Source organism: Aminobacterium sp. UBA4834, assembly GCF_002400205.1.
Taxonomy (GTDB): Bacteria; Synergistota; Synergistia; order Synergistales; family Aminobacteriaceae; genus Aminobacterium; species Aminobacterium mobile.
In genome coordinates, this window is record NZ_DHFC01000014.1 from 1 (window position 1) to 57,671 (window position 57,671).

Annotated in this window: 51 protein-coding genes (1 of these 51 running past the window's edge); 18 read left to right on the forward strand and 33 right to left on the reverse strand. The window is 43.5% G+C overall.

What is annotated here, in order from left to right; genetic code table 11:
* Positions 1 to 245 precede the first annotated feature (245 nt).
* The 3 genes from B3L97_RS04695 to B3L97_RS04705 all read right to left on the reverse strand — a co-directional run bounded on the left by B3L97_RS04695 (position 246) and on the right by B3L97_RS04705 (position 3,404).
* Complete coding sequence (locus tag B3L97_RS04695; RefSeq protein ID WP_286934372.1) at positions 246 to 1,640, reverse strand: RtcB family protein; 1,395 nt, start codon at positions 1,638 to 1,640, stop codon at positions 246 to 248.
* A 15-nt stretch (positions 1,641 to 1,655) separates the two neighbouring features.
* The gene (locus B3L97_RS04700) at positions 1,656 to 2,069 is read right to left on the reverse strand and encodes an archease (protein WP_286934373.1); all 414 of its coding nucleotides are present in this window, start codon (positions 2,067 to 2,069) and stop codon (positions 1,656 to 1,658) included.
* Positions 2,070 to 2,282: 213 nt separating this feature from the next.
* A complete protein-coding gene (locus B3L97_RS04705; protein WP_286934375.1) occupies positions 2,283 to 3,404 on the reverse strand; it encodes a sodium ion-translocating decarboxylase subunit beta in 1,122 nt (373 codons plus the stop codon).
* 301 nt (positions 3,405 to 3,705) lie between these two features.
* Here B3L97_RS04705 and B3L97_RS04710 point away from each other — a divergent pair, with 301 nt between their 5' ends.
* Both B3L97_RS04710 and B3L97_RS04715 read left to right on the forward strand, forming a co-directional pair.
* Entirely contained in the window at positions 3,706 to 4,845 is a 1,140-nt protein-coding gene (locus B3L97_RS04710; protein ID WP_286934377.1) for a DUF362 domain-containing protein, read from the forward strand.
* A gap of 4 nt (positions 4,846 to 4,849) precedes the next feature.
* Positions 4,850 to 6,268 (forward strand): hypothetical protein, encoded by a 1,419-nt coding sequence (locus B3L97_RS04715; RefSeq protein WP_286934379.1) that lies wholly within the window; start codon positions 4,850 to 4,852, stop codon positions 6,266 to 6,268.
* Here the strand turns inward: B3L97_RS04715 and B3L97_RS04720 are convergent.
* The 15 genes from B3L97_RS04720 to B3L97_RS04790 form a co-directional block, all read right to left on the reverse strand.
* Positions 6,240 to 7,151, reverse strand: a complete 912-nt coding sequence (locus B3L97_RS04720; RefSeq protein WP_286934381.1) for a DMT family transporter — start codon at positions 7,149 to 7,151, stop codon at positions 6,240 to 6,242. The two genes, B3L97_RS04715 and B3L97_RS04720, sit on opposite strands and share 29 nt — an antisense overlap.
* Positions 7,152 to 7,284: 133 nt before the next feature.
* A complete protein-coding gene (locus tag B3L97_RS04725; protein ID WP_286934383.1) occupies positions 7,285 to 7,572 on the reverse strand; it encodes a hypothetical protein in 288 nt (95 codons plus the stop codon).
* A 3-nt stretch (positions 7,573 to 7,575) separates the two neighbouring features.
* On the reverse strand, positions 7,576 to 8,046 hold the full coding sequence (locus B3L97_RS04730) for a hydrogenase maturation protease (protein ID WP_024821668.1): 471 nt from the start codon (positions 8,044 to 8,046) through the stop codon (positions 7,576 to 7,578).
* Positions 8,047 to 8,108: 62 nt separating this feature from the next.
* Positions 8,109 to 9,542, reverse strand: coding sequence for a Ni/Fe hydrogenase subunit alpha (locus B3L97_RS04735; protein WP_286934386.1), 1,434 nt, complete (start codon positions 9,540 to 9,542; stop codon positions 8,109 to 8,111).
* Between the two features lie 21 nt (positions 9,543 to 9,563).
* Entirely contained in the window at positions 9,564 to 10,103 is a 540-nt protein-coding gene (locus B3L97_RS04740) for an NADP oxidoreductase (RefSeq protein WP_024821666.1), read from the reverse strand.
* Between the two features lie 3 nt (positions 10,104 to 10,106).
* The gene (locus B3L97_RS04745) at positions 10,107 to 12,128 is read right to left on the reverse strand and encodes a molybdopterin-dependent oxidoreductase (RefSeq protein WP_024821665.1); all 2,022 of its coding nucleotides are present in this window, start codon (positions 12,126 to 12,128) and stop codon (positions 10,107 to 10,109) included.
* 21 nt (positions 12,129 to 12,149) lie between these two features.
* On the reverse strand, positions 12,150 to 13,943 hold the full coding sequence (locus tag B3L97_RS04750; protein WP_286934389.1) for an NADH-quinone oxidoreductase subunit NuoF: 1,794 nt from the start codon (positions 13,941 to 13,943) through the stop codon (positions 12,150 to 12,152).
* Between the two features lie 15 nt (positions 13,944 to 13,958).
* Complete coding sequence (locus B3L97_RS04755) at positions 13,959 to 14,327, reverse strand: (2Fe-2S) ferredoxin domain-containing protein (protein ID WP_286934391.1); 369 nt, start codon at positions 14,325 to 14,327, stop codon at positions 13,959 to 13,961.
* Positions 14,328 to 14,347: 20 nt separating this feature from the next.
* Positions 14,348 to 14,818 carry an NADH-quinone oxidoreductase subunit NuoE gene (gene nuoE, locus B3L97_RS04760; protein ID WP_286934393.1) on the reverse strand — a complete coding sequence of 157 codons (471 nt, stop codon included), beginning with the start codon at positions 14,816 to 14,818 and terminating at the stop codon, positions 14,348 to 14,350.
* A gap of 408 nt (positions 14,819 to 15,226) precedes the next feature.
* Positions 15,227 to 15,895, reverse strand: coding sequence for an energy-coupling factor ABC transporter ATP-binding protein (locus B3L97_RS04765; RefSeq protein ID WP_286934394.1), 669 nt, complete (start codon positions 15,893 to 15,895; stop codon positions 15,227 to 15,229).
* On the reverse strand, positions 15,892 to 16,587 hold the full coding sequence (locus B3L97_RS04770) for an ABC transporter permease (protein WP_286934396.1): 696 nt from the start codon (positions 16,585 to 16,587) through the stop codon (positions 15,892 to 15,894). Before B3L97_RS04770 ends, B3L97_RS04765 begins: the two co-directional genes overlap by 4 nt.
* A 103-nt stretch (positions 16,588 to 16,690) precedes the next feature.
* The gene (locus B3L97_RS04775; RefSeq protein WP_286934397.1) at positions 16,691 to 17,536 is read right to left on the reverse strand and encodes a substrate-binding domain-containing protein; all 846 of its coding nucleotides are present in this window, start codon (positions 17,534 to 17,536) and stop codon (positions 16,691 to 16,693) included.
* A 153-nt stretch (positions 17,537 to 17,689) separates the two neighbouring features.
* A complete protein-coding gene (locus B3L97_RS04780; RefSeq protein ID WP_286934399.1) occupies positions 17,690 to 17,815 on the reverse strand; it encodes a hypothetical protein in 126 nt (41 codons plus the stop codon).
* Between the two features lie 46 nt (positions 17,816 to 17,861).
* Positions 17,862 to 19,250, reverse strand: coding sequence for an MATE family efflux transporter (locus tag B3L97_RS04785; RefSeq protein WP_286934403.1), 1,389 nt, complete (start codon positions 19,248 to 19,250; stop codon positions 17,862 to 17,864).
* A gap of 15 nt (positions 19,251 to 19,265) precedes the next feature.
* On the reverse strand, positions 19,266 to 20,927 hold the full coding sequence (locus tag B3L97_RS04790) for a phosphoenolpyruvate carboxykinase (ATP) (RefSeq protein ID WP_286934404.1): 1,662 nt from the start codon (positions 20,925 to 20,927) through the stop codon (positions 19,266 to 19,268).
* A 324-nt stretch (positions 20,928 to 21,251) separates the two neighbouring features.
* On the opposite strand from B3L97_RS04790, the gene B3L97_RS04795 reads away from it, so the two are divergent.
* The 8 genes from B3L97_RS04795 (at position 21,252) to B3L97_RS04830 (ending at position 30,537) form a co-directional block, all read left to right on the forward strand.
* A complete protein-coding gene (locus B3L97_RS04795; RefSeq protein WP_051461093.1) occupies positions 21,252 to 23,303 on the forward strand; it encodes a ribonucleoside triphosphate reductase in 2,052 nt (683 codons plus the stop codon).
* Entirely contained in the window at positions 23,300 to 23,995 is a 696-nt protein-coding gene (locus B3L97_RS04800; protein ID WP_024821655.1) for an anaerobic ribonucleoside-triphosphate reductase activating protein, read from the forward strand. The genes B3L97_RS04795 and B3L97_RS04800 overlap by 4 nt, the downstream gene beginning before the upstream one ends.
* Before the next feature lie 37 nt (positions 23,996 to 24,032).
* Positions 24,033 to 24,185 carry an anaerobic ribonucleoside-triphosphate reductase gene (nrdD, locus tag B3L97_RS04805; protein WP_024821654.1) on the forward strand — a complete coding sequence of 51 codons (153 nt, stop codon included), beginning with the start codon at positions 24,033 to 24,035 and terminating at the stop codon, positions 24,183 to 24,185.
* A gap of 141 nt (positions 24,186 to 24,326) precedes the next feature.
* Positions 24,327 to 25,856, forward strand: a complete 1,530-nt coding sequence (locus B3L97_RS04810) for an ABC transporter ATP-binding protein (protein WP_286934405.1) — start codon at positions 24,327 to 24,329, stop codon at positions 25,854 to 25,856.
* Positions 25,856 to 26,917 carry an ABC transporter permease gene (locus tag B3L97_RS04815; protein ID WP_286934406.1) on the forward strand — a complete coding sequence of 354 codons (1,062 nt, stop codon included), beginning with the start codon at positions 25,856 to 25,858 and terminating at the stop codon, positions 26,915 to 26,917. Before B3L97_RS04810 ends, B3L97_RS04815 begins: the two co-directional genes overlap by 1 nt.
* A 2-nt stretch (positions 26,918 to 26,919) precedes the next feature.
* Positions 26,920 to 27,780, forward strand: coding sequence for an ABC transporter permease (locus tag B3L97_RS04820; RefSeq protein ID WP_286934408.1), 861 nt, complete (start codon positions 26,920 to 26,922; stop codon positions 27,778 to 27,780).
* A gap of 30 nt (positions 27,781 to 27,810) precedes the next feature.
* Positions 27,811 to 28,815: a BMP family lipoprotein gene (locus B3L97_RS04825; RefSeq protein ID WP_024821650.1), complete on the forward strand. Its 1,005-nt coding sequence runs from the start codon at positions 27,811 to 27,813 to the stop codon at positions 28,813 to 28,815.
* A gap of 75 nt (positions 28,816 to 28,890) precedes the next feature.
* Positions 28,891 to 30,537 carry a bifunctional metallophosphatase/5'-nucleotidase gene (locus B3L97_RS04830; RefSeq protein WP_286934409.1) on the forward strand — a complete coding sequence of 549 codons (1,647 nt, stop codon included), beginning with the start codon at positions 28,891 to 28,893 and terminating at the stop codon, positions 30,535 to 30,537.
* 103 nt (positions 30,538 to 30,640) lie between these two features.
* On the opposite strand, the gene B3L97_RS04835 is transcribed toward B3L97_RS04830, so the two are convergent.
* On the reverse strand, positions 30,641 to 31,216 hold the full coding sequence (locus B3L97_RS04835; RefSeq protein ID WP_286934410.1) for a uracil-DNA glycosylase: 576 nt from the start codon (positions 31,214 to 31,216) through the stop codon (positions 30,641 to 30,643).
* 148 nt (positions 31,217 to 31,364) lie between these two features.
* On the opposite strand from B3L97_RS04835, the gene B3L97_RS04840 reads away from it, so the two are divergent.
* Together B3L97_RS04840 and B3L97_RS04845 are read left to right on the forward strand one after the other, a co-directional pair.
* Positions 31,365 to 32,153: a hypothetical protein gene (locus B3L97_RS04840; protein WP_286934412.1), complete on the forward strand. Its 789-nt coding sequence runs from the start codon at positions 31,365 to 31,367 to the stop codon at positions 32,151 to 32,153.
* A 57-nt stretch (positions 32,154 to 32,210) separates the two neighbouring features.
* On the forward strand, positions 32,211 to 33,203 hold the full coding sequence (locus tag B3L97_RS04845) for a lipoate--protein ligase (protein ID WP_024821646.1): 993 nt from the start codon (positions 32,211 to 32,213) through the stop codon (positions 33,201 to 33,203).
* Positions 33,204 to 33,318: 115 nt separating this feature from the next.
* On the opposite strand, the gene B3L97_RS04850 is transcribed toward B3L97_RS04845, so the two are convergent.
* The 3 genes from B3L97_RS04850 to B3L97_RS04860 form a co-directional block, all read right to left on the reverse strand.
* Positions 33,319 to 34,395, reverse strand: a complete 1,077-nt coding sequence (locus B3L97_RS04850) for an ABC transporter ATP-binding protein (RefSeq protein WP_286934413.1) — start codon at positions 34,393 to 34,395, stop codon at positions 33,319 to 33,321.
* Between the two features lie 3 nt (positions 34,396 to 34,398).
* Positions 34,399 to 36,093 (reverse strand): ABC transporter permease, encoded by a 1,695-nt coding sequence (locus B3L97_RS04855; RefSeq protein WP_024821644.1) that lies wholly within the window; start codon positions 36,091 to 36,093, stop codon positions 34,399 to 34,401.
* Positions 36,094 to 36,156: 63 nt separating this feature from the next.
* Positions 36,157 to 37,164 (reverse strand): ABC transporter substrate-binding protein, encoded by a 1,008-nt coding sequence (locus B3L97_RS04860; RefSeq protein ID WP_024821643.1) that lies wholly within the window; start codon positions 37,162 to 37,164, stop codon positions 36,157 to 36,159.
* Positions 37,165 to 37,527: 363 nt separating this feature from the next.
* Here B3L97_RS04860 and B3L97_RS04865 point away from each other — a divergent pair, with 363 nt between their 5' ends.
* The 6 genes from B3L97_RS04865 to B3L97_RS04890 all read left to right on the forward strand — a co-directional run bounded on the left by B3L97_RS04865 (position 37,528) and on the right by B3L97_RS04890 (position 44,325).
* The gene (locus tag B3L97_RS04865) at positions 37,528 to 38,535 is read left to right on the forward strand and encodes a lipoate--protein ligase (RefSeq protein ID WP_286934430.1); all 1,008 of its coding nucleotides are present in this window, start codon (positions 37,528 to 37,530) and stop codon (positions 38,533 to 38,535) included.
* Between the two features lie 20 nt (positions 38,536 to 38,555).
* Positions 38,556 to 39,647, forward strand: a complete 1,092-nt coding sequence (gene gcvT / locus B3L97_RS04870; RefSeq protein ID WP_024821641.1) for a glycine cleavage system aminomethyltransferase GcvT — start codon at positions 38,556 to 38,558, stop codon at positions 39,645 to 39,647.
* A gap of 23 nt (positions 39,648 to 39,670) precedes the next feature.
* Positions 39,671 to 40,072, forward strand: coding sequence for a glycine cleavage system protein GcvH (gcvH, locus tag B3L97_RS04875; RefSeq protein ID WP_024821640.1), 402 nt, complete (start codon positions 39,671 to 39,673; stop codon positions 40,070 to 40,072).
* A gap of 4 nt (positions 40,073 to 40,076) precedes the next feature.
* Positions 40,077 to 41,417, forward strand: coding sequence for an aminomethyl-transferring glycine dehydrogenase subunit GcvPA (gcvPA, locus tag B3L97_RS04880; protein WP_024821639.1), 1,341 nt, complete (start codon positions 40,077 to 40,079; stop codon positions 41,415 to 41,417).
* A 3-nt stretch (positions 41,418 to 41,420) separates the two neighbouring features.
* Positions 41,421 to 42,890: an aminomethyl-transferring glycine dehydrogenase subunit GcvPB gene (gcvPB, locus tag B3L97_RS04885; protein ID WP_286934431.1), complete on the forward strand. Its 1,470-nt coding sequence runs from the start codon at positions 41,421 to 41,423 to the stop codon at positions 42,888 to 42,890.
* 85 nt (positions 42,891 to 42,975) lie between these two features.
* Complete coding sequence (locus B3L97_RS04890; protein WP_286934433.1) at positions 42,976 to 44,325, forward strand: dihydrolipoyl dehydrogenase family protein; 1,350 nt, start codon at positions 42,976 to 42,978, stop codon at positions 44,323 to 44,325.
* Positions 44,326 to 44,460: 135 nt separating this feature from the next.
* Here the strand turns inward: B3L97_RS04890 and B3L97_RS04895 are convergent, their stop codons facing one another.
* From B3L97_RS04895 to lpdA, 11 genes are all read right to left on the reverse strand, one after another.
* Positions 44,461 to 45,165: a GntR family transcriptional regulator gene (locus B3L97_RS04895; RefSeq protein WP_286934435.1), complete on the reverse strand. Its 705-nt coding sequence runs from the start codon at positions 45,163 to 45,165 to the stop codon at positions 44,461 to 44,463.
* Between the two features lie 184 nt (positions 45,166 to 45,349).
* Positions 45,350 to 46,537, reverse strand: coding sequence for a M20 metallopeptidase family protein (locus tag B3L97_RS04900; protein ID WP_286934436.1), 1,188 nt, complete (start codon positions 46,535 to 46,537; stop codon positions 45,350 to 45,352).
* 28 nt (positions 46,538 to 46,565) lie between these two features.
* On the reverse strand, positions 46,566 to 47,657 hold the full coding sequence (locus B3L97_RS04905; protein WP_286934437.1) for a M24 family metallopeptidase: 1,092 nt from the start codon (positions 47,655 to 47,657) through the stop codon (positions 46,566 to 46,568).
* A gap of 164 nt (positions 47,658 to 47,821) precedes the next feature.
* Positions 47,822 to 49,351 (reverse strand): ABC transporter substrate-binding protein, encoded by a 1,530-nt coding sequence (locus B3L97_RS04910; RefSeq protein ID WP_286934438.1) that lies wholly within the window; start codon positions 49,349 to 49,351, stop codon positions 47,822 to 47,824.
* A 534-nt stretch (positions 49,352 to 49,885) separates the two neighbouring features.
* Positions 49,886 to 51,082 carry a M20 metallopeptidase family protein gene (locus B3L97_RS04915; protein WP_286934439.1) on the reverse strand — a complete coding sequence of 399 codons (1,197 nt, stop codon included), beginning with the start codon at positions 51,080 to 51,082 and terminating at the stop codon, positions 49,886 to 49,888.
* Positions 51,083 to 51,114: 32 nt separating this feature from the next.
* Positions 51,115 to 51,717: a hypothetical protein gene (locus B3L97_RS04920; protein ID WP_286934440.1), complete on the reverse strand. Its 603-nt coding sequence runs from the start codon at positions 51,715 to 51,717 to the stop codon at positions 51,115 to 51,117.
* Positions 51,717 to 52,703 carry an ABC transporter ATP-binding protein gene (locus B3L97_RS04925; RefSeq protein WP_286934441.1) on the reverse strand — a complete coding sequence of 329 codons (987 nt, stop codon included), beginning with the start codon at positions 52,701 to 52,703 and terminating at the stop codon, positions 51,717 to 51,719. Before B3L97_RS04925 ends, B3L97_RS04920 begins: the two co-directional genes overlap by 1 nt.
* Positions 52,703 to 53,701, reverse strand: coding sequence for an ABC transporter ATP-binding protein (locus tag B3L97_RS04930; RefSeq protein WP_286934442.1), 999 nt, complete (start codon positions 53,699 to 53,701; stop codon positions 52,703 to 52,705). The genes B3L97_RS04925 and B3L97_RS04930 overlap by 1 nt, the downstream gene beginning before the upstream one ends.
* A 10-nt stretch (positions 53,702 to 53,711) precedes the next feature.
* A complete protein-coding gene (locus B3L97_RS04935; RefSeq protein WP_286934443.1) occupies positions 53,712 to 54,563 on the reverse strand; it encodes an ABC transporter permease in 852 nt (283 codons plus the stop codon).
* Between the two features lie 15 nt (positions 54,564 to 54,578).
* Positions 54,579 to 55,502: an ABC transporter permease gene (locus B3L97_RS04940; RefSeq protein WP_286934444.1), complete on the reverse strand. Its 924-nt coding sequence runs from the start codon at positions 55,500 to 55,502 to the stop codon at positions 54,579 to 54,581.
* Positions 55,503 to 56,078: 576 nt separating this feature from the next.
* A protein-coding gene (lpdA, locus tag B3L97_RS04945) for a dihydrolipoyl dehydrogenase (RefSeq protein WP_286934445.1) crosses the window boundary here: on the reverse strand, positions 56,079 to 57,671 show its 3' portion. It continues 129 nt past the right edge of the window; 1,593 of the gene's 1,722 nt are visible here — the last part of the coding sequence; its start codon lies beyond the right edge, outside the window; its stop codon occupies positions 56,079 to 56,081.

The window sequence follows — 57,671 nt, forward strand, 5'->3', positions numbered from 1 at the left end:
TCATTCTGTAAAACCTCCTCTACTCTTAAAATGCGTCTGTTCTGGAACTACTTTATCAATGCCCATGTTTTCCAAAGATTCTATTATAATATGTTTTTATTTTTTATGTTGTCTGAGATGTTTTTAAACTCTCTACTTGTTTTGTTATATTTTTCATTAAAGGACATAAAAAGAAGCTCCCGAATTTTTATAAAAACTCAGAAACTAGTTTTTTGCTTAGAGCAAAAACTTTATGAAAATAGAGCCTATCCTTTCATCACAGCTAAGGGACGAAGTCTTGCCACCTTTAAACTGATACCAGCTTTTTGAACAACATCTACAACATTCGACACAACCTTATATGCTTCTGGCATTTCTTCCCCTAGGGTTCGAGGACTTTCAGCCATTACGGATATCCCCTGTTCTGATAAGATTTTAAAAAGATCCTGCCCTCGCGCTCTTTTCACTGCTTCATTTCTACTCAAGACCCTTCCAGCGCCATGACATGTAGACGCAAAAGTCTCTATCTCTGCTTGTCCAGTTCCCACAAGAACGTAACTTGCTGTTCCCATACTTCCCGGGATAAGAACCGGTTGTCCTTGAAAAGCTCTTGTAGCCCCCTTACGATGAATGCAAAGTTCTTTCCGATGCCCTCCCCATTCGTGAGTTTCAATGTGGGCCATGTTATGACTCACATCATAAACAGTGCGAAGAGGTACTTTGGGGAAAAATGCTGTAAAAACATGACGCACCGCATCTGCTATCATATGGCGATTTGCCAAAGCAAAATTAGCTGCCGCTTTCATAGCTCCCAAATATTTTCCCCCTTCCTCTGATTTTATAGGAGCACAACAAAGTTGGCGATCAGGGACAATTATATGGTAACGCTCCATGGCACGCCTCATAACCTTGAGATAGTCATCACACACCTGATGCCCCAATCCTCTACTTCCACAGTGAATCATCACCGTAATACACCCTGTTTTTAAGCCTAATTTTGAAGCCTCTCCCTCGTCAAAGACTTCGTCTACTACTTGAATTTCTAAAAAATGGTTCCCAGACCCTAAAGTCCCCAACTGAGTTCGACCTCGTTCTTTAGCTCGATTTGATACTACTGAAGGGAGAGCTCCTTCTAAACAGCCATTCTCCTCTGTGTGGTCCAGATCACTCTCAATCCCATATCCAGCCTTCACAGCCCAACGGGCACCATCTGTAAGTACCTTTTCCAACTCTCTATCTGATAGTTTCTGCCTGCTACTAGACCCCACTCCACAGGGTACTGCGGAGAAAAGTGCTGGCAACAATTTATCCATTACATTTGTAACATCTGCCACAACGAGGCTAGAGCTAAGAAGACGAACTCCACAGGAAATATCGTAGCCTACACCACCGGGAGAAATAATTCCTTCATCCACGTCGAAAGCAGCAACTCCGCCAATTGGGAAACCATATCCCCAATGGATATCAGGCATAGCAAAGCTATATCCGATAATACCTGGAAGACATGCAACATTGGCAACTTGTAGAAGAGCATTTTCCTCTTCAAGCATGGATTCTATATATTTATCAGCGTAAATAAGCCCTGGCACCCTCATCCCATCTTGCGCCTCGCGTCCGAGAAGGAGACGGACGTCATCCATTCTCGTCAAGGATCTTTTCATATTCTTCACCTCTCGTTATACATCCAAAAAAATCCGAAGAAAGGGATCGGGGTATCTTCGGATAACCAACCCTCCATATGTAGCAGATTTCACAGGAAGACGTACTCCGTGTCTCTCAGACAAAACTCCTTCTACTGTAATATGAAGGGGCTCTGCTATAACATGAACAGATGTGGGCACAAAGAGAACATGACGTGTTTCCACTATGAAAATAAGCTCATTGAGCCATGAAACCACTAGCTCTTCGAGGTCTATGCCATCTATTTGTAAAATTTCCTTCCTTTTCTCATAGTTTTTTCCCAGCTCCTCCGTCTCTCCATAACCTAATGCATACAAAGCAAGAGCTGATTCTAAAAAAAGTTCGTCAAGAGAAGCGGCCTTCACTTCAAAACCTACATCTGCTGTGTGTTCTATTTCTTTCCAAGACATTTGATCACATCCCTCTACAATAAAAAAGGAGCGCCCCTTGCAGGAGTCGCCCCTAAAAGTTAGAATCGAAAAGAAACAGTCGGGCATATTATTCGCCTCGTCCGACAGTTCCTGCTTTAATTTATCCTCTTTATAATTCTATTTTTATCTTACCACATACCTTCAAGAGAAATATTATTTACTCTCAACTTCATCATACCTTGCCCGTTTGAATTAACTTAACATGGCAATTAAAAGTCCACCTGCTAAAACAGAACCAATTTGTCCAGAAACATTGGCAGCTACCGCAGGCATAAGAATAAAACAAGTTTTGTCCTCTTTATTTGCTATCTTTTGTGCCACTCTGGCTGCCATAGGAAAAGCAGAAATGCCCGCCGCTCCAATTATAGGATTAAGCTTAGTTTTGAGAAAGCAGTTTAATAATCGAGCCGACAGCACGCCTACTGCTGTATCAAGAACAAAAGCAACGAGTCCCATACCTAAAATCAAGAGAGTCGATGGCTGAAGGAAACGATCAGCGGTAAGCGTTGCCGAAATAGCTAGGCCCAACAAAATAGTTACAATATTAGCAAGTTCATTCTGAGCTCCTTGGGCCAAACGATCTACCACACCACTCTCTCGCAAAAGGTTACCGAACATAAGGAAACCAATGAGAGACACTGAGGCTGGCACAAATATACCAGCTACGATGGTAACGATTATAGGAAAAAGAATCTTTGCCTTTCTAGAAACCGGCTTTTCTAAATACATCATGGGTATTTTCCGTTCCCGTGTCGTAGTGAGTAAACGAATAATAGGAGGTTGTATGAGAGGAACTAGAGCCATATATGAATACGCCGCTACAGAAACAGGCCCTAAAAGATGCGGGGCAAAACGAGAGGCCACATAAATTGAAGTTGGGCCGTCAGCCGCGCCAATAATCCCTATCGCAGCAGCTTCGTTTAGATCAAAGCCCATTAGAAGGGCTAACCCTAACGTGAGAAAAATTCCAGCTTGGGCCACTAAACCGAAAACTGCCGTAAGAGGAGATTGCAAAAGCGGAGAGAAATCAATCATTGCCCCTACAGCTATAAAGATAAGGAGAGGGAATAGTTCTGTAGCAATACCCACGTCGAAAAGAAGAGAGAGCGCACCTACATGAACTTTACCAGCCACCATTTGAGTTAAAGCTGATGTAAGTGGAATATTGACAAGAATCGTTCCAAACCCCATGGGCAACAATAATGTTGGCTCATATTCCTTTACTACAGCAAGATAGATAAGGAAAGCTCCAATCCCGATCATGGTGATCTGCTGAAAAGACAGGGCCATAACCCCTTCCAAAAAATTTCCCATATTTACAGTTCACTCTCCCATCATTTCTGTTCTATACTAATATTAGTAAATTAGTAAAAATAATAGCTACGACAGTCTAAATAAAAAGCGAGACCTCCAGCATGACTTATGTCATACTCGAAGGTCTCGCTTATTGGCTCTAAAACCAACGACAGTGCCAGGCTTAACGCCATGATGTTGACACTGCCTCTCAAGCTACTCCCCTTCAGGAACTTCCTTGATATTGTATTTATTCTAGCTTAAGCTTATTGAAAGTCAATATAAAAGAAATTTTCATTCGTTATTAGAAGAGGCGATAAAAATGGCTGTTATCATGTTATTAAAGCAAGAAAACTACGAAGAAAAATCACTACGAAAAGCTGTAGAAGATATCTTTTCATGTTTTATAGACGCACAAACACCTATACGGCCTGGAGATTCCATACTTCTAAAACCTAATTTACTCTCTGCTTCTTCGCCAGATAAACGTATTACAACTGATCCTGCTTTGGTTAAATCTGTTGCTGAAGCAGTTCTTGACCGGTACGGCCATCCAGTAATAGGTGATAGCCCTGGCCTTGACCGATTTGCATCGGTTGCAGAAAAAACAAAAATGAACGATATAGCCCGTCAACTCCAAATACCACTGGTAGAACTTACAGACCCCATTCCAGTGAACCCCGGCCCTCAGGCTAAATTTCACCGCATCGAATTAGCTCGCCTAGCATTGGAATCTCATATGATTATCAACATACCCAAATTAAAAACACACGCCCAAATGCTTCTTACTTTAGGCGTTAAAAATTTGTTTGGAACAGTAGTAGGGCAGCAAAAAGCTTCGTGGCATTATAATGTAGGGTTAAATCGGGATCTTTTTGCCGAGCTTCATCTTGATATTTACGAAGCACTTCATCCCGTTCTTACTATATTAGATGGCATATGGGGTATGGAAGGGCATGGACCTGGGAATGGTACTCCCCGCTTCTTTGGATTGTTGGGAGCTTCTAGCGATACTCTCGCTTTAGATTTTACCATTTGTACCCTTCTTGGCGTAAACCTTGTTCACTTTCCCCTATACCGAGCCGCAATGCGACGGGGAATGAACATAAAAATAGAGGATGCTTATTTTAACAGAGAGATGCCCCAGGCCTTTTCCTTTGATAAAGTCTTTATTCCCAACTTAGACTCTCTTCATCTTCTTCCCTCCTTCCTGGATGGAATTTCTAAGCGCTTTCTTGTGTCAAGACCTATACAAAACAGAAAGCTATGTATTCGATGCAGAAAATGTGAAACAATTTGCGCTGCTAAGGCTATAACTTTGGACTCATATGGGAAACTTTCTTTCGACTACAATAAATGTATTCGATGCTTCTGCTGTCAGGAAGTCTGCCCCAATAATGCCATTGAATTTCAAAAAGGAATTATCCTCAAAATACTTGATTTATTTAAGAGCAGGAGTTGATGAAGTGAGTTGTCCTTTTACACGATGGGAAAATAACCAAGAATTGCTACAAGTGTACAACGCTTTTCTTGATTTATGGAGAGAATACACGAAAAGGGCTGCTTCAGATGATACTTCGGATCATATAGAAGCCCGAAAGCTATGGCAAAAAATTGGTGATGTTTACTGGCAATTAGTGTGGAGTCTCGTCTCTGCCCAAATAGAAGAAGAACCCGAACAATTATTCTTTGATGAGGTAGAAAGGGCTTTTATTGATTATGGAATATTGCCAGATCTTTTTGAAGAATCTCCTTCTTTCAGCGAGGAAGAGGCCCCCGTCGGTTTATTTCAGTACTTCCACATGACAGATTATTTTAATGAACTATATTCTCTCGTCTTCCAAAAAGACTACGCCGGCCCTTTAAAAGGCCCTTCTCTAGAAGAACGGCAAGGACAGATGGAACACCAGCTCGAGTCTCTTAAGAAAAGACTTCACCTTCTCTTGCAGGTTATTTTTGATATGGGGCTCTCATCTCCAGAGCTCAATATAACATCTCTTCTTTCCAGCCTTGAAAAGAATTTAGAACTTTACACTGAAGTACATTACAGGACTCGGAAATATCGAGAGAGTCCCGATGATGAGAGGCAGGTCATGGCATCAGGTCATTACGCTTATAACGAAGCTGAAAAGATGATGCTTCGCCTTCTAAAAGATACATATACTGCGTCTGACTCCCCCCTTTCTGAGGAAGAGTTGAGCCGGGTACTCCATCTACACCAACAAACTCAATATATTGCTATGTCCTTGTGCTATTTTGAAATGGAAAAAGAGAAATGGCGGCAGAAAAAAGAGCGATTTCAAGAAAAGTATGAAAAAGAAACCCCTCCTTTTCTCAAAAGAGAGATACGTAATATCTTAGCCGTAAAACAAGAGTATATATCTCTTACTGCTAAAAGTGCCAGGCTGGACAAAACGCCCCTTCTCTCTCGTGGGAGACATATGCAGCCTCTTTCTTTGAAGCAGATAGCCTCTCAAATAGAGGGGATGGTTAGTCGGGATTTAGACTTATTGCGGGTCTCTCGTATACGAATGTATGGGCTCCCTACAGTTATTATGGTTCCTGGGCAGGGATATGGAACATATGACTGGAGCGATAATACCTTTCTTATCCCTTTGGCTTCGGCTCATAACCATGAAAAAAATGTCGCTTACGCCTTAGGTACCTTTCGGTGGGATAGCGATGAAGATCGGGCTATAAAAAACAGTTATGAACTGATTAAAGAAAACAGGAAAAAGTCTGTAATTTCCCTCAGTCAATCTTTTTACAAAGATTACTATACGTGGATAGTCAAGGAGTGTAAGGGGTATCGAGTCCTTCCTCGAGAAACACATAAAGTTTTTAAGCAGATTTTTCCTACTGTTGAAAAATGGAAAATTTGCTAGAGATTTTTCCTGTAGCGAGAACTACAGCTATCGTGATTAATAAGCTCCCTAACAGCTCCCCTGCTGTAGGGAGCTGTTTCATAAAAAGAGACGTCAGCGTAATGGCTATGACAATTTCAATGGTAGCGATAGTACTCGCCGTAGAAGCCTCAATGGTACGCAAGGCTAAAAAATACGATGAATAACCAAAAAGACTAACCCCAAATCCTACATATAAAATCCACCCCCATTGAGCAGGGGACAGGGAACGCAGAGCTTGTACCCACCCTGTTAAAGAGACGCTGTGAAAAACACCATAAAAGAGAGCAATCCAGAAAAAGCCAAGGAAATGAGCATAGACAAAGAGGCTCTCCTGAGCAATAAATTGATTCTTAGCAACCCAACGGCCAAACAAAGAATACGCAACCATTCCCAGTACTGATATAAATATCCACAAAAAACCTCGGACAGACTCCCTGATAAGGAGGGATGTGCCTGAACCCCAAACTGTCACTCCTACCCCTATTAACCCTAGAAAAGCCGCTAAAATAAGAGTGGGGGATGGAGGTTCTTTCATAATGAGAGCAGATCCTATAAGGGTCAATAAAGGATATGTGTATAAAACAACCACGGCTGTAGCTACTGTAAGATCTTGAAGCGCCATAAAATACCCCACGTAAATTCCTACCACTCCGAATATGCTAAAAAAACCCACTAAAATAAACTGTTTAAACGAAATACGGAAGAGGGAAGGATCTCTCCATAACAAAAAAAGTCCTCCGCCGAGGAACACGCACACAGCCCGTACAAGTGCCACAAGAAGCATATCAGTTTTCAAAGCAGCTAGAATTTTCCCAACCGGACTCAAAGTTCCCCATAAAAAACTTGCAACGAGGACAAACATAATTCCATCTCTTTTATTACTAGTAACCGTAATAATCCCCGCCCCTCTTCGTCTTTATAAAAAATACGGGAGGCAAAAAATTCTACCTCCCGTTGTAGAATAAAACTTCAGATTTGAGACATAATTTTATATTCTAGTGGTGATGATGGCAATGAGCCTCCTCACATCCCTCTAAGAGAAAACTTTCTTCCATCTCCGTTAGAGCTTCCCATAGCCTTTTAAGCGCTGTCCTTTTGGCTTTAATAGCCTGAAAGAAGGTATTTTTGCCTTCGACACTCTCTACTGCGTGCCATCTGGCCACTAAACTCGTTATAGAATCCAGCTCTTCAGAAATAGTTTCTCTTAAAAGTTCCGCTTCTTCCAGAGCCCCGTGTACATGGACATGACCTTCAGTTGCTTCTGGCGTAATAACTTTGCACATGGTTTATTCTCCTTCTTGTAAAGATATAAATTCTTTCCACCACTTCCGAAAGGCTTCCTCCGCCTTCTTCGCTCCATCCATACATTGGGAGGTTATTATTTCACTGAAATTAAAAGAAAAACCAGAGATAGAAAGAAGCAATGTTTTCGGCTTCACCATTCCCAGCCTCTCCATAAGAGACAAGAGCCATGCTGGACCCATAGAATGGATATTTAACCCTTCAAGGAGAGGATTCGCATCTAACTCTTCTAACGCATATCCTTCTGGGAATTGTCTTGCATCGGCGTCAACAAAAACGACAACATCCATGTCTTCCAAATCGTAAACTAGCTCTGGAAGAAGCTGTTGACCACTCCATATACTCACAGAAACTCCCTGCTCTTCCAACCAACTTGCCACTAATGGAGCCACATATAAACCGACACTATCATCTTCACGATAAGGATTTCCAAATCCAGCTATAAAGACTTTCATACAAGCTCCTTTAGAAAAGCAAGGCCGGGAAAACAACACCGACCTTGCCATAATACAACAAATTAATTCTTTTCTACAGTTCGAATCTCTCGCCCATTCTCATCCACTATTGTCATCTTCAGCGGCATTCGTCCTACAGCGTGGGTAGAGCAGGAGAGGCAAGGGTCATAACACCGAATCACATGTTCCATCCGGTTCAGGGCCCCCTCTTTGACAGTACCGCCATGAACATACTGCCGAGCCACCATTTCCACGCCTTTATTCATGGCATAATTATTATGACCGGTAGCAACAATAAGGTTTACTTTTGTTATAGCACCCTTTTCGTCCACCTGGTAATGGTGGATCAATGTTCCGCGGGGAGCTTCTATGACTCCTATGCCCTCCGGCTGAAGTTCGCTTGATGTAATTCTGAGTTCGCTTCCGGTGATATCTGGATCATGAAGCAGTTCTTCCATACGCTCCGCAGCATATAAAGCTTCAATAAGTCGCGCATAGTGATAGTACATAGTATAGTGCACCACACCATCATTTGTCAGTTTTCTAAAGGCTATCAACTCTGCTGAAGCTTCTGGAGTAGAAATTCCATCACAAGCGTTGAGACGCCCTAATGGCCCAACTCGATAACTACCATGAGGGAAACCCAACGGTCTATAGAAGGGGAATTTTAAATAGCTCCACGGTTCCACATGCTCTCCGATAAAAGATACATATTCTTTGCTGTCGAATTCATCGGTAATTCTACCTCGTGGACTTCGAAGACGAATACGTCCATCGTAAAGCTCTAAGTCCCCTTCACGAACAAGACCGAGATAAGATGTTTCAAAAGTTGCAAACTCTTTGGCTTCTCTTCCATGTTCGGCGAGATAGTTTTTGATTAAGTCCAAGGCTTTTCGAAGGTCTTCTTTTATTTTAGGAAGCCTTCCCAATAGTTCATCTCGTTCCTCTACCTTCAGGCTCCTGTTCACACCACCTGGAATGCTGTGCCATGGGTGAATTTTTTTGCCTCCGAGCGTTCTAATTACTTCCTGTCCGAACTTTCGTATTGTCACACCCATAACGGCAAGGTCTGGAAATTCCTGCACTAGCCCAGCCACATTTCTCTTTGTCGGATCGGCATCAAACCCGAAAAGCAGGTCCGGACTCGACAGGTGGAAAAAAGAGAGAGCATGAGACTGAACAAACTGTCCCATATGCATTAACTCCCGCAATTTATGAGCCGTAGGAGTAATGGTAACTCCAAGGACTGCGTCACACGCCTTGGCCGAAGCAAGATGATGGCTGACAGGACAAATGCCGCAAATTCTAGGGGTAATAACCGGCATTTCCCTGAAATCTCGCCCCTGGGTAAAGGCTTCAAATCCTCTGAACTGAGTGACGTGAAAACGAGCCCCCTCTACCTCGCCCTTACCATTCAACATTACCGTAATTTTCCCATGTCCCTCGATACGGGAGACAGGATTGACAACGATTGTTTTTGCCTTCTCTGCACTCATTTTAAGTTCCCCCCCTGCTCCCTAGTCATACCTCATCATATCCACAGGGACCTTAGGAATTCGACCCTGAAGGATCTCCTGAAAAACGTAATAGATAGTATCCGCATCCGGAGGGCATCCAGGAACATAAACATCCACTTTTACTTCATAGTCTACCGGAATGGCATGGGGCAAAAGATGGGGGATATTTTCTCCTGGAATCACAGCCGTGGGGTTTACCGTAGAGACAGTATTCACGTACCCTTCCTTGAGGACATCTTCAGGTTTCATGAAATTTCTCATACAGTTAATGCCACCGAAGACAGCACAATCACCCCAAGCAATGAGTATTTTACACTTCTTACGTAACTCCTTAGCAAGATGAAGCTCTTCTTCGTTACCCAAGGCCCCTTCTATAACTCCTACTTCCACCTCAGGAAACTCCTTAATATCCGTTATCGGTGTAGCTGTAAGATCCACCTTATCCAGGAGGTCAATAATCCGCTCATCGATATCGAGAAAAGACATATGGCATCCGGCACAGGCTTCAAGCCATACAGTAGCGACTTTTGGTTTCGACATTCTCTACACCTCCTCAGAGGAGACCACTTGGGCCTTATCAGGAGAAAATCTCGACTTAAAAATGTTTTCACAGGGCGAAGCAGAAGAAGAGACAAGTGAAATGCCCATTTTTGACGCGAGATCCTGAAAAACCTTTGAAAGCCCACGGAGCCCTTCCTTAGGAGGAACAATCATATTAACTCGACGTCGCTCCCCTTCCAAAGTACAGAAGTGCCCACTTCGTTCGTACCATGCCGGCATTGGGAGAAGAACGTCTGCCATATTCACAAGAGGACTCACCATGTACGGCGTTTGTACAACTACAAACCGGGCTTTATTCACAGCTTCAAGGGATTTGGGATCTTCCGGAACCATGCCTGTGGAATTCACATAAAGGAAATCCATGTCAACACTTTCCAGCCAGGGCTTTTCCCCGAGTACCGTATTCCAGGCACCAAGGCTATTGCCACTGAGTACCATGGGGACAAGACCTAATCCATCTTCAAAAATACCCTGAGCTGTAATAGCCATGTTGACAGCTTCGATGACAATTTGAGGATATTTTGCCAACCTCGAACCCAGAATGACAATTGGGTGCTGGGCTTCAGAAAGATACTTTACAGCCTTCGCCACCTCTTCTGGCTCTATTCCGGCTAAGTCCGCTACAGAGGAAATCCGGTTCTCAGCATCCTCTCGTCCTGCTACAGCCTCGGTGAGAGAGACAAGAGCCCCATGCAAAACTTCTGCAGAAATACGAATATCCACATCGCTAATGGACTCAAATGGATTGTCTTTCGCCGAGAAATTAATAAGTTTGGCTCCATTTTTAACAGTTGCAACACGAATATAACTCGCCACCACGGGAGCTTCTTCCTGGGGATTACCACCTATGACTATAATAGCATCGCTATTAAGGATATTATGAGCGGCCGTAAAAGGGCGAATTCCTTGGCTCATAAAGGGACGGAATCCCTCATTAAACCCTCGAAGTACATCCCCATTAAAACAATCTATTTTCTCGAGCTTCAAAGCACCACGGAAGAAATCAGATATCACTGTTAATTCCTCATCTGTGGAAAGCCCCGAAACTAACGCCCCGGCCTTCCCTTCAACTCTGGCTGAAGTTAACTTGTCTGCCACAACTTCCAAAGCCTCATCCCAAGAAGCTTCGTGGAAAGATGAACCTGACCGCACCATGGGAACGGAAAGGCGCGTCCGTTCCGTAGATTCGGGAAGCCACCAGCGACCTTTATGGCACAATTGTCCTCCATCAGGACTATTAACAGCCGCCCCCTCTACTCGAGCTACACTTCCTGTCCGCACATATGCTTTTATTTTGCAACCTAACGGACAGAGAGGGCAAATACTTTCCACAATGTCGTCGCAATCATTACGACGCCCACGGTAGACGAAGTCACGAATGGTAATGGTACCAGTAGGGCATACCTGAGCACAGGCCCCACAGGAAATACACGTATCACTTTCACCAAGAACTTTACCGAGATCTGAAACAACGCTGGCATTCCAGCCTCGTTTTTCAAGATCTAAAGTATGAGCTCCGACTTTCTCATCGCACACACGAATGCACCGCAAACAAAGGATGCATCGATTATGGTCCATCTGCAAATCTTCATCTGTAGCATCATTATGAAAATCTGCATACAGATAAGGATAACGAACCTTATCCATTCCATGTTCGATTGCAAGACGCTGCAGTTCGCAATCTCCACTCTGAGAACAAAACATGCAAAAATGGTTTCTCCCTGCAAAAAGGAGTTCAAGAATCTGTCTTCTATATTCTGTTAATTTCTCCGTTTTAGTGTGAACAACCATACCATCAGAAGCAGGGGTCGTGCAGGCGGTTAAAAGCTTATTGTTCCCCTCTACTTCCACTACACACATTCTGCAAGAGCCTATTGCTGAAATTCCTTCTAAAAAGCAAAGGGTTGGAATATAGACATCATTCTTACGAGCAATATCTAGAATTGTATCTCCATGAACGCCTTTACAGGTTTTCCCGTCAATATTTAGAGTAATTTCGCTCATATTCGCATCCTCCCTGCCACTCTAGCCTTTATGAATGGCTCCGAAGGGGCACTTATCATAACAGGTGCCGCAACGGATACATCTCTCTGTGTCGATAGTGTACCCCAACGCTCTATCCCCAGGGATACAGTGTACCGGGCAGTTTCGAGCACAAAGGCCACAGCGCTTACAAAGGTCCTGGTCGATAGAGAATTCAATAAGTGCAGGGCAGACACCTGCCGGACACTTTTTATCTCGTACGTGAGCAATATACTCATCTTTAAAGTAACGAAGAGTTGTAAGTATAGGGTTAGGAGCAGTCTGCCCTAATCCGCACAGAGACATTTCCTTAACCATAAGGGCAAGGTTCTCCAATTTTTCGAGATCTTCAAGCGTGCCCTTACCTTCAGTAATTTTGTTAAGAAGCAACAACATTTGTTTTGTTCCTTCTCGGCAAGGAGTGCACTTCCCGCATGATTCACGCTGTGTAAATTCAAGGAAGAACTTAGCAACATCAACCATACAGTTATCTTCGTCCATAACGACCATGCCGCCAGATCCCATAATGGCTCCGACTTCTGCAAGAGATTCATAGCTTACGGGAATGTCGAGATGTTCTTCCGTAAGGCACCCTCCACTGGGGCCTCCAATCTGGACAGCTTTAAACTTTTTATCGTTCAGAATACCGCCGCCTATATCGAAAATAATTTCTCTCAAGGTTATACCCATAGGAACTTCTACAAGACCAGTATGTTTCACCTTTCCTGTAAGGGCAAAAACCTTGGTTCCCTTAGATTTAGCAGTTCCCATGGCCGCATAATGAGCGCCACCGTGACGAATAATATAAGCAACATTGGCCCACGTCTCAACGTTATTGATGTTGGTAGGATTCCCCCATAGACCTTTATTTGCGGGGAAAGGCGGGCGGGGACGAGGCATGCCTCGCTGCCCCTCGATAGAGGCCATCAGAGCTGTTTCTTCTCCACACACAAAAGCTCCGGCCCCCTCCTTGATATGAACATAGAAGGAAAAATCAGTTCCCATAATGTGGTCACCAAGCAACCCATATTCCTCTGCTTTGGCAATGGCGGTTTTTAAACGAAGTATTGCTAAAGGATACTCTGCTCGACAATAAATATATCCTTCACTTGCCCCTATAGCATAAGCCCCTATCATCATGCCTTCAAGAACACAATGAGGATCCCCTTCCAGTATAGAACGGTCCATGAAAGCACCTGGGTCTCCTTCATCTGCGTTACAAATTACATATTTTTTATTCCCAGGAGCTTTGGCACAAAAACTCCACTTCAACCCTGTAGGGAATCCACCGCCTCCGCGCCCTCGCAATCCAGAGGTTTTAATTTCATCAATAACCTGTTCGCGAGTCATTTCTGTCAGAGCTTTGCCGAGGGCTTCATATCCGTGGCGAACAATATACTCTTCTATATTATCTGGGTTGATATAACCACAGTTCTCCAGAGCAATACGATGCTGTTTGCCATAAAAAGGAATTTCTTTATAATGAGGGACTTTAGGAGCTTCTTCGGAGACGGTATAAAGAAGACGAGAGACAATGCGACCTTTCAAAAGATGTTCTTCTACAATCTCTGAAACATCGCTTGCTTTAACTTGACAATAAAAGGTCCCTTCAGGATAAACCACCACAATTGGACCCATCTCACACATTCCATGACAACCCGTCGGGACAATAAGAACTTCTCTATCGAGTTTCTGCTTCCGCAGCTCATCGCGAAATGTGTCCATCACTTCGTGAGATCCGTTGGAGGTACATCCGGTTCCTCCACAGATAAGGACATGGGAACGATAGATTGGCATCCCCCTTTTCCCCCCTTAATCTGCTCTGCCAATAGCCAGTTTTTCTACTATATGGCCATTAACAACGTGTTCAGCAATAATAGTAGGCACATCGCTCGGTGTTACATTACCGTAAGTAATACGTTGCCCGTCCCGTATTACATCAACAAGGGGTTCATTTTGGCACATTCCAATACAACCAGTGGTCTGAACGTGTACTTCCGTAAGTTTTCTCTTTTCCACTTCATCCATAATGGCCGTCATTACTTCTCTAGCTCCAGCCGCTATCCCACAAGTTCCCATGCCGACAATAATGACAATCTTCCCTTCGGCTCGTGCCGAAGTCAGATCCTTTGAAGATTCCCGTATCTTTTTAAGTTCGTCAAGATTGCTGATCTTTGCCATAGCCGTCCTCCTCCTCGTCGTTATTCAAACTTAGCAAGCATTCCGGCCACCATATCGGGGGCTAGACGCCCAAAAGTTTGGTTGTCTACCACCATGACAGGGGCAAGTCCACATGCTCCAAGGCAGGCAACCGGCTCAATGGTAAACCTGAGATCGTCAGTAGTCTCATTTTCGCTCACGCCAGTAAGCTCTTTTACTTTTTCCAAAATCTTGAGGCTTCCTCGAACGTGGCAGGCTGTACCACGGCAAACTCGAATAACATGTCGTCCTCGAGGCTTCAAATGGAACTGTGCATAAAAAGTCGCCACCCCATATATTTCTGCCTTGGGGATTTTTAATTCCCTAGAAATTGTTTCCATCACTTCGGGAGGTAGATACCCAAATTCCTTCTGAGCTTCCTGAAGAATCGGGATGAGACCACCCTTATGATTCTTCCACGGAGCCACCATATCCCGCGTTTTCTGGATCCTTTCCAATTCCACCTGTGCCATGATTCCCCTCCTTGTCGTGAATTCCCAGAAAATCTGGGAAAAGGACCTCTTTCTGCAAGATTTTAAATAAGCAAAAGGCCGCCTCCCCTTGGAAAGCGACCCCTTTTTTCTTTTTACAGAGGGGTTTATTTATTTATTTCTTCTTTTCACCATCAACCAAGAGCCCCCTCGTGTTTTTCCAGTAGAGGTAATAATTTTTGAAGAAAAGGAATATTCAAAAACTATGTTCATGCTATCACATGAACTACAACTGTACAACCCGATGAAAGAGTGTATATTGCGTCCATTATTCAAAAATTGAGCAATATCTGATTGAAATAAAAAAGATACCATATAAAGAGATAGAAACAGCGGAAGAGAAAATAATCTGTACAGAAATAAATGATGGGAACGTGAGAGGGCATAAAATTAGGATTTTTTTATATCTTTTTCAATACACCCCTCAGAAAGGAAAATCAGCCTATCAGATACATTCTTTACCCACTCTGCATTGTGACTTACGAGTAATAAGGTTGTTCCCCACCTCTCTCGACACATTTTTATTGCATGTTGTATAAGATCAGCGCTCTCTTTATCCACACTGGCCGTAGGTTCATCGAGCAAAAGAACTTCTGGCTTTAAAACCAAACGACTGGCCAAGGCCACTCTTTGCGCCTCTCCCCCAGAAAGCTCAAACCACCTGCGAAAAGTAAAAATCATAGGGTCTAAACCTACAATAGAAAGAGCCTCAGCTATTCTTTGTTCTCGCTCTTTTTTTATTATACCCCTCACTTTCAAACCAAAGCCAACATTCTCACGTACGCTTCTTTTTAACAAGTACGCATCTTGTAATAAAAGAGTTACTGACCGTCTTAACTCAACTGTCAAATTCGAAACCAATTGTCCTTTAAAAGAAATGTGCCCTTCTACTGGGGGTTCTAAAAAAGCTAAAATGCGAAGCAACGTACTTTTCCCACTACCGTTGGGCCCCAGAATTCCCACAATTTCGCGAGAATGTATTTCTAGCTCTTGAATATCCAGAACGCAACGATTTTTATAATAATGTCTTATTTTTTGCAGGGAATATAACGTCTTCATATGGCGCTTCTCCGTTTAAACTCGGAAAGGAGTAAATTGACTATTAATACAAGAAGAAGTAAAACGAGGCCAAGAGCTATCCCCATGGCAAATTCTCCTTTCCCTGTTTCCAGAGCGATAGCTGTAGTAATAGTTCGAGTATGCCATTTGATGTTACCACCCAACATCATAGAAACGCCTACCTCAGAAATAATTCGGCTATAGGCCGCAATTCCAGCCACTATAATGGCATATCGTGTCTCCCAAAGAGTACTTAAAATCAACTGTTTCCTCGTAGCACCCAAAGTGAGAAGAGTATGACGAAGCTGCACTTCAAGTCCTTCCACAGCGGATGCAGTAAGGGCAATAACAATTGGAAGGCCCAGGAAAACCTGTCCCACTGCTACACCCTCTAGAGTAAAAAGAAGGCCAGCGCTGCCCAAAGGTCCTCGTCTGGAAATAAAAGAGTACACAATCAGGCCTACAACTACTGTGGGAAGGGCCAAAAGAGTATCTACACCTGTACGGATAATAGAGCGCCCAGGGAATGAAACGGTACCAAGCATAAAGCCTAAAGGGATGCCTACACTAATAGTAGCTAAAATGGATATAGATGAAATTTTAAGGGTCGTAATAATAGCAGACCAGGTTTCAGGGTCACCTGAAAAAAGCAAGTCTATCGCTGTTATGAAACCTTGCGAGATGTATCCCACGATATATCTCCTCTTTAACTTTTAAAAAGCGCTGCTTTCAATAAGAAAGACAGCGCTTATTTTTTCACAACCTCAATCTACTCTACTATATATTGTATTAGCGCTATTGCTGAGCGTTGGGGAAGAATAATGTCTTCCCCAGGAGGGTGTATTGTCCTACCTTTTCTTGAACTACAGGAGAGACCATCCAGTCAATAAACTGCAACGCCAGATCGTACTTTACATTATCACAACGAGTCGGGTTCACGGCTATGACGCTGTATTGGTTTCTTAAAGCCACATCCCCTTCTACCGCTATATCAAAAAGAGATTTTCCCTTATTCACATCTTCGTACTTAATATATGTGCCCCGATCTGTCATAGTGTAACCAGAACGTTCTGCTGCAATATTGATAGTATTCATCATCCCTTGACCAGTCTGAATGTACCACGACTCTTTATCAGGAGCCATACCGACCTCTTCCCACAAATCCATTTCCAAGATATGAGTCCCAGATTTATCTCCGCGACTGACGAAAGGAGAACCAGAAACCGCAATCTGTTTCAACGCATCCAACACTAACATCCCCTTTATCTTTGCTGGATCATCTTTAGGACCGATAATAATAAAATCGTTATACATTACCTGGCGACGATTGACCCCATAGCCATCCTGTACATATTGTTTTTCCGTGTCAGGAGCATGCACAAGTAATACGTCCACATCGCAATTTTTCCCTAATTCTAAAGCCTTTCCAGTGCCAACAGCCACCCACTGTAACTCAATCCCCGTGTCTTCTTTAAAAAGCGGCGCGAGATAATCAAGCAACCCTGTATTATCAGTGCTCGTAGTTGTAGCCATTCGCAGTACATTGTCAGCAGCAAAGAGAGGTAACCCTACCCATATGAAAAACATCGCAAGGAGTAAGGCAAAAATGCCTTTGCGATACTTCTTATAGTATATACACATATTAATACCCCCTCTCCAATATAAAAATCCCCATAGGGACACCTATGGGGAGGGTATCATACCGTTAATTTAAAAGCAATGTATGTTTTTCTAAAAAATTCTCTCAGGGAACTCGCCCTGTTGAGGCGCAAACATGCAGAGAAGAGAGGGAACCTAATCTAGCAGGATACCAGTTTCCAAATTCATCTTTTTGCCAGAAACGCTGAATTTCTGGAGTTTTACTACGTTAGAGATGTAGCGACAAAAATACCAAATTCCGTCTTGCTCCTTCATCCACACAGGCGTCGCCCTCCTTATCGGGAGCATTATACTGCCATATTTCAAGCTATGCAGTCGTTTGCACGTCCTGTCTCTCTTCTGAATCTCTCTCTATCCTATATCTTTCCAAATATTGGAATTGTCTCTTCAGGAGAAAGGCTGCAAGTAAACCCCCCCCTACGTCAGATATGGGGAAAGCCATCCAGACCCCATCCGTACCTAAGAGAGGAGGCAGGAAAAGAAGAGGAGGGATAAAAAACAGTACCTGGCGACAAATATTAAGCAGCAGGCTTTGACGTCCTAATCCAAGGGCTTGAAAGGTATAAGACGCGATAATGGTTATGCCCGCAAAGACGACACAACTATAAGAGATAACAAGACCTCTGGCTGCCATGGAAATAAGCTCTGGGCTTGTAGAATTAAAAACTTTCACAAGACATTGAGGGAAAGCATAGACAACAATGCAACTTAAGGCAAAAAAAGTTATAGCTCCGCCAAGGGCGAACTTAATAGTAGATTTGACTCTATCGATATTTCTCGCTCCAAAATTATATCCAATTATGGGCTGAGCCCCTTCCCCCACCCCAAGAACCGGTAAAAAAAGCATGGAGTCAAGACTGAAAAAAACACCAAGAGCCGAAATGGCAACTTCTCCCCCATAAACTTTCAATCTCTGATTGAGAAGCCCCAAAATAAAAGTAAAAGTAGACTCTAATATAAAGGGAGCCATACCAATAGAGACAATACGCTTTACAATATCTTTTCGAAGACACATATATTTAAAGCGAATACGCAGAGCCCCCTTTTTCCTCACATAGAAAGAAAGAGCCCAAAGAGCAGCAAGCATTTGGGAAATAATGGTAGCTAAAGCAGCACCTTCAAGCCCCATGTTAAAGACGAGTATCATTAACGCGTCAAGGAGAATATTACTTCCAGCTCCTAATAAAAGGGTCATCATGGCAAAATGGGGGAACCCTTCTGCTCTAATGAAATAGTTGAACCCGAAGCTCAAAAGAGAGAACGGCATCCCTATTAATATAATTTGCAAATAGCTCCTGCCATAAGGAAGCAACGTTTCTGTGGCTCCTCCTAAACGCAAAACAACATCGAGAAAAAACCATCCTAATATCATAGCAAAAATACTTGCTAATCCTAGCAAACAGATAGCATTACCCATAATATTTTCAGCATGTCGATGCTTCTTTTGCCCTAAAGATATAGAGATAAGAGCAGAAGAACCTACTCCAACAAGAAGCCCTACCGCTACTCCAGCTACCATAAAAGGGAAAGCTACCGCTATGGCCGCAATTCCCGTTGGGCCTACAGCATGCCCCACAAAAATGCGATCTACAATGTTATAGAGCGCATTAGCAACAAGCCCCGTAATTGCCGGAGCAGAGAAATGAAAAAGAAGACGGGGGATCGATTCCTCCCCCATCCTACGAAACATATCCATTTTTTCACCTGCTTACTAAGCTTCGCTTGGATACCCCAAATCTTTCGTTACATTTTGCAGTGCTTCCAGCGTTTCACGAGGAAGTCTATCTGTCCCGCCTCGTTCTGATTCCCTAGATTTAATGAAAGCAATGCGATCTTTCATCCTGGCGAAAATCTCTTTTTTGTATTGAACATCTTTTAAGTCTAATGGGAACTCTTCGAGCTCCATAATTTCTAACTTTGACAAAGGCAGAAGAGGGGAAAACCGAGCTCGTCCCTCCACAATAGACTCTATAATCTGGAGCGTATGATGAGGTTTTACTTTCTTCCCCATGAAATCACCTGTATTAAGAATATAGCAGTCGACTCCTCCTGACAACAGTGTTTTAAAGCGCTCGTAATCTACACTGAGAGGATACGTACGGAAAGGATTGGCGTAGGGCTCAAAAACCAGGGCATTAGGGTCCACTCCAGGCGCCAGGCGTTCCGCTGTGGTCCTACGAGTAGCCAAGGTCGCCCCCATGGTAGCACCGAGAATAGGATCGGAAATTTTGAGCACTGGAGGGATAGTAGGATCCTTCATCAGCCAGAAAACAGCATTGATAGGCTCGTCAATACGATCCACTCGCGTAGGCGACCATAACTTGGATTTAATAGCCCGCCCATTCCCGTTTCGAAGATCTTCCGTTACTGCATAGATAAATCCGTTCTCTTTTTGTATAGCCCCGCAATTTTGTAAAGTAACAATAAATTTATTGTCCTCGCAGTCCATCGGATAATCTTGAACTTTATCAAAATAAGCTGGTTCAAGGGCTATGGAAAATCTGTCTTTCAGGTTGATAACGAAGGCATCATCGTGAAGAACTGTGATATCATAACGATTTCCGTGGCGAGCATGGGTTATAGTGGATTTCCCAGAGCCAGACAATCCAAAAACAGCCATCACAAAAGAGCGATTTCCTTGAAGATTATATCGTTTAAGCCCTCCGTGGCACGAGGCAAAACCGTTACGGACAGCAGTCCCCCAAGCTAAAGTAAGGGTTCCTTTCTTCAATTCACCAAAATAACGCATCCCTAATATAGCAGCACAGTTATGTTCTGGATCGAAGAGAGCAAGACCCAGAGGATAATCTGGGTGCTTCCATTCAGGGTCGACAAAAATATAGATATCTCCATCAGGATACTGACGAGATTCTTTATACATGTCGTTATAAATCTTATTTGTATACTGAAAATTCAGTAGCCAATTATAGAGCATATTTTCATGGCCTTCAGGAATTAGGAGGTGAGCTTTCACCATAAAGTCTTTTTCCAAGCCAATGACAGCTTCTGCAGCATAAAGATGTCTGTATCGAGTTTGATAAACGGCCTCTCTCAACAAAGAAGCCATTTCATCCACAAAAACCCCAGGGTCGCCTATAATCCGTCGAGCGGCGGCACATCGACCTACCACAGCGCCATCATTGAAAAGAAGGACATGGCTTCCCTTAGGTAATCCCTGACCTTCTGGTTCATATACTGGCATTCCTGTTAACTCCACAGTGCCAGAACTCCGCCTAGCAAGCTCATAAGCTTCACGAGGCGACGAGATGGGAAATACATTATTTCCCCAAAATGCTGTCTCGACAGTCGTCCGAATCCTCGAGACTATCTTTCCGAAAGACTCTCGATCAACAAACTTTTCATATGTGGCCATAAGGACTCTCCTTTTCTCGTCTCCGCATATGTTTAATCAAACATATGTTTTCTTATTTCGTAAAGGGTGAAGAGTTAGTTCACTTCTAGCATCTTCCGCTCTCTTTCTCCCGATAGTTTATCAATCTTACAATAAGCAAGAAGATCCGACCATAAGAATAATGATTTTTAAATAAAAAAGCCGAATAACCATATATATAGAGTTATAATAAAGAAACATTGGCTTATATAGTGTCCTATAGCATACACACCGGTTTGGATTTTTTCTTCATGGGATGTATAATCAGGCCCCAAAACAATAGCACACGCATTGAGGAGGTTTCTCATGGTGATACGTCAGATTCGTAAAAGAGACGGTCATGAAGTGCCGTTTGATGAAAAGAAAATCACCACAGCTGTCATGAAAGCAGCTCGGGCCGTCGGACACGAAGACCCTCTAGCAGTAGGCCAGGAAGTAACCCGCCAAATCGTATCCCTTCTGGAGATATTTTTTAACAAAGAGGGGATACCTACAGTAGAGCAAGTACAAGATCTTGTAGAAAAGATTCTTATTGAAAAAGGGTACGCCACTGTAGCCAAAGCGTATATTCTCTACAGAGAACAACATGCCAAGATGAGGGATACTCGCAAGCTTCTTGGAAACGCTGCCGATATGATCGACAAATATCTACAAAAGCTCGACTGGAAAGTAAACGAAAATAGTAATATGAGCTACTCTCTCCAAGGGCTGAACAACTATATCGCATCAGAGATAACAGCTCAATACTGGCTTCAGGAAATATATCCCCCCGAGATACGGGAAAAACATGTCTCTGGTGATTTGCATATCCATGACCTTAGCAACCTCTCGGTATATTGTTGCGGATGGGATCTTTACGATTTGCTTGTCAGTGGCTTCACTGGGGTACAGACTAAAATCAGCAGCAAACCAGCTAAACATTTCCGCAGCCTTTTAGGACAAATCGTTAACTTTTTTTACACTATGCAGGGGGAGTCGGCTGGAGCCCAGGCCTTCTCAAACTTCGACACATATTTAGCCCCTTTTATTTATTACGATACATTGAATTACCGGGATGTGAAACAGGCTCTACAGGAATTTATCTTTAACCTGAATGTACCAACAAGAGTTGGCTTTCAAACCCCCTTTACGAATATTACCATGGATCTCGTTCCTCCTCGCATACTCGCCGGCCTTCCCGCCATAGTCGGAGGCAAGCCCATGGATAAAACATACGGGGAGTTCCAGAATGAAATGGACATGCTCAACAGGGCGTTTGCTGAAATAATGCTAGAAGGAGATGCTACTGGAAAGGTATTCCCCTTCCCCATCCCCACTTACAACATTACGAAAGATTTCGATTGGAACAACGAGGTTCTTAATACTGTGTGGGAAATGACGGCTCGCTATGGCATCCCTTATTTTTCAAACTTCGTCAATTCAGATATGAAACCAGATGATGCTCGTTCCATGTGTTGCCGACTTCGACTCGATAATCGAGAGCTCCGTAAAAGAGGGGGAGGCCTTTTTGGCTCCAACCCCATGACAGGATCTATAGGAGTCGTAACACTGAATTTGCCGCGTATCGGATATTTAGCCACAAGCGAAGAGGATTTTCTAGGTAAGATTTTTGAGCTCATGGAGATAGCGAAAGAAAGCCTTGAAACAAAACGAAAAGTGTTAGAGAGGCTCACTGACGCCAACCTGTACCCTTACTCAAAATTCTATCTTCGATCCATCAAAGAAGAGAGTGGTTCGTACTGGAACAATCACTTCAACACCATCGGCATCAACGGGATGAATGAAGCGCTATTAAATTTCATGGGAAAGACTATCGCTCATGAAGAAGGGATGACTTTTGCCATTCGGATTATGGACGCCATGCGAAATCGCCTTGCCGATTTCCAGGAGGAGACTGGCAATCTTTACAATCTGGAAGCCACCCCCGCAGAAGGGACAAGTTACCGTTTTGCCAGGCTTGATAAAGATCGGTTTGGAAATAGCATTATAGCGGCAAACGAAGAACATGTCCGGCAATGGGGAGCAGAACCATATTATACGAATTCTACCCAACTGCCTGTAGGCTACACTGATGATATTTTTGAGGCCCTTGAACTTCAAGACAGCCTTCAAACTCTCTATACAGGAGGGACTGTATTTCACGGCTTCCTTGGGGAGAGCATGCCCAGTGGAGAGAGCACAAAAAGACTCGTCCGGAAAATAGCTGAACATTTCCATCTCCCCTATTTTACTATCACGCCTACGTTCAGCATTTGCCCCATCCACGGCTACATTCCAGGGGCGCACGAGTATTGTCCCTATTGTGATGCCGAGAACGGTATTACAGAGGAAACAATCGAAGAAGTGGTAGAACATTGAAAATAGCTGGTCTTATCCCTTCAAGTTTGATCGATTATCCAGAGAAAATAGCAGCCGTCGTTTTCACAAAAGGGTGCAATTTCAGGTGTCCTTATTGTCATAATCCCGAACTTGTAAACACCCTGGATAACGTAGATTTTCTTGAGGAAAAAGATTTTTTCGGATTTCTAAATAAAAGATTTGGTCTCCTTGACGGTGTAGTTGTTACTGGGGGAGAACCTACCCTTTATTATAAAGAGCTCCCTGCTTTTTTACGTCAGATTAAAGAGATGGGATTCTTAGTAAAACTTGATACGAATGGAAGTCATCCAGAAGTAATACGTTTTCTTTATAGCGAACATCTTGTTGATTTTATAGCTATGGATATAAAGGCTTCTCCTGAAGGCTATTTGAAAACGGCGGGGTACCCTGGATCTTTGGAGCCTATTATGGAAAGTATTTCCTTAATAGCACAAGGCCCGATCCTTTACGAGTTTAGAACTACCGTAGTTCCAGGGCTAACAAGCAATAAGGAAATGGAGGGCCTTTGCCGAATGATACGAGGAGCCCAGACCTATGTAATTCAAAATTTCAGGGGCACTCGCACTCTTTCTCCAACCTTCTCTTCCTGTCGAAGCTTCTCTCTTCAGGAACTCAAGGAATTTCAGGACATTGCCAGGGAATATGTAAAAAATGTTACTTTACGGCCTTAACGATTTCATAACGTAAACAAGGGGGTCAAAACAGATCATGGAAAACAAAAAACGAACACGATGTGAAGTATATTCCCGAGTTGTGGGCTTTTTAACACCGATATCGCAATGGAATAAGGGTAAAAAGGAAGAGTTTCGCGATAGAAAAACTTTTGATAAAGTCATTCATCAATCTGAACCTACAAAATAAAGTGGACTCTCTTGCAGAGGGATTTGCACTCAAAGGCATCTGTTGCACAACAGATGCCTTTTCCTTTCTAACGTTTTTTTAAATCATGCTACAATAAAGTTATTTAAAAAATACTTCCCACCCGAATTGGAGGGAGAGACTATGTCGTCTCTGTCGATTTCCGGCCTCACTAAAACCTTTGGGAAATTCAAGGCCGTAGACGATTTCTCTCTTGAAGTCGCCAGCGGAACAGTTCATTCCCTCGTAGGCGAAAACGGCGCCGGAAAATCTACCGTAGTAAAATGCATTTATGGTCTTTATAGTCCAACTGCAGGATCTTTTGCCCTCGACGGTCAGCCTGTCGTCATCAAAACCCCTCGCGACGCAATGAAACGAGGAATCGGAATGGTTCATCAACACTTCATGCTCGTTCCATCTTTGCCCGTATACCGAAATGTTGTTCTTGGCGATGAACCTCGCCGCGGTTTTATTTTCGATCATGAAACTGCTATCGAAACCGTTACAAAACTGTCTGAACAATATGATCTTAAAATCGATCCTCTTGCCCCTGTGCACTCCTTACCTGTAGGGATACAACAACGGGTAGAGATATTAAAGATACTCTACCGAAAAGCGGAAATCCTTATTTTCGACGAGCCAACGGCCGTTCTTTCTCCACAAGAAATAAAAGGGCTCTTTTCCATTATTCGAAGTTTTAAAAAGGCCGGTAAAACTATTATTTTCATAGCTCATAACCTTTCTGAAGTCCTCGCTATTTCTGACATTATAACTGTTATGCGCAAGGGGAAACATATAACTACACTTCCTCGAGAAAAAGCGACAAAAGAGGAACTTGCAACGTTAATGGTAGGACACAGTGTCCATATGCCCGTACTGTCAGAAGCCTCCGTATCCCAAGGAGAAGCCGTCATAGAAATACAAAATCTTTCTGTCATTGGTGACCGGGGAGAAGAAGCCGTAAAAAACGTTTCTTTCTCTGTACATGGTGGTGAAATATTGGGGATTGCAGGTATCACCGGTAACGGGCAAAGTGAACTGGAAGAGGCTCTCTCCGGTCTTCGACCTGTATTTAAAGGGGCCATTCGTATGAAAGGCATAGACATTACACGGGAAGCTTCTTTGAAGCGACGACATTTAGGCCTATCATATATACCTGAAGACCGCATAAAAACTGGTTTGGCTCCCCTGGCCTCTTTGAAAGACAATGCTCTTCTTGGCTATCAATACAAACAGCCTTATCTTCGTGGGCAATTCTTCCAAAACTTCCAAGCTATCCGGCTTTTTACCACAGAGCTTATGAGAAAGTACGGTGTCGCAGCCGCCAGTGAAAATATACAGGCAGGGACACTTTCAGGTGGGAACATGCAACGTTTAGTCATGGCACGCGAACTAGAACAGGACCCGTGTTTCTTACTGGTATCCCAGCCTACTCGTGGAGTAGATATAGGAGGAATTTCCTTCATTCACGATCGCTTATTGTCTCTGCGTAGAAATGGTAAAGCTATTCTACTCATCTCAGCCGATCTCGACGAAATTCTTTCTCTGAGCGATAGAATTGCTGTTATGCATCGAGGGCACATCGTAGCAGTTTTAGATCGCCAAGAAGCCACACGGAATCTTGTAGGTCGTCTCATGCTTGAGGGAACCGTACCTACTGCCAAGGAGGAGTGATGATTGTGAGTCTCTTTTCCAGAGACTGGCTGGTACGCTATCGCGACCAGTGCATTATTCTCGTATCTTTCTTTTTGAGCCTCCTTATTGGGGCTATTCTCATTACTTTGTATGGAGCAAATCCTATTGAAGCCTACGCCCAAATGGTTTCGGGAGCATTAGGCGATACTGATGCTATTTTAGCCACATTAGCAAGAGCTGTACCTCTTGTCCTTTCTACCATGAGCATATCTATAGCTTTTTATGGAGGTATGTGGAATATAGGGGCTGAAGGGCAACTTTATCTCGGAGCTTTTACTGCTGCTTTGATTGGCATCGAATTAGGCGCTTTACCTGGGCTCCTTCTTATCCCTCTCGGGCTCCTCGCCGGAGTCGGAGCTGCTACATTCTGGGCGTGGATGCCCGCTAAGCTTAGCCTTGATCGAGACCTTAACATCGTAGTCCTTACAATCATGCTTAATTCTATTGCCATTCTCTTCACAACTTTTATGGCGACAGGGCCTTACGCCGGAGTTCGAACCAGTTCTGGCAGCACCGATAAAATAGCTGAAGCCATGAGATTAACCCACTTCCAGCTCTTTGGAACCCTTAACACCGGAGCCTACATTGCTATAGCTGCCATACTTATCGTAACAGTACTTATGATTTTTTCCGTTTGGGGATACGACTGGAGATGTTCTCGCATGAATACGCGTTTTGCCCGGTACGGGGGGATAGATGTTCGGAAAAGACAAATGTCTGCTATGCTTCTAAGTGGCGCTTTAGCCGGACTTGCCGGAAGTCTGCTCGTTATGGGCGACCATTATCGATTTCTTATTAACATTTCTCCAGGCTATACATGGACTGGAATGATTTTGGCTATGATGGTGACTTACTCTCCAGTTGGAGGAATTATCGCTGCTCTCGTTTATTCTGTTATGAGTTCAGGTGCTCTTCAAATGGAAATTATCACAGACATTCCCCAAGAGCTGGTTTCCGTTATTGTCTGTTGCGCTGTCCTCTTTGTCACTGCAGGAATATCAATAGCGAATAGATTGGCCAACAGAATCAGGGAGGACTAGAGATGATAGACTTTATCAGGGCTACTATTAGGATGTCCACTCCCCTTCTTCTCACCGCTCTTGGAGGGACATGGACACAACAAACAGGAGTGCTCAATATAAGCCAAGAAGGAGCCATGCTTATCTCGGCTTTTTTTGCAGTCCTTGGTAACTATTTTTTTCAAAGCTGGATCATAGGAATCCTTTTTGGCATGGCCGCTGGTCTCCTCTTCAACATGATTTTTGCTCTTCTCTGTGTTTTTCTACGTGCTAACATATGGGTTGTAGGCATGACTCTAAACATTTTAGCCGACAGCCTTTCTATCCTTTTGATGAAAAGTATTTTTCACGTCAAAGGTGGATTTAGAGATCCCAGCATGGTACGTATTCCCGACATTAATGTTCCTTGGCTTGGTGATCTCTCTCTTATTATCGTTGTTGCGCTCATGCTCTTTTTCGTTTTCTGGTTTATAGACTCAAAAACTGTTTTTGGGCTGAGGCTCAAAGCCACAGGAGAGAATGAAGAGGCTCTTTCTGCGGCTGGCATCTCTCCTATCCAGATCCGTTTCAAAGCCCTCGCCATCAATGGTCTTATGGTAGGTCTAGCAGGAGCCTTTCTCTCCACTTCCTATTTAGTAGCTTTCGTAAGCGGAATGAGCGCTGAGCGAGGCTGGCTAGCAGTGGCAGCTGTTATTTTTGGGGATGGGAATCTACTTTGGACCACTGTTGGGGTTCTCCTTTTCGGGGCGGCCCAGACACTCGGCATTGAACTTCAATCCTTCGGTTTTTCCAGCCATTTGGCCCTTATGCTTCCTTATATACTGGTTATTGTTGCCTTAATTTTTAAGAATTGGAAACGGATGAAACAGGCACAGGAAGCCTGATCAAAACATAAACAGATGAGGTGATGGGAAATGAACAAAAAGGTGTGGTGTTTACTATTGGCAGGGGTGCTTCTTTTTAGCAGTCTTGCCGGCGTTGCAGCTGCGGCTGATACGTTGAAAGTAGCTTTGGTTATTGCTAACAAGCTGGGAGACGCTTCTTTCTACGATTCCGCTAATGCTGGATTGGAACGGGCTAAAAAAGAATTAGGCATTATCGGAAAGGTCGTAGAGTGTAATTTTGACCCTGCAAACTACGTTCCTTATTTAGCAACAGCAGCAAAGAATTTTGATCTTGTTTTTGTAGTGGGCTTTGAATTCATGGATGCCATTGAACAGGTCGCTCCTGAATTCCCCAATACTGACTTCGCTTATTTTGATGTATCAGGAGAAACAGCTCACGTAACTTATGTAGACTTTAAGGAAAATGAAGGGAGCTTCCTCGCTGGGGCTCTGGCCGCCTTAATGACTACCAGAGAAAATGATCCCCATGTGAATAAAGAAGCCATTATTGGTGCTGTAGGTGGAGAAGATATCCCCGTCATCCACAATTTCTTTGTAGGTTATGAACAAGGTGCCAAATATGTAAATCCCGATTGTAAAGTCTTGACAGGTTTTGTGGGTAGCTGGTCAGATCCAGCCAAAGGGAAGGAAATGGCTCTCAACCAATACCATAACGGAGCCGATGTTATCTTCCAGGTTGCTGGTGGGACAGGAGAAGGTGTCATAGCCGCTGCTAAAGAGGCTGGATTCTATGCGATAGGAGTAGATTCTCCGCAAGAACATCTGGCTCCTGAAGTTGTCCTGACCTCCATGTTAAAACGTCTTGACAACGCTGCTTTCGACCTTATCAAAGCAAAACTTGACAACAACTACCCTCGCGGCCAGGTTGTCTCTTATGACCTGAAAAATAACGGCGTTGGGTTAAATTGGCCTGAAAGTGCTCTAAAGCTGGTTCCACAAGATGTACGAGACCGACTTGACGAGGTCACGAAAGAGATCATCGAAGGAAAAGTAGTTGTAGAAGAATATAAATAAAGCTATCCACAGTTCTGTTTTATAAATATTTCATTATTCTTGCCTTAAATACTAAAATAAAGGGAGGTAGGGAATATGAGGAAACGGTTTGGCAGAGGTTTGCTCGCATTCTGTCTCGTCCTTATCCTCGCTGTTGGGGCCTTTGCGGCAGATGGTTCCGTCACTCTTTTGACTCTCAACGACATTCACAGCCACATATATCCATACACTATCAGTCAAACTGTGAATGGGGAAAAAGTAAAAGTTGAAGTTGGTGGATTAGCACGGGCATCTACTGTTATACACAAAGAGAAAGGGCAAGACCCTGGCAACGTATTTGCTCTTGAAATGGGAGATATTAACGAGGGCCCCCTTTTCTTCTTCTTTAAAGGCTTGGCAGAAATACGAGCTCTCAATCTAGCCGGCATAGATGTGGGTACATTGGGGAACCATGAGTTTGACTTAGGTCCCTCCGTATTGGAGGATGTCATGCGTTACGCTCGTTTCCCATTTACAGTGGCAAACCTTCACACAAAATTATCGATTTTCCAAAATCTATATCATCCCTACGTTATCAAGGAAGCCGCTAACGGGTTGAGAGTAGGTTTCTTCGGCCTTATCGCTCCAGAACTCGCCTCTGTAACAAGTGGAAGCCGGGACTTCACTGTAGGACAAGATTTAGTTGCTGAAGCAAAGCGGATGGTCTCCCTTCTGCAAAAAGAGGATTGTGACGTTATTGTAGCCATGACCCACACTGGGATATATGCCGATCGAGCTATAGCAGAATCTGTAAAGGGCATTCATATCATTACAGGTGGACATACTCATACACTACTGGAAACGCCGGAAATTGTTACTGGACCTGACGGCTGGAAAACCATGATCGCACAAGCAGGATCTATGGGTCGATACATTGGGGTGGCAAATGTTTCCGTAAAAAATGGAGCCCTCGATACAGATAACTCCAAATGGAAGGCTCGAGAACTTGTCGCATCTATCCCCCTGGATCGCCGGGTATCCATTCTCGTAAACCCCTTCCAGCAAAAACTTGACGAACAACTTTCAGAACCTATCGGCATGATGAACCAAGATGCTGATGCTACAAAAGCGGCAGTTCGTCAGAGAGAAGCTGGCATAGGAAACTTCATAGCCGATGCGTTACGGTGGAACGGACAAACTCAAATAGGTCTTATGAACGGTGGAAGTATTCGAGGAGATAAGGTATACCCTGCAGGAGAAGTTTCTTACAAAACCTTGTACGAACTCTTACCCTATGGGAATACTCTCATTCGATTTACTCTCACTGGTGAACAGATTCGAGATATCCTCGAGATTTCCGGTTCAGCCCTCATTAAAGAAGGAGAAGAGTACGATGGGAACCTCCGTACGCCTTCTGGCGGGTTCCTCCAGGTTTCTGGTTTGAAAGTTACATACGATTTAAGTCGCAAACCAGCTATTATAAATAACGATGGAGAACGCATTTCTGTAGGAGAACGAGTAGTGGATGTACAGGTAGAGAACTCTGATGGAACCTGGTCCCCCTTGGAAAGTGCTTCTATCTATACTATCACTACAAACGACTGGGTCGGACTTGGAGGAGATAAATATTACGTGTTAAAAATGGCCGCCCCAACAGCCTACGACACCCACCTTGGGGATGTAGAAAGTTTAGCTCAATACATTCGCCATATAGGTGGTGTAACCTTCCAAGAAGAAGGACGTATCGTTATCGAGAATAAATAAAGCAAAGAAAAAGGAGCTGACAGGACATTTGGGAGTGTTTCGCCTATCAGCTCCTTTTCATAAAATTTTCCAGCTTACAACCTTTCATAAAGCAAAAAAGAGGCTACTTTCCCAAGAACTTTTTTACTTCCTGCAAATCTAAAAGAGTTTGGGCAAGGGGATGTCCTTCCTCTCTGGATCGATTCCTTAAAAGATAGCTGGGATGGAAGAGAGGGCGGATCAAGAGAGATCGTCCCTGAAATTTCCATGGATAGAATTGACCACGAAGAGCAGTCATCCCTTTTTTTGTATTAAGGAACCACTGGGTCGGTGTATTCCCCACCGTAAGGATAAGATCAGGAGCAAAAAAAAGAATCTGCTCTTCCAGAAAAGCTCGACATGCTTCTATTTCACATTCCTTAGGTTTCCTATTCTCTGGGGGCCGACACTTAACCATATTAGTAATATAGAAAGAATCCCGAGATACCCCTGCCTCTTTCATGAGTTCACTAAGAAATTTTCCAGACCTGCCCACAAAAGGTCGCCCCATCTCATCCTCCCTGGCTCCTGGCGCTTCCCCTACCAGCATAGCCTTACTACAAGGGGAACCTTCTCCTACTACTATGCGATGACGCTCTTCCCATAAAGAACAGAGGCGACACTTATCTACACGCTGCTCTAAAGTAAAAATATCTGCCATAGAATTTCGTAAACCCCCTGATAGATAGTTGAATCAAAGTAATTCTATCATCTCATTCGAGATTTCATTTTCTTAAATATGGCATCTCTTACTATAAGGTAAAAGAAATGGTAAAATTTACAATTACCCTTTCAAAGGAGCGTTGCCTATGAACTTTGCCGTGTTCGACCTTGAAACAAATGGAATGAAGGGAAGCTCGGTAGTTTCCGCATCGTCTATCATTTTTGATGATAGGGGGCAAATACTGGACTTCTTCAATCGATTCTATTACCCGACCGAAAAACCTGACCCTGCTACAGAACGCATACATGGCCTTACCATTGATCGAATATACTGGTTTCGTCAAACAGGATCTTATCCCCCTTACTTTCTCGACGATTTGCTCAGCTTGTACTCTTTTTGGGAGCGATGGCATATAACAGGCGTGGTTGTGCATAATCTCGCTTTCGATACCTCTTTCCTTCCTCCAGAAACAGTACGAAAGTGGAAATGGTGGTGTTCTATGCTTGGATTAACAAATTGGTGTGCTATCCCCAATCCCAAAAACTCTTCTCTTTTCAAATGGCCTAGACTGAATGAAGCCAAAATAAAAGCTGTCGCTCACCTTAAAACTCCCGCTCTTTTAAAAGAAATGGAAGAGAAGCTGCCCAAAGAAATGGGGCATTATTCTCTTAGTGATTGTTTCGAACTTTATGGCATCTTCACTCGGGTCTGGGCTTCATGCCCGGAATTAGTCTCTTTTCGACATTATAGAAATCGCTACTATGCTCCTAAAAAAGAAGATTATGTCACTCCTTCTCCTTTAACACCCGATCCTTTTGTAATCAAAGGTCTTTTGTTCGCTCAAGCCTTGGCACATGTCTGTCACCAGGCAGAATACGGGACAGAGTTAAAAAAAATAATAGAACATTATGAGGGACTGAACATGCCCCTTTAAGGTCAGATAAAGACAATTTTTTTATACTCGTTTGGGCCTATATAATGGAGGAACCTTATGTTTTATATAGAAAATAACAATACGAACCCTTTTTTCAATCTGGCCTTTGAGGAATATATTTATTCTCTTTTAAACCGCTACAAGGAACAGTTCATGCTTCTTTGGCAAAATAAACCTGCAATTATAATTGGACGGTTCCAAAATACAGCAGCAGAGATTAATGCCGAGTTCGTTGAAAAACAAGGGATCCATGTAGTGCGACGGATTACAGGAGGAGGTGCCGTCTATCACGATCTGGGGAATCTTAATTATTCTTTGATTGTTCCTAATGATACGGATTTTTCTTTTAACTTTCATAAATACACCCTCCCTATTATTCATGTTTTGAAAGGATTGGGAGTTGATGCAGAATTTAACAGCAGAAATGACCTTACAATTTGTGGGAAAAAATTTTCAGGAAACGCACAGCACATGGATAATCATCGATTGCTACATCATGGAACGCTACTTTTCAACTCGGACCTGGAGGTTCTTTCCCGCGCTTTGCAGGTAGACGAGAGCAAATTTCAATCAAAGGCTGCCAAGTCTGTAAGAAGCAGAGTGACAAACATAAAACCATGGCTTCCTATATCAATGACTATGGAGGAGTTTAAATTATCTGTTATTGAAGAAATGAGCAAAACTCAAAGAATTGAAAAATACGAGCTTTCTGATGAAGATTTTAAAAACATAGAAGACCTTGCGACTCAAAAATATAGTACTTGGGCATGGAACTGGGGAAAGTCCCCTCAATTTACAGAAAAAAAAAGCCACCGCTTCAAGGCTGGCAAAGTAGAAATCTATTTCAACGTGAAAGACGGCATTATCATTTCATGTAAAATATATGGCGACTTTTTCGGTGATGAAAATATCGGGGAACTCGAAAAAAAACTTGAAAATTGCCAGTATGAAGAAGCGTCTCTTAAAAAACGTTTGGCCCCCATTCCCTTAAACAAATACTTTGTAGCTATTCCTTCAGAAGAACTTCTGAATTTAATATGTGCAAGGTAAATTTCTAGCACATATAAGGGGAAATACAAGGGAACTACATTATTGCTATGAAAAATGCGCCGCCATTTCTTGCCAGATATTAAATTAATCAAAAAGAGTAACCGTGAACCATTTATTATTCCGATCTCAGCAAATGAAGAGCTCCTTTTTTGAAAAGATACGCTACTGATTCTCCTACTTGGAAGAAGTCGTTAGTAAGAGGATTCACCATATGAACGATCATAGAGTCTTTCATACTATTCGTTTTTATTTCATATTCAATAATGGTTCCTAAGAACGTACGCCGAACAACCACTCCGTTCCCGTCCCCCGCAGTATCACGACGAAGAAAGATACCTTCTGGCCGAACTGTTGCCAAAACTTTTTCCCCCTGCCTGCTTTGAGGGGGTACGCTTTTTATATGCACTGCAGAATTTCCGATCTGAACTGTATTTTCGTCTAGAACAGTAGCTGGGATAAAATTGACCTTGCCAATAAAAGCTGCCACAAATATATTGGCTGGTTTTGCATAAAGATCCTGAGGAGTTCCCACCTGTTCAATTTTCCCTTGGTTCATGACCACAACACGATCCGAGATGCTCATTGCTTCAGCCTGGTCATGAGTAACATAAACACTCGTAATACCTAGGCGCTTCTGGAGACTTCGAATTTCGATACGCATCTGCTCTCGCAACTTCGCATCAAGATTGGAAAGGGGCTCATCGAAAAGCAGAAGCTGTGGCTCCATAATAATAGCCCTCGCCAAAGCTACTCGTTGTTGTTGCCCCCCTGACAATTGATTAGGCTGGCGGCGCTCTAACTCAGCTAGTCCTACTAGATCCAGCACCTGCCTCATTCTCTTCTCCACCTCTTGGTCAGACTGTCCTTTGAGACGAAGCCCAAAGGCTATATTTTCATATACATTGAGGTGGGGGAAAATAGCGTACGATTGAAAGACCATAGTGGCATTCCTATGATTAGGCGCTACATCATTAACTCTTTTCGTTCCGAAAAAAATATCTCCCTCTGTAGGATCTTCAAAACCAGCGATCATTCGAAGTAACGTAGTTTTGCCACAACCGCTAGGACCTAATAACGTTACAAGCTCTCCTTCTTTAACATGAAGAGAGACATGATTCACCGCTAAGAAACGGCTAGCCGGATCATCGTAACTACCAAATTCCTTCACCAGATTCTCTATGCGAAGTTCCATGATTTACAGCTCCTTCGAAATTTCCATCGCTTTAATACCGCCAGATCGGCCAAGCACCAGCCGGCTAATCACGACAATGGCACAAAGCACAATCGCGACCAAAATAACGCTAAAGGCTGCTGCCACTCCCAATCTCCCCGATCCCACTTCGTTAAGTATTTGAACTGTCAAGAGATTCCATCGAGCAGAAACAAGGAAAATAGCAGCACTAATAGCTGTCATCGCTCTTACAAAGGCAAAGACAAGCCCGGAGAAAAAAGCCGGTGCTATGAGGGGAAGAGTAATTTTTCTAAATGTCGTAACACCGTCTGCGCCTAAATTTCGCGCCGCTTCTTCTATAGTGGGATCAATTTGTCTCAAGACAGCAACTCCAGACTGGATCCCAACTGGAATATATCGAAAAATAAAATTTAAAACAAGAATGGCGAGGGTACCAATAAGAAGAATTGGTTTTTTGTTGAAGGCTAAAATATACCCAATGCCCACCACCGTCCCAGGTACTGCAAAATTCAAAATAGAAAGGAATTCCAATGCTCCCTTTCCGGGAAAGGTCAAGCGAACAACCATGAAGGCTATGAGCATCCCCAACAATCCAGAGACAGGTGTAGCTAAAGCAGCTACAACAAGAGTATCTTTAATGGCACCGAAGCCTACCCCTAAAGCATAGGCAAAATGTTTAAAAGTAAGGGAGAAATCATATCCCCACACCTGCGTTACAGCTCCCAAGAAGATAGTACCGTAAAAAAGCAAGACGAGAGAGGCAAAAACAATCACAAAAGACTGAAGGCATTTTCTTGCCCCACGGCTCACTAATTTGGACGAGGAAGAGACAGGCTTGCCAGTAACCGTGGTATATTGTCGTTTCTCAAGGTAATAACGCTGAACAGCAAAAGCAGTAATAGACGGGATAAGCAACACTACAGCAAGTGCAGCTCCTAAAGGCAGATTGAAGGAGCCTGTAATTTCGAGATAGGCCTGAGTGGAGAGCATGGGAAATCTGCTCCCAGCAAGAACCAGAGGGTTCCCAAAATCTGCGAGGGATTCAATAAGAACAACGAGAAAAGCGCTCGCAATCCCCGGCAAACTTAATGGAAAAGTAACTTTAATAAAAGTCTGCCATCGAGAAGCCCCGACATTCATCGCTGCATCCTCCAAGGTAGGATTGAGAGATTCTAATACACCACGAAGAGTAAGGTATGCGACTGGAGCAAAAGTAAAGACCTGAGATAACAATACTCCCTTAAAGCCATAGATGCTAAAATTTTTCAACCCCAAAACACCCTTCGTGACCAGTCCATTGGCACCGAATAACATAAGAATGGATAGAGAACTGGTAAAAGGAGGGGAAATAATAGGAAGAATAAAAAGGACATGAAGAAGCCGTTTACAAGGGATAGCCGTACGAGTAACAGTAAAAGCAGCTATATACCCAATGAAAACTCCTATAATTCCTGTAAAGAAACCCACTAAAAGGCTATTTACAAGAGCGCTCCGCAAATAACGGAACGTAAAAAAACGTCGGTAATTAGCGAAAGAAAAAACACCCGCCTGAGTTTGGAAACTTTTTAAAAGGACAGAAATGAGAGGATACAACACAAATATAAGCAAGGAAATTGCAACAAGAGCAACGAGGAAAGCGAGTAGAGGATCTCGCCAGAGCAACTGCAATTCACGCCGAGCTCGTCGAAAAGGCACCATAAAAGGACCTCCTGAAAAAAGGGGCGGGAGAAAGCTCCCGACCCCTGTAATTTTTAACAAAGACTATTGTCCAAGGACCTCTGTTACCCAACGTTCAATCAGGCGATCCTTATCTTTAGCCGCAGCTTCTCTATCGTAGTCCACCAATTTGATCTCTGCGAGAGCCGGCAAACCTGCACCTGCCGATACATCGCTTCGCACAGGGAAGAAATAAGTTTTGTTCTCACTTAAAGCCTGTTGTCCCTGTTTCGACAGAATCCAATCTACAAGTTTCTTCGCTTCGTCTATGTTTTTAGCTCCTTGCAAAATGGAAAGAGCCGCAGCCTCATACCCAACCCCTTCTTCAGGGAATATTACTTTTGCTGGGAAGCCTTCATCCACAAGTTTCAAGAAAGCAGGAGTAAACTGAATGGCTACTTTTGCTTCTTTTATGGCTAAGTTCTTGCTGGGGCCTGTGCCACTCTGGGTGTAGGTCTGAATGTTAGGATTAAGAGCTTTCATATACTCAAAGGCACCATCTTCACCGTAAATAGATATAAGATTCATCATAATGGCAAATGCCGTTCCAGAAGCCTGCGGAGAAGGCATCTGGATCATTCCCTTTAACTTTGTGTTTTTAAGATCTTCCCATGAACTCGGAATAGAAATTCCCTCTTCTTCCAGAGCATCCGGCAAAACACCAATCCCTATAGGATTCATATAAAAAGCATGCCAATACCCTTCCTCATCTTTAAAATTAGAAGCCAGATTTGCTGCCTCGGGAGAAAGGTATGACTGAGTCAAACCTCGATCTTTAGCCACAATATGGTTCTCATTAGGGGCTCCAAACCAAACATCAGCCTGAGGGTTCGCTTTTTCTGCCTCGATACGGCTCAAAGCTGGCCCTGAAGACAGAAAAACCATCTGGACCTTCACACCAGTATCTTGTGAAAACGACTCAAGAAGGTGACGAGCGTTTTCCTCATCGACGCTTGAATAGACAACAAGGTCTCCGCCCCAAGCCTGCAAGGGCAAAATGCAGACCAACGATAGAAGAAGCACTGAAATAAACAACCCTAACTTCCTGTTCATATAGCACGTTCCTCCTTTTTACTGTACCTCATGTATTTGTAGTATAATTAACATTCATGAAAATAGCTTGTCATATGACCATATAGTTTCACTATAGCATATAATCATCATAGGATACGTTCCATGAATTGCCCGTTAATTCTGAATTTATTTTCTACTGTTCTGCACGTTGACTTTAACTCAATATTCGATAGACTTAAGTTATTCATTGCACTAAGTAGTTTGTATCTTAAATAACATAATACCTTGAGCCCCAAAATGTCGCAAAAAAGCGAGTCCTGGTTGAGTGGTCGGGAGCTTCAAAGCGTGGCCTCAAAAAAGGAAATAAGCTGGGGCTTTTTGTTTCAGGGGGTGCCGTAGAACGTGTCGAACGTGAAAACTTTTCTCGCCGAATCTCCTTTTTTCGACCCATGGATGAACCTAGCCCTTGAGGAATATCTCCTCTCCCAAGTAGCTGACCGTGGAGTGATGTTGTATCTTTGGCAAAACCAGCATACTGTGGTAATAGGACGGAATCAGAATGCGTGGAAGGAATGTAGAACAACTCTCCTATCAGCGGAAAATGGGAAATTAGCTCGGCGCCTCTCCGGTGGGGGTGCTGTTTATCATGATCTTGGGAATCTGAACTTTACCTTTCTTGCATCTCCCCTTACTTATGACTTTATTCGACAAATTAAGGTTATTATCGCAGGGCTTCGGTTACTGAATATACCTGCGTATTTCGGTGGTAGAAACGATATTTTCGTGGACGAACGAAAGTTTTCAGGAAATGCTTTCTATATGGGGAAAGCTGGTCGCTACCATCATGGAACACTCTTAGTTGATGTGGACATAGAGAGAATGGCTCGTTATCTTCAGCCACCTACCGCGAAACTCCAGGCTAAAGGGATAGATTCAGTGCGTTCTCGCGTCATTAACTTAAAAGAGATAAATTCTTCTTTAACAATTCCGAAACTCAAAGAAGCCTTACAAACAGCTTTTCTTGCAGAATATGGCGGGAAAGGCAACGAATTATCACTGGAAGAACTCAGTCATACACTCCCCATGCAGAAGCTTTATGAAAAATATCAAAGCGCATCATGGATTTATGGTCGTACTCCCGACTTTGATGTGGAATTGGAACATCGTTTTGAGTGGGGGCACGTACAAGTAGGTTTTCACGTTCAGGGAGGAAACGTGAGTCGCAGTGTCGTCTATTCCGATGCGATGGATGCAGAGCTTATTGCCAATTTGGCTCCCTGTTTCCAGGGCATTCCTCTTAATGGAACTGATTTAGCACAGGCATTGCGAAGAGACTATAAAGGTTCTATTCCCCAAGAAGTAGACGATTTGGCAACTTGGCTTGAAACAGAGTGGGCCAAGATGTTTTAACATGACATGGAGGTGAGGTTGTGAGACAAACAGCGCTATATGAAAAGCACCTAGCCCATAATGGGAAAATGGTCGATTTTGGCGGCTGGGAACTTCCTGTCCATTACGAGGCAGGAATAGTCGAAGAGCATCGGAGAGTGCGATCTGCAGCCGGTATTTTCGATGTTTCACACATGGGAGAGGTACGGGTTACGGGTCCTAAGGCTGAGGAATGGCTTCAGTACATGATGAGCAACGATGTTACCGCTATGGAAGAAGGACAGGTCATCTATACTTTCATGTGCTACCCCAACGGAGGAGTTGTAGACGACCTTTTGATCTACAAAGTTTCCAAAGAGAATTATTTCCTCGTTATCAACGCTTCCAACACAGAAAAGGATGTTATGTGGCTACAAGACCATGTAAGAGAGGGAGCTTCTGTGGAAGACCTTTCTCCGCAATATAGCGAGGTTGCTCTTCAGGGCCCCAAAGCAGAAGCAATCCTTGCGAAAATTGCGAAGTTCGATCCCAAGGATCTCGGTTTCTTTCGCTTTGTAGAAAATGTGGACGTAGCGGGAGCCAAGGCCCTTGTCTCCCGAACAGGCTACACAGGAGAAGATGGTTTCGAAATTTACGTACCGTGGAATGATGGCCCTAAGGTGTGGGATGCCATCATGGAAGCAGGAAAAGAGTTCGGAATTCTTCCGGCAGGACTTGGTTGCAGAGATAGTCTTCGCTTCGAAGCTGGACTGCCTCTTTACGGACATGAGCTCGGGGCTCATATTACTCCTCTTGAAGCAGGATTAGGATTCTTTGTAAAACTTGATACCGCTTTCATAGGGAGAGATTGTCTCGCTGCGATGAAAGAAAAGGGAGTTCCTCGTAAAACAGTAGCTCTTGAAATGGTAGACAAGGGAATTCCCCGGGAACATTATGAAGTCAGAGCGAAAGGGCAGACCATTGGAAGGGTTACTACTGGTGGTTATTCCCCAAGTCTTGAGAAAAGTATCGCCCTTGCTCTAGTGGAAGCCGATGCAGCTAATGAAGAAGAGATGCTTATCGTTATTCACGGTAAAGAGAAAAAAGCAAAAAAGGTAAAAAAACCTTTTTATCAAAAACACTACAAACGGTAAAAGAGAAAAGGAGGTCTAGAATAATGGCAAAGGTGCTTAAAGAACTGAAGTACACAGAGACTCACGAATGGGTAAAAGTAGAAGACGGTAAGGCTCGAATTGGTATTACAGATTATGCTCAGCACGCTATGGGCGACATTGTTTATGTAGAGCTTCCTGAAGAAGGAGCAGAGGTATCTGCTGGAAGCGACTTCTGCGTAGTCGAGTCTGTTAAGGGCGCGAACGATGTCTACTCTCCAGTAAGCGGAACTATTGTTGAAAGCAACTCTGAACTGGAAGACTCTCCTGAACTTGTGAATGAAGATCCCTATGCAAGTTGGATTGCTGTTTTGGAAATGTCCGATCCGTCCGAACTTGATAACCTTTTAGACTGGGAGGCCTATAAGAAGCTGTGTGACAGCCTCGAAACCCAAGAGGGGGCGTAAATATATGGCACGGTTTATTCCAAATACAGAAGAACAGCGGCAAGAGATGCTTCGAACTGTCGGAGTGTCTTCTATAGATAGTCTCTTTGCCGATATACCAGAGTCGATTCGGTTGGGTAAAAATCTTAATATTCCCTCAGCCCTTTCTGAGCTAGAGCTCTCTCGCCAGATATCTTCTATGGCTGCGCAAAATGCGAATGCTCAGGACTACGCTTGTTTTCTTGGAGCTGGGGTTTATGACCACTTTATACCCACAGTGGTAAATCATCTGGCTGGCAGGCAGGAGTTTTTAACCAGCTACACTCCTTATCAGCCAGAGGTAAGCCAGGGAACTCTACAAACCATATTCGAATATCAGACTATGATATGTGAACTTACGGGTATGGATGTGGCAAATGCTTCCATGTATGATGGAGCTACAGCCATGGCTGAGGTAGCTTTTATGGCTGCTGCATCTACAAAACGAAGCGAAGTGCTCGTAGCTCGTTCCGCAAATCCTGAAAGTAAAAAAGTACTTGAAACATATGCTCCATATCAACATATCAAAGTAACGGAAATAGGTTTCAAAAATGGGCAGCTTGATGTGGACGATCTAAAAAAACATCTTTCTGATAACATTGCAGCTGTCTTCGTTCAAACTCCTAATTTCTTCGGAGCTCTTGAAGACCTGAAAGGTATTGGGGAGATTGTAAAAAATGCTGGCGCTCTCTTTGCTGTAGCTACGGACCTTATGGCTCTTAGCCTTTTAGAACCTCCTGTAACTTTTGGAGCAGATGCAGTTATTGGTGATGGACAGCCCATGGGGAATGCTATGTCTTTTGGTGGCCCTGGATTTGGTTTCCTTGCTGTTACCAAAAAATACATGCGAAAAATCCCCGGACGTGTTGTAGGACAAACTCTGGACCGAAATGGGAAAACAGGTTACGTCTTGACCCTTCAGGCTCGAGAACAACACATTCGGCGCGAAAAGGCCACTTCAAATATCTGCTCTAACCACAACTTAAATATTGTTATGGCGACAATTTATATGAGTCTCATGGGCAAAAAAGGACTTCGAGAAGTAGCAGAAGCGTGTCTGCAAAAAGCTGCTTACACTCGCGATCTTCTTATTGAAGATAAAAAATTCAAGCCTCTTTTCGATGCACCTTTCTTCCGGGAATTTGCCGTAATTTGCCCGGAAACACCAGAGGCTCTCAACAAGCGTCTTTTCGAGCAAGGGTTCATTGGCGGATACTCCTTGTCCCGAGAATATCCTGAGCTCGAAAACTCTTGGCTTGTTGCAGTCACAGAGAAACGAACTCGTGATGAAATTGACCGGTTTGCCCGGATCGCAAGGGGGGAATAAGGCATGATTAGGCTTGTACCGCCCATTTTTGAGAAAAGCGTGCCGGGGCGTAAAGGATACTCTCTTCCAAAGCTAGATGTACCTAAAAAAGACGTCGAGAGCATTATTCCTCACGCCATGTTGAGGAAAGAGGAAGCAGATCTTCCCGAGGTAAGCGAGGTCGACGTGGTACGTCACTTTACTCGTCTTTCTCAGTTAAATTACGCTGTAGACGAGGGGCTCTATCCTCTTGGTTCCTGTACTATGAAGTACAACCCCAAACTAAACGAGGACATGGCCAAACTTACAGGGTTCTCTGAGATACATCCATTGCAGGATACGAAAACCGTTCAGGGGGCATTGGCTCTCATATACGAGCTTTCTGAGATGCTGGCAGAGATCACCGGAATGAAAGCCGTCTCCCTACAGCCTGCAGCAGGAGCTCATGGAGAACTCACAGGGAATATGATCATCAAAGCCTATCACCAGCATCGTGGCTATACGAAGAGAACGAAGATGATCGTACCTGATACGGCTCATGGGACAAACCCTGCATCAGCTGCTGTGGCCGGATTCGAAGTCATTGAAGTAAAATCCAACGAACGGGGCAATGTGGATATTGAAGCTCTAAAAGCCCTTATGTCTGACGAAATCGCCGGCATTATGCTCACCAACCCCAACACATTGGGGCTCTTTGAAGAAGATATCCTAGAAATTGCGAAGATCATTCACGACGCAGGTGGCCTTCTTTACTATGATGGAGCAAATGCGAACGCTATTCTCGGAAAAGCTCGACCTGGCGATATGGGATTCGATGTTATACACCTCAACCTTCATAAATCTTTCAGTACACCTCACGGCGGAGGGGGGCCTGGCTCAGGTCCAGTTGGCGTTTGCGAGAAACTCGTTCCTTTCTTACCCTCTCCATTAGTGGTGAAGAACAACGATAATACGTATGACTTCGATTACGACCGACCTCTTTCTATAGGGAAAGTACGTTCTTTCTACGGCAACTTTGGAGTGTTGGTCAGAGCCTACACGTATATTCGAACTATGGGGCCAGATGGATTAAGAGCAGTGGCAGAAAATGCCGTTCTTAATGCGAATTACGCACAGGCGATGCTCAAAAAAGATTTTGTTCTTGATTTCGATAGGATATGCAAACATGAGTTTGTTTTATCGGGGAAAAAGCAGCATAATGAATTTGGAGTGTCTACTCTTGATATGGCAAAGAGACTGATGGATTATGGATTCCACCCATCCACAGTCTACTTCCCACATCTCGTGGAAGAAGCCATAATGATAGAACCACCAGAAACAGAAAGCAAAGAAGAAATTGATGCATTCATACAAGCTCTCCTCGCTATAGCTAAGGAAGCTGAAGAGAAGCCTGAATGCTTCAAGGACGCTCCGTACTGCACTATCGTTTCCAGGCTTGACGAAACGCAAGCTGCCAGAAAGCCCGTGCTCCGCTGGCAGCCTGAAGAAGAATAATAAGAGACACGAAGCGAAAGGGGCCCGGAGGAATATTTCTCTACCGGGTCCCTTTCTTTCATGGGAAATAGCAGGAGGTGGATTTATGTACGATGTAATCGTCCTTGGTGGGGGTCCTGGAGGAAATAAGGCCGCCGAGCTCGCTGCCAAAAACGGTTTGAAAACAGCTATGATCGAAAAAGATCGACTTGGTGGAACATGCCTCAACAGAGGCTGCATACCCACAAAAGCCTATTATGCTCGCATTGTTGGCGGGCACGGATCTGTTGAAGAAATGTGGGCTCATAAAGAACAGATTGTAGGGAAGTTGCAGGAAGGGATATCTACACTTATGCGTATGTCTGGCGTGGATGTAGTCCACGGAACAGGTACGTTACAGAATGTTGAAGGAACAAAGGTCGTAAAGGTTCAGACAGCAGATGGGGAACACCTTATAGAAGGGAAACATCTTATTATAGCTACCGGGGCCAGATCTCTGGCTATGGCCTTCGAGGGCAGCAATTTACCGGAAGCTATTACTGGAGATTATGCTGTAACGTATCCTGAACTTTGGAAATATCCTGAATGCGGAAATATTAAATCGGTGGCAGTAATAGGAGCTGGCGTTATCGCAGTAGAACTCGCTGTTCTTCTTCGTCGAATGGGACGAGAAGTAACGATATTGAAACATTCTGATCAAGTTTTGCGTCGTTCAGATAAAGACATAAAGAAAAAGCTTATCCAGTCTCTCAAAAAGATGAAGATCAAAATGGTTGATTACTTCACCCCAGAAAAAGCCGTTCGAGAAGAAGGACATATAGCTCTTTATGGAACAACTCCTAAAGGAGCTGAAAAGATTATCTGTGACCGCTTCCTCCTCGCCTCAAGTATGATTCCTATTCTTGATGGGTACGGCCTTGAGACAAGTGGCATAAACTATTCCAAAAAAGGGATTACCGTGGATAAACATATGCAGACAAACATACCTGATGTTTATGCCATCGGTGATGTAACCGGTGGAATGATGCTGGCCCATCTGGCAGAATATCATGCTTTAGCTGCCATAGAACACATTCTTGGCCGAGAATATGTTATTAATCCAGATCACGTTCCATGGTGTGTTTTTACAGACCCAGAGATTGCTGTAGCTGGCATTACCGAGGATGAAGCTGAGGCACGTAATATTCCTATAAAAACGGCCCGCGCCTATTTCTTAGGAAATGGAATGGCCCAAGCTCTTAATGAGACAGACGGGTTTATCAAAGTCATAGCCTCTAAAGAAAATGGGCGGCTTCTCGGTGTTCACATCGCGGGGCCCGAAGCTTCCTCTCTCATTGGCGAGGCATCCTTAGCAGTAGCACAAGGGATGACGGCACGGGATGTAGCCCGAACCATACATCCACATCCAACCCTTACTGAATGTTTTAAAGACGCTCTTTTCCGTCTGGAAGAATAAAAATAGGAAAAAAGAAAATGGGAGAGATTTCTCTTAATAATCTCTCCCATCGCCATCTCTTCTTTATTCCCGGCCCTTCTTTACCACTACGTGACGTTGTGGAAAAAAGAGAAGCAATTATGATATGGAATTTTATCACTCTGTATTACGTTGATTGCCTGGAGAAATAACAGCCTCTCTCCCTAACCTTCGAAATAGTAAGGCTCGCAGTTTTTCTAACTCTTTTCTTTTCAGACATTGAATAATCATGTCGTGGGTTGCAACGCTAGCCTTCATCTGCCAGTCCTTATAAAGCCATCTGTCGAAAGAACAACGAATTTGATAGAAAAGATTTCTAAGCATCTTTTTAGTCCAAAAACAATCGCTTTGGGCAAGAGAGCAAAGATAGGAGTGAAACGTCATCTCCTTCTCAGCGAACTCGAATGCCTTTTTATCTCCCAAATCAGGACTGTTCATAATCTCGTATAGTTCTTTATTGAGAACTTCGAGCTGCTCTATATCTTTCTTGCTTGGTCCTCCTTCAACAATAACAGATTCCAGAAGAGTGTGTTCCAAAAGGACACGCAACTTATTGATCTCAAAAAAATCTTCTTCTCGGAAAGTCGAAACAAACCAGCCTTTATATCTGATTGAGTAGATTAACCCCTGTTCTTCCAGCTCATTCAAAGCTTCGCGAACAGGGGACCTGCTCACACCTAAAGTACGAGAAAGCTCTCTTTCATTAATTTGATCTCCACAGTGCAACGATTTTTTCTCAAAAACCTGCTCTCGAATATGACGAATAACAGTGTCTTTTAATTTCCCTTGAAGATTGGTGTTGTGCCTCTGCTCTTCTGGCATACGCATTTCCCCCATCTTGGCCAATTAATTGGTCGACCAAGATTAAAATTACCATCTGAAAGGGCACTGGTCAACCTAAAAAACATATTGATACTCTATTGCAAATAAATAACAATTTTTTCGTAATAAAACATAAATTCATAATAATATTTCAAAAAAGAATTTTTTCCGTAACGTATTTATTCTATCGATTCGCCTCAAGAACAAACTGCACAAATAAAGCTGTACCATATGGAAGAGCTTCTTCTGGGAAAACAAAGCTGCCATTATGAAAAACAGGTGCACCATTTTGGGAATCACATAGGCCCAAACGAGCGAAAACACCCTTTGGAACAACTTCTAGATATCTAGAAAAATCTTCGGAACCCATTGCCGGAATATCAATATATTTTACGTTCTGTTCTCCGACTAGTTTCTGAGCACTTTCTCGAACAATCGCTGCTACTTCTGGAGAGTTCGTCAGAGGTGGAACTCCATAATGATAATCTAGCTTTGCTTCACACTTATAACTAGAAGCTACTCCCTGCACAACGTCATGAATACGTTTTTCGATTGTATTTCTCGTCTCCATATTCTGGCATCTTACGGACCCCGAAAATTCTACTGTTTCCGGAATTATATTCTTTGCTGTACCGCCATGAATTTCACAAACAGAGATCACAACATTATCGAGGGCATCAATTTGCCGAGTGATGATACTTTGAATGGCCATTACAGCATTTGAGGCAGCCAATATAGGGTCACAACCCGTGCGGTGAGGATACGCTCCATGACCACTTGCTCCAATAATTTTAACTGTAAAGAAATCAGAGGAAGCCATGTATGCTCCTTCTCTCAGGGCTATTTCGCCAACTTTATAAAAGGAATGCCCGTGAATACCAAAAATATAGTCGACCTTGGGGTTATCAAGCACACCTTGTTCTATCATATATTTTGAGCCATCCAGGTTTTCTTCCGCTGGCTGAAAAAGCAGCTTCACTGTTCCAGAAAATCGGTCTTTCATATTTACAAGTATTTTAGCTGCGCCCAACAGCATGGCTGTATGGCAATCGTGGCCACAAGCATGCATTATACCGGGAACAATAGACTTATCTGGAACATCTGTCGTTTCCTGAATTGGGAGAGCATCCATATCTGCGCGAAGTGCCGTAACCTTCCCTCCCCCTTTTTTCTCCCCCTCAATAATGCCTAAAACTCCCACATTTGAACCAAGAGGAACCATCTCTATTCCCATTTTTTCTAGCTCAGATTGAACAAGAATTGTGGTCGCAACTTCTTCCATACTGAGCTCCGGTTCTCGGTGTATTTTGCGTTTTATCTGAACAATATATTCTTTTAAATCAAATGATTTCTGAAGGATTTCAGAAGCCAAAAAAGATCGCCGCCCCTTCACAATTGAATTATAGGATAATAAGTTTTTTAGGAAACAATGTGATGATTTCTTTACCTGACTCTGTCAACATCATAAGGTCTTCAATACGAACTCCGAACGTACCTTCGAGGTAAATTCCAGGTTCTATACTAAAACAATTCCCCTCCACAAGGGGGAAATCATTTCCTTGAGATATATAGGGGGCCTCATAGCCATCCATGCCTATCCCATGCCCCAAACGATGATTAAACGCTTCACCATACCCATGTTTCATAATAATATCTCGAGCTGCGCTATCAATATCTCTTGGAATAGCGCCAATTTGAACTTTCTCCTCTGCCGCAAGTTGAGCTTCTAAAACAATTTCATAGATCTTTCTCTGCTCATCTGTTGGAGTTCCAACAAAAAAAGTTCTCGTCATATCGTGACTATATCCATCATACCATCCGCCCGAATCGACCATTACAATATCTCTCTCTTGCACTACACGGTTATTATCTCTTGCATAGTGAGCCTTCCCGCTGTTGGGCCCCGTGCTAACGCCAGGAATACGGGGAGACCCTCCATGGGATTCGTGGAAATTCATAACGAATCTCACAATATCGCTCTCATATATACCCGGCCGAATATAGGCTGAAACAGCTTCCATCATTTTGTCATTCATAGAAGATGCTTTTCTCATGAGCTCTAGTTCTTTTTTATTTTTTATGGATCGCATAGGCGCGAGAAGAGAGAAGCCATTGACACACTCTATGTCTAGTCCCTTAACAGCTTCAATCATATCGCATGCTTCAATCCCTCTAGTGAAAGCAATTCGCGAAGAATTAGTTAAGCCTACGCAATGAAGCCCTTGCTTAAAAGTATTTTGGAACCAGTCATCATCACTCCACTCCAAAACAGGAATATCATCCTCAATCCTCTTCACATCAGCCCGAAGAAGAGAAGGACATAAGAAAAAGCTTTTCCCTTCTTTCGTAATAAGGGCACCTTTTAAGCGGGAATCTGGATGAAAATCCAATCCAGTTACATACTTCAAATCAGAGGAAGGAGCAAGGAAAACAGCATCTAACTCTTTCTGGTTCAATAACTCTACCAGCCTTTGGAAACGGTTATAATTCACCATTTTGCCCTCCTATATTTGTATAGTGTTAAGGTTATAAATATCGAAAGGGGAACGAGCTATATCCACCACATTGTACTTAAGTATGAATTTAAAAACCCTGCTTCGCCCTGAAAAAAAGGGACGAAGCAGAGCAATTGGATACGTAAATCTTAACTTAGGAACTAATCCTTTAAAGCTATATTCCCGAGGTAATTCAATCGGCCATCATAAAAATCTTCAGCCCCTACTAGATCTTCTCTTACACCATACAGTTCGTTAGGCACTGCAAGAACAACAAAAGGATGGAGTTCATCCAGCCGATCCCATATTTTCTGGAAAAGAACCTTTCGCTCTTCTTTATCCACTGTAACATTTACTGTATCTATATAATTATCAAGGGTCTCATCTTTTAACCCCGACCAGTTAGTCGATCCAACGCTCGAAGAGTGGAAAAGAGGGAGCCAGTACTGTCCAGCATCCCGGTTAGTTTGCATACCCCATCTGCCAATAAAAAGGTCGTGTTTGTAATTCTTCACTTGCTCATCAAATACCCCAGATTCAAAAACCTGGATATTAACTGTAATTCCAACCTGAGCAAGCATGGACTGAATTACTGTTGCTCCATTAACCTGATCCTGGAAATTACTAACCCATAGCTCCAACGTCATCCCCTTGGGATAGCCTGCTTCCTTCAGAAGTTCTTTTGCCCTCTTAACATCACAAGCATACGTTTTTGTCACATTCGGAGAGAATGTGCTTGCAGAAAGGATTGGGCCTGCAGGAACGATAGATTTATTCTGATAGACTACAGCGTTATAGGCTTCCTTGTTCATCGAATATTCAATAGCAAGGCGCACGCGAGGATCATCAAGAGGTTTCTTTTGAGCGTTCATTCCAAGATACGTAAGTACAAGGCCAGGCGCTTCTACAACTTTTGCTTTAGAGGATTCGTCTAACCGTACACAATCAGAGGGCGGTACAGCATAGATCATATCAACTGTGCCTGTTTCCAAAGCAATAACACGGCTACTATCATCAGGAAGGACAAGGAAAGTTAGATTTTTAAAGTTAGGTTTCTTGCCATGATAATCTTCAAAAGCTGTAAGCTCCAAACGCTCACCTTTCAACCAACTCTTAAACTTGAAGGGACCCGTCCCTACTGGATTTCGGAAATAATCCTCGCCAGCTTCTTCAACTGCCCTTTTGCAATATATGCTTGCATAAGGATGCTTCATAGATTCAAGCCAGCCACCTACAGGACCACGAGTTTTTACAATCACCGTGTATTTATCGATAATCTGGAACCCGTCTGGATCAATAAACTTACCTTTGGAACCGGCAAATACAGATTCAGATGACGTGGCTCGTTTGAGAGAGAAAACAACATCTTCTGCCGTCAACTCATCACCATTATGAAATTTCACGCCTTTTTTCAAATAGAACTTGTATGTCTGGTTATCCAATATCTCCCAGCGCTCAGCCAAAATAGGTACAAGCTCCTTGGTCTTGCCATCCACAGTAACAAGCGGCTCATTAATATGCTTGATAACTGCAAAAGACATTGTGTCCAATGCCTTCTGAGGATCAAGGCCCTTTGCATCTCCAGGAAGACCGAGAGTAAAAGTCTCCATAGGGGCTGCAGTACAAACTGTCGCTAAAACCAAGACAAACAACAAAGAAAACACCATACGTAAGATTGTTTTTTTAGACATCTACATCACCATCCTTATCTTATTACTTCTATAAAAAACTAATCCTGCAAGTAAAGATCTCCCTGATAGTTAATCTACCCATCTGCAAAATCTTCCACATACCTACAAGATCTTTTCTGCCGCCATATATCTCGTCAGCAATCGCAAGAGGGGCAATGGGATGGACTTCATAAAACCTATCCCAAGCTTTTTGCAAAACCGCAGCACGTTTTCCAGAATCTACAGTTATTTGCGCCTGATTAAGAAGGGGCTCAAAAACAGGATTATTCATACGAGCCGATTTTGATAAACCGATAGCACCTGAACGGAAGAGACCTACCTAATATATTCCTGCATCGCAGTTTGCCTGCATCCCCCGGAAAACCCACAGAGAGAACGTTTGTTCCCACTGCAAAACCAGTCTTAGCCACTATCGTTAACATCATGATTGCAAAAAAAGCTTTTACCCTTCATATGCCGTCACTCCTTGAAAACATAATGGGTGCTACCAAGAAGAATTGACAAAAGCTTCTACACAACTATTCTCTAGAAACATCACTCATCCCGTAACAAAGCGTCAAGAGCTGCGCCTGCCATCACCTCCATACCGATAGGGATAGCCTTGTCATCAACATAAAAATCAACTGAGTGAGTTGGACAGTGCGGTCCCTCGGGAGTTCTGACACCTAAGCGGAAAAGCGCGCCGGGTGCTTTTCCCAAAAAGTATGCATAGTCTTCGCCCCCCATAGCCGGCGAAGGTAAATCCACCACACGTTTCACAGAATCCACATTTTGGCAGACTCGGCGAAGACGATTGACCCATTTTTTATCTACACATGTAGGAATTATTTCAGGCGTAATCTCCACTGTGACTTTTGCACGAAGTCCCTGCCCCACGCTCTTCGCTATTTCACAAACTCGGCGATGAAATAGCTCTTGCGTAGTTTTACGAAGATAACGAATAGATCCTTCAAGAACAACAGGACCGCCAATATAGGAATTAGATATTCCTCCTTCAATGCGGCCAAAGGTTACAAAAGCACAGTCAGTAGGGGCTAACTCCCGCGATCCCAAGCTTTGAAGAGTGGTCACTATAGTAGAGGCTGCAAGAATCGTATCCACTCCATAGTGAGGATATCCTCCATGGGCCTGTTTCCCTTCTACTGTTATTTTTAACTCGTCTACACCAGCAGTCATAAAATCATCCCGAACCCCTATTTCTCCCACATATATATCTGGAAGAGCGTGAAGGGCCAAAACCCCATCCACATGAGGGCTCTCCATTACACCTGCCTCTATAAACTCTTTCCCTCCACCTAATACTTCTTCTGCGTGTTGGAAAAAGAACTTTACGCACCCAGAAAATTGATCCCTCATCTCGCTAAGAAGCCAAGCTGTTCCAAGCAAAATAGCAGCATGAGAGTCATGCCCACAACCATGAAAAACTCCATCCTTTTTTGAAGCATATGGAACTCCAGATTGTTCTTGGATTGGCAGCGCATCAATATCAGCGCGAAGGCCTATACAACGTTTAGGGCCATCTCCTGTGCCATAAAGCTCCGCATAAACACCTGTCTTACTTCGACCAATTCTGCGAACCACATCCACATGAAAAGAACGTAGTTTTTTTTCGATCAACCTAGACGTTTCTACTTCACAAAAGCTTAGTTCTGGATTTTCATGGATTCTGTGTCTCCATTGGATAACATCATCCGATATCTCCCGAACTTTCTGTGCAAGAAATTCCTTCATGCCTCGGCCTCCGTTCCACAAAGGAGCCCTCTCTATGCAGTTTTGTCCTTCAATTGCTTTTGAATATAGGTTAAAGCCCGTCTATATGTACCTTCATCGGGACAATAAATCCGCAAAAGAGTTCCTCGTTCCCCCTTAAGAAGTATTGTTCGAAGAGCATCTACTGCCTGATAACAACGTACGTTGTTCCATGAAATTGCCTTCGTTACATTTCGCTTGGAAGCAACTGTAACGGGATCTGCTGGGAAGGGGCGCCAATGCACGCTGTCTTTCAGGGAAAAAAACTTTCCCCTCATACTTTCACTGTAAACCCTATCAACATCAAAACGATAGAGCACTATATAATGGTTTTGAAAGAGTAGAAAGGCAACAATCACAAAGGCTCCTGCTGCAAATGCAACAAGATAATTGGCAAAAATAACAGCAGTTCTCACGTAGACTCCAATCGTCACCCCACCCAAAAAAGATTGAACAAAAGTAACGAAAACGACTGCGATTCCCCATAAAATAGCCAGGGAAACACTTATATCCCACAGGATTAAAGGATTTGTTCCTATAGGCACACCTACAAACCAACGTACGTGTTCTAAAAATTGTTCTGGTTCTTGGCGTGTCGTGTTTCCCATAGCTCTCATTACTTATGACGTTCCAGATGTCGCGTAAAATGGCAAGAGACAAAATGCCCCGGCTCAATCTCAGTAAGGGTTGGAGTCTCCTTCTGACAAATTTCTTGGCGATAGGCACAACGGCCTTCAAATCTGCACCCTGATGGAGGATTAATCGGGCTGGGAACATCTCCTTCAAGCAAAATCCTTTTATTCTTGTTATCCAAGTCTATAACCGGCACCGCTGAAAGCAACGCTTGTGTATAAGGGTGAAGAGGTTCTTTAAAAAGCACTGTATTAACTGCCTTTTCTACAACCTGCCCCAGATACATAACAGCCACTTCATCAGAGACATAACGGACAACACTGAGATCATGAGATATAAAAAGATAGGTATAATCCCGCTCTCTCTGCAAGTCACCAAGAAGGTTGAGAATTTGAGCCTGAATACATACATCTAACGCAGATACTGGCTCGTCAAGAACAATAAATTCCGGATCAAGAGCAAGAGCTCGGGCTATTCCAATACGCTGACGTCGCCCTCCATCAAGTTCATGAGGGAAGGATGTGGCGAGACGCTCAGCAAGTCCCACAGTATCCATCAATGTTTTAATCTTGACATCCATTTCTTTTTTATCAGAGCACGCCTTATTGATTAACAAGGGTTCTGCAATCAGTTGCGACACTGACATTCTTGGGTTTAACGATGAAAAGGGGTCCTGAAATACTATCTGGGCTCTTTTACGGAACTCGCTTCTTTGTTCTTTATTAAATTTCAGAGCGTCTTCTCCGTCAAAAAGAACTTCCCCGCCTGTAGCTTCTATAAGGCCTATGACAACCCTTCCCAGAGTTGACTTTCCACATCCAGACTCTCCTACGAGCCCAAGGGTCTTCCCTTTAGGGATAGTAAGTGTTACGTCGTCCACAGCATGCAAAAGGCCTTTATGGACATTGAAGTATTTCTTAAGATGCTTGATATCAACAAAAGCTTCATTCGTTTCGATCTGTCCGCACACTATCGCCGACCCCCTTCAACACCCAATGGGAAATAACAATCAACAAAATGATTCGGCTCATACTCTTTCATACCACAAGCTTTTTTGTGACAAATATCCTGAGCATAAGGACAACGAGGAGAAAAACAACACCCTTTCGGCAGATCCGTTGGATCAGGTGGAAGTCCAGGTATGACTGCAAGCTTTTTACTAATATCGCTATCAAGTTTAGGAACAGCGTTAAAAAGACCTTGTGTATAAGGATGCATCGGTCTGCTGTACAGCTGACGAATATTGGAATACTCCACGAGACGACCTGCATACATAATCGCCACATCATCACAAATTTCAGACACAATTCCCAAATCGTGAGTAATAAGAATTAACGACGTCTTCACTACCGCCTGAAGCTCTTTTATGAGCTCTAAAACCTGTGCCTGAATAGTGACATCCAGAGCTGTAGTAGCTTCATCAGCGATGAGAAGGCTCGGCTTACAGGCGAGAGCAATAGCAATACCCACCCGCTGTCGCATTCCCCCAGAAAACTGGTGCGGATAATCTTTGGCCCTCTCCGTTCTGATCCCGACGAGCTGAAGCATTTCAAGAGCGCGTTTGTGCGCATCCTCTTTAGATAAACCCGAATGAAGAGAGATCATTTCCATAATCTGCTCTTCCACTGTCATAATGGGATTGAGAGATGACATGGGGTCTTGGAAGATCATGGCAATTCGATCACCGCGCACATGTCGCATTTCAGCTTCAGTCATCTTCATAATGTCCTGACCTTCAAAAATAATTTCGCCGTTTGTAACTTCCCCGGGAGGAGTCTGAATAAGCCGAAGCACAGCAAGAGCCGTTGTAGTTTTACCTGCTCCTGTCTCGCCTACAAGCCCCAGAGCTTTCCCCTTATGAAGAAAAAGGTTCAAATGGTTAACAGCCTCCACAACACCCGAGTCTGTATTAAAACGCACGGAAAGGTCTCGTATATCAAGAAGAGGAAGAGATTTATCATCAATCATGTCTGTCCACCTACCGTTTCTGTTTCGGATCAAGGGCATCCCGCAGACCATCACCAACACAATTCAAAGCCATAATGGTGATCATAATGGCCAAGCCAGGAGCAATGCTTAAATACGCACTGTTTCTCAGATATGGCCTTGCGGCTGAAAGCATCCCTCCCCATTCAGGGTAAGGAGGCTGAATACCCAAGCCAAGGAAACTCAAAGTAGCTGCAAAAAGAATAGCATTCGCCACACTGAGAGTAGACTGAACGATAAGAGGAGCCGCACAGTTCGGTAATATATAGAGCAAAATTATACGAGTATGACTGGCTCCCATAGCACGGGCTGCTTCTATAAATTCCATACCCTTTATGGAAAGTACCGAAGCTCTCGTGAGACGAGCAAAGCGTGGAATAGACGTTATGCCTACAGCCACCATCAGGTTAAATAAGCCAGGCCCAAGAGCAGCGGATATGACAATCGCTAAAAGGATAGTTGGAATAGCAAGCTGAATATCCATAATACGCATAAGGAAGTTATCTATTTTCCCACCGAAGTATCCGGCAATAGCTCCAATAGCTCCTCCCGCAATTAAAGAAATGGAAACAGCTATTAAGCCAACTTGCAACGAAACCCTAGAACCATAAATAAGCCGGCTCAACACATCTCGTCCGAACTCATCTGTTCCTAAAAGGTGGACTGCAGAAGGTGGTTTTCGAATCATCATGTAGTCCTGTTCAGCGTAACCATAAGGAGCAAGATGATCTGCAAATATTGCCATGCCTATTAATATGAGAAGGATAACGAGGCCAAGAATAGCTAAGTAATTCCTCCGCAACCTTATAAGCGTGTATTTCATCATAGAATTATTCTTCAACATCTGACTCTTCCACCTCTATTTCACATGAATCCGTGGGTCGACAAAAGCATAAAGGATATCCGCTGCCAAATTAACAAAACAGAAAGCTATAGAGATAAACAGCACTCCACCCTGAATAATAGGGTAATCACGCATGTTAATAGCCTCCAGCATCAATCTTCCCACTCCAGAGATGGAAAAAATAGCCTCTGTAACAATAGAGCCTCCCAGAAGCATTCCAAACTGCATACTGATAATGGTAAGAATTGGGATCATAGCATTGGGCAAGGCGTGACGCATAATAACTATGCTTTCCTTTTGTCCTTTAGCTCGAGCAGTACGAATATAATCGGAGCGAATAACCTCCAACATGCTCGATCTGGTTATTCTGGCAAAGAGAGCCACTGCCGATCCGGACAAAGTAATGATAGGCAAAACCATTTGGCTTGCTGAATCAAATCCCATGGAAGGCAACCATCCCAAATGCACGGAAAAGGCGAGGATGAAAAGAAGGCCCGTCCAAAAGGTAGGCATGGAAACACCGAGTAAAGTTACAAGAGTCGTGATACTGTCTAACAAAGAATACTGACGAATTGCACAAATAACCCCCAATGGAATTCCCACTAGTGTACTAAAAGCGACAGCCCAAAAAGCGAGCTTCATAGTAACTGGTACACGCGAGGCCAATTCCATGGAGACAGGGCTCTTCATTGCATAGGAATAACCAAGATCTCCGTGAAAAACTGCCTTATAAAGATAGCGCCCCAATTGCACGAAGAAAGGGTCATCCAAACCATGCTCAGCGCGAAACGCTTCTATAGTCTCAGGAGTTGCTTCCTGACCAAGAGCAATTCGTGCCGGATCTCCAGGAGTAAAATAGAGAATTGTGAAGAGAATGATCATAACGCTCAGAACTACAGGTATAAGTAACAATATCCTCCGAATCACGTACCTAAGCACAGACAACCACCCCTCACCAAAAGTATAATTTTAGAGTGTATGGAATTACAACATAATCTGTATCTTATACATTACATTAGAATGCATTCTTCGTTTCCCACGCCGAGAAACAGGGGCAACATAAAACACCTGTGCTTTTCCATTATCTAACTTCCTTCTTCAACGCCTCTTAGCACCGTTCTCTCTGAGCCGCTATCCACATTTTATTAAGAGATATTTCTTTAATAAAGGCACAGCTGAACATAGACATGAAAAAGAACATGGCGCCTTCAAATACTTCCTTAAAGGAGTCATTTGTCTTAAAATGCTGTATCTGATGCGTGAGATTTTGACCGTGGTCGACCGGTCGACCACGGTTGGAGTATAATCTACCACCACAAGCGCATGAGGTCAAATGTTAGAGAGCCCTAACAGAAAGACAAAAAACGTGGCAAGTTGGAGGCCTTTTATTAAAAAAGTCAGGTTTAACCATTGTAACAACTGGAAAAAATGCATTCTAGATGAAAAAACAAAAAGGAGAAGGAAGCTTCTTATGAGCTCCCCTCCCCCACGTTTTCTACCTCTTATAAGTTTTCTCTACTTTTTATTTTTAGCAGGCAAATGTATCGATCGCCCTAAAACTGCAAGCGCACCTTCCCCCAAAGCTTCTCCAACGGTAGGATGGGCGTGGACAGTAGAAATAATTTCCTCCACAGTAGCCTCAAGGCGAAGCGCCAAGGCTCCTTCCACGATAAGATCTGTCGCTCGCGGCCCAATAATGTGAACTCCCAAAATTTCTCCGTATTTTTCATCTACCACATATTTCACCAGACCATCAAGTTGGTTCATTATGACACATTTCCCATTATTAATGAGAGGGAAACGCCCCACCTTTACCTGAAAACCCTGCTCTCGAGCTTGGCGCTCAGTCATGCCTACTGCAGCTATTTCCGGAGACGTGTAAATAGTGCTTGGAACTGTTTTATAATCTATTTTAACTCTATGCCCCATAGCGTTTTCAGCAGCTACCATTCCCTCATGAGAGGCTACATGAGCTAACATAATAGGAGAAGCACAGTCTCCAATCGCATAAATATTGGGGACATTGGTCTCTAGAAAAACATTTACACCTATTCGGCCTCGTACAGAGGAGACCCCTGCTTTTTCTAATCCAAGGTTTTGGGTAAAGGGATGTCTCCCTACTGCTACCAAAACCTTTTCAGCCTCGATCGTCAACGTTTCCTCTTCGTTTTCTACAAAAACAGTAAGCCCATTTGTTCTTCTATGGACACCTGTTACTTTCGACGATGTATAAAAGACAACGCCATCCCTGGCAAGCACCCCCTTAATAATTGCAGCTACTTCTTCATCTATGTTAGGCAAAATATCTGGCAACATTTCTACCACCGTTACCTTGCAACCTAGAGAGGAATATATAGAAGCAAATTCCAGTCCGATCACCCCGCCGCCAACTACAATCATAGAAGATGGAACACTTTCCAAACGTAAGGCCTCGTTACTCGTAATTACTCCCGGGAGGCCAAATCCGGGAACAGGTGGAATGGTGGGTTCCGAACCTGTTGCTATGATAAAAATGTCTCCTTCAACTATCGATTTTTCCCCTTGAGGAGATGTTACTTCTACTGCTTTAGGGGAGATAAATTCTGCTTTCCCTTCTAAAACAAGAACCCCATTAGATTTCAACAGGACACTAACTCCACCTACCAGTTGTTCCACTACATGATTTTTTCTTTCCATAAGTTTCTGCCAATTTACAGAAACCTTCTCTACTTCCAACCCCAATATATCTCCGTCATGCAAAGCTGTATAAAGTCCTATTGTATGAAGTAGTACTTTTGTAGGAATACACCCAACATTCAGGCACACTCCGCCAAGGTATCTTTTCTCTATGAGGGTTACATGGGCTCCGAGCTGAGCAGCTCGAATAGCCGCTACATATCCGCCAGGCCCCCCTCCAATAACCACGACTTCCTTTTCGGAAGATGAAGAAGGGCTTGTTAGAGCGGGAGTCTCTTCTTCACGCGTTTTTTTCTTTTGGCGAAGAGAGGAAATATCTTCTCCTTTGTCTGCAAGAAAAGCTACGGGAGCCGAAACAGGTACCACTCCCCCACATGAAACTACAACAGATGCGAGGAAACCGCTTTCAGGAGCTTCCACCTCGAAAGTCAA

Coding starts and splice junctions, on each gene's coding strand:
- B3L97_RS04695 (WP_286934372.1), bottom strand. CDS start 1,640: ATGAAAAGATCCTTGACGAGAATGGATGACGTCCGTCTCCTTCTCGGA.
- B3L97_RS04700 (WP_286934373.1), bottom strand. CDS start 2,069: ATGTCTTGGAAAGAAATAGAACACACAGCAGATGTAGGTTTTGAAGTG.
- B3L97_RS04705 (WP_286934375.1), bottom strand. CDS start 3,404: ATGGGAAATTTTTTGGAAGGGGTTATGGCCCTGTCTTTTCAGCAGATC.
- B3L97_RS04710 (WP_286934377.1), top strand. CDS start 3,706: ATGGCTGTTATCATGTTATTAAAGCAAGAAAACTACGAAGAAAAATCA.
- B3L97_RS04720 (WP_286934381.1), bottom strand. CDS start 7,151: ATGTTTGTCCTCGTTGCAAGTTTTTTATGGGGAACTTTGAGTCCGGTT.
- B3L97_RS04725 (WP_286934383.1), bottom strand. CDS start 7,572: ATGTGCAAAGTTATTACGCCAGAAGCAACTGAAGGTCATGTCCATGTA.
- B3L97_RS04730 (WP_024821668.1), bottom strand. CDS start 8,046: ATGAAAGTCTTTATAGCTGGATTTGGAAATCCTTATCGTGAAGATGAT.
- B3L97_RS04735 (WP_286934386.1), bottom strand. CDS start 9,542: ATGAGTGCAGAGAAGGCAAAAACAATCGTTGTCAATCCTGTCTCCCGT.
- B3L97_RS04740 (WP_024821666.1), bottom strand. CDS start 10,103: ATGTCGAAACCAAAAGTCGCTACTGTATGGCTTGAAGCCTGTGCCGGA.
- B3L97_RS04745 (WP_024821665.1), bottom strand. CDS start 12,128: ATGAGCGAAATTACTCTAAATATTGACGGGAAAACCTGTAAAGGCGTT.
- B3L97_RS04750 (WP_286934389.1), bottom strand. CDS start 13,943: ATGCCAATCTATCGTTCCCATGTCCTTATCTGTGGAGGAACCGGATGT.
- B3L97_RS04755 (WP_286934391.1), bottom strand. CDS start 14,327: ATGGCAAAGATCAGCAATCTTGACGAACTTAAAAAGATACGGGAATCT.
- nuoE (WP_286934393.1), bottom strand. CDS start 14,818: ATGGCACAGGTGGAATTGGAAAGGATCCAGAAAACGCGGGATATGGTG.
- B3L97_RS04765 (WP_286934394.1), bottom strand. CDS start 15,895: ATGAAGACGTTATATTCCCTGCAAAAAATAAGACATTATTATAAAAAT.
- B3L97_RS04775 (WP_286934397.1), bottom strand. CDS start 17,536: ATGTGTATATACTATAAGAAGTATCGCAAAGGCATTTTTGCCTTACTC.
- B3L97_RS04785 (WP_286934403.1), bottom strand. CDS start 19,250: ATGGATATGTTTCGTAGGATGGGGGAGGAATCGATCCCCCGTCTTCTT.
- B3L97_RS04790 (WP_286934404.1), bottom strand. CDS start 20,927: ATGGCCACATATGAAAAGTTTGTTGATCGAGAGTCTTTCGGAAAGATA.
- B3L97_RS04795 (WP_051461093.1), top strand. CDS start 21,252: ATGGTGATACGTCAGATTCGTAAAAGAGACGGTCATGAAGTGCCGTTT.
- nrdD (WP_024821654.1), top strand. CDS start 24,033: ATGGAAAACAAAAAACGAACACGATGTGAAGTATATTCCCGAGTTGTG.
- B3L97_RS04810 (WP_286934405.1), top strand. CDS start 24,327: ATGTCGTCTCTGTCGATTTCCGGCCTCACTAAAACCTTTGGGAAATTC.
- B3L97_RS04815 (WP_286934406.1), top strand. CDS start 25,856: ATGATTGTGAGTCTCTTTTCCAGAGACTGGCTGGTACGCTATCGCGAC.
- B3L97_RS04820 (WP_286934408.1), top strand. CDS start 26,920: ATGATAGACTTTATCAGGGCTACTATTAGGATGTCCACTCCCCTTCTT.
- B3L97_RS04825 (WP_024821650.1), top strand. CDS start 27,811: ATGAACAAAAAGGTGTGGTGTTTACTATTGGCAGGGGTGCTTCTTTTT.
- B3L97_RS04830 (WP_286934409.1), top strand. CDS start 28,891: ATGAGGAAACGGTTTGGCAGAGGTTTGCTCGCATTCTGTCTCGTCCTT.
- B3L97_RS04835 (WP_286934410.1), bottom strand. CDS start 31,216: ATGGCAGATATTTTTACTTTAGAGCAGCGTGTAGATAAGTGTCGCCTC.
- B3L97_RS04840 (WP_286934412.1), top strand. CDS start 31,365: ATGAACTTTGCCGTGTTCGACCTTGAAACAAATGGAATGAAGGGAAGC.
- B3L97_RS04845 (WP_024821646.1), top strand. CDS start 32,211: ATGTTTTATATAGAAAATAACAATACGAACCCTTTTTTCAATCTGGCC.
- B3L97_RS04850 (WP_286934413.1), bottom strand. CDS start 34,395: ATGGAACTTCGCATAGAGAATCTGGTGAAGGAATTTGGTAGTTACGAT.
- B3L97_RS04855 (WP_024821644.1), bottom strand. CDS start 36,093: ATGGTGCCTTTTCGACGAGCTCGGCGTGAATTGCAGTTGCTCTGGCGA.
- B3L97_RS04860 (WP_024821643.1), bottom strand. CDS start 37,164: ATGAACAGGAAGTTAGGGTTGTTTATTTCAGTGCTTCTTCTATCGTTG.
- gcvH (WP_024821640.1), top strand. CDS start 39,671: ATGGCAAAGGTGCTTAAAGAACTGAAGTACACAGAGACTCACGAATGG.
- gcvPA (WP_024821639.1), top strand. CDS start 40,077: ATGGCACGGTTTATTCCAAATACAGAAGAACAGCGGCAAGAGATGCTT.
- gcvPB (WP_286934431.1), top strand. CDS start 41,421: ATGATTAGGCTTGTACCGCCCATTTTTGAGAAAAGCGTGCCGGGGCGT.
- B3L97_RS04890 (WP_286934433.1), top strand. CDS start 42,976: ATGTACGATGTAATCGTCCTTGGTGGGGGTCCTGGAGGAAATAAGGCC.
- B3L97_RS04895 (WP_286934435.1), bottom strand. CDS start 45,165: ATGCCAGAAGAGCAGAGGCACAACACCAATCTTCAAGGGAAATTAAAA.
- B3L97_RS04910 (WP_286934438.1), bottom strand. CDS start 49,351: ATGTCTAAAAAAACAATCTTACGTATGGTGTTTTCTTTGTTGTTTGTC.
- B3L97_RS04915 (WP_286934439.1), bottom strand. CDS start 51,082: ATGAAGGAATTTCTTGCACAGAAAGTTCGGGAGATATCGGATGATGTT.
- B3L97_RS04920 (WP_286934440.1), bottom strand. CDS start 51,717: ATGAGAGCTATGGGAAACACGACACGCCAAGAACCAGAACAATTTTTA.
- B3L97_RS04930 (WP_286934442.1), bottom strand. CDS start 53,701: ATGATTGATGATAAATCTCTTCCTCTTCTTGATATACGAGACCTTTCC.
- B3L97_RS04935 (WP_286934443.1), bottom strand. CDS start 54,563: ATGTTGAAGAATAATTCTATGATGAAATACACGCTTATAAGGTTGCGG.